The sequence below is a fragment of the Streptomyces sp. WMMC1477 genome (assembly GCF_027460245.1).
Lineage (GTDB): Bacteria > Actinomycetota > Actinomycetes > Streptomycetales > Streptomycetaceae > Streptomyces.
The window spans coordinates 113709-171379 of the sequence record NZ_JAPZBD010000003.1; the positions used below are offsets into that span (position 1 = coordinate 113709).

A 57671-nucleotide genomic window follows, 5' to 3' on the forward strand; every position below is an offset into this window, starting at 1 on the left:
GGGTGCCGTACCGGTTGCCGGCGAACTCGGCCCACTCCAGCAGCTCGCCGTTGGCGACGAGCTTGTCGAACTCCTCGTCGTCGACGAAGAAGTAGTGCACGCCGTGCTGCTCGCCGGGCCTCGGCCTGCGGGTGGTCGCCGAGACAGAGAGCCACACCTCGGGGTGCACGGTGCGCAGATGTGCCACGACCGTGCTCTTGCCGACCCCGGAGGGGCCGGAGAGCACGGTCAGCCGCGGGTGTCTTTCCGGGGGCGCCGGGGTTTCCCCCCGGGAGACGGGAGTAGTCATACAGCGATTATCCCGGTTTCCGGAAGCGCCCGGGCCACGGGGGCGGTCTCACCGCGGAATCCGCACCCGCTGGCATCACCCGGTCAGGTGTTGGCGCCGAACTCTCGCTCGAGCGCGGCGATCTGGTTGGAGCCGAGACCGCGGACCCGGCGGCTCTCGGAGATGCCGAGCCGCTCCATGATCTGACGGGCCCGGACCTTGCCGACGCCGGGCAGGGACTCCAGAAGGGCGCTGACCTTCATCTTGCCGATCACGTCGTTCTTCTGGCCCTGCTCGATGACGTCGTGCAGGGAGGCACCCGAGTGCTTGAGCCGGTTCTTGACCTCGGCGCGCTCCCGGCGAGCCGCGGCGGCCTTCTCAAGCGCGGCTGCGCGCTGTTCAGGGGTAAGGGGCGGAAGAGCCACGCCTTCGTCACCTCGGATATCGAACTGGTCGGATATGGATCGCTGAGGAACCTAGTAGCCCCACCCAGGTGGGGCAACGAGCAACGCGCCTGTTCACGCCGCTCTGACCGGAGACTAGCCCCCCGCGGCGCCACAGTCAGCGAGAACAGCGGAAAAGTCCTGGTCAGACTCAAGCCGAAGAGGACTTTTCCGGACATTACCCAACGGTAGTCGCGAGCGGACGCCGCCGTGGGGCCGCGGTCAGCCCAGAACCGCCACCAGCGCGTCCGTCTCCGCGTCGGCGGCGGCACGCAGTGCGGCGGCCTCCGGACCGTGCCGCAGCACCCCGCGACTGACCGTCGGGAGCACGTTCCGCAGCGCGTCCCCGAACACCCTGGGCAGATCCTCCGGGCCGGCCCCCTGGGCGCCGAGGCCCGGAGCCAGCAGGGGGCCACCCATGGCCAGCTCGGCATCCGCCTCCCCCAGTGTCGCGCCGACCACGGCCCCGAACGAGCCGAGCGGCTCGGCTCCGGCGTTCTCGGTTGCGAGGTGGTCGAGCACGACCTGCGCCACCGTCCGGCCGTCCGCCGCCGCCGCGCGCTGCACCTCGGGGCCCTCGGGGTTGGAGGTCAGGGCGAGGACGAAGACCCCGGCCCCGTTGGCGCGGGCGGTGTCCAGGGCGGGACGCAGCGAGCCGAAGCCGAGGTAGGGGCTCAGCGTCACGGCGTCCGAGAACAGCGGGCTGCGGCGGTCCAGGTAGGCCGCGGCGTAGGCGGCCATCGTCGAGCCGATGTCGCCGCGCTTGGCGTCCATGAGCACCAGCGCCCCGGCCGAGCGGGCGTCCGCGACGGCCTGTTCCAGGACGGCGACGCCGCGGGAGCCGAAGCGCTCGAAGAAGGCGGACTGGGGTTTGAAGACCGCCACCCGGTCGGCGAGGGCGTCCACGACGGTGCGCGTGAAGCGCTCCAGCCCGGCGACGTCGTCCCCGAGACCCCAGCCCTCCAGCAGCGCGGCGTGCGGGTCGATGCCCACGCACAGGGGGCCGCGCTCGTCCATGGCGCGGCGCAGCCGGAGGCCGAAGGGTTCGCCGGGTCCGGGCGCGGTGGTCGGGGTCTTCGTCACGGGGCCTCCGGCTTGCGGGTGTCAGCGCCGACGGCGTCGGCGAGGGTCTCGTACGGGCTCGCGGCCAGCCGCTCGGCGAGACCCTGGTGGATGCGCCGGGGCCACAGCGGGCCCTCGTAGACGAAGGCGCTGTAGCCCTGGACCAGGGTCGCGCCGGCCAGGACGCGCTCCCAGGCGTCGTCGGCGGTCTCGACGCCGCCGACGCCGACGAGGGTCAGCCGGTCGCCCACACGGGCGTACAGCCGGCGCAGGACCTCCAGCGAGCGCTCCTTGAGCGGGGCTCCGGACAGGCCGCCGGCCTCCTTCGTCAGCCGCTCGGGCGAGCGGAGGCCGAGGCCCTCGCGGGCGACGGTGGTGTTGGTGGCGATGATCCCGTCCAGGCCCAGTTCGACGGCGAGGTCCGCGACGGCGTCGACGTCGGCGTCGGCCAGGTCGGGGGCGATCTTGACCAGCAGGGGCACGCGCCGTCCCGTCGTCACCCGGTCGGCGGCCTCGCGCACGGCGGTGAGCAGGGGCCTGAGCTGCTCGGTGGCCTGGAGGTTCCGCAGCCCCGGAGTGTTGGGCGAGGAGACGTTGACGACGAGGTACCCCGCGTAGGGCGCCAGGCGCTCGGTCGAGGTGACGTAGTCGGCGACGGCCTCCTCCTCGGGGACGACCTTCGTCTTGCCGATGTTGACGCCGATCAGCGCCCGGAACGGGGGCCGGGTGGCAGCCCGGGCGGCCAGCCGCTCGGCCACGGCCGCCGAGCCCTCGTTGTTGAAGCCCATGCGGTTGATCAGGGCGCGGTCGGCGACCAGCCGGAACAGCCGCCGGGGCGGGTTGCCCGGCTGCGGCTCGGCCGTGACGGTGCCGATCTCCACGTGGTCGAAGCCGAGCATCGTCAGCCCGTCGATGCCGACGGCGTTCTTGTCGAAGCCCGCGGCCAGGCCGAACGGCCCGTGCATGCGGCGGCCGAGGGCCACCAGCCGCAGCGAGCGGTGGCGCGGGGCGAGGAAGGCCGCGGCGAAGGTCCGGAGGACCGGGACGCGGGCCAGGGCCCGGATCCAGCCGAAGGCGAGGTGGTGGGCCTTCTCGGGGTCCAGGCGGCGGAAGAGGAGGTGGAACATCAGGCGGTACATGCGTGGATGCCTTCGTGTGGCGCCGGGGCGGCGCGGGTCGTGGAGCCGGAGCGCGGGGGCCGGAGGCCGGTGCGGCGCGGGCCCGACGCGAGGGAGGGGGACGCCGGTGGCGTCCCCCTCTCCCGTCAGCGGGTGCCGCGTGCGGCGTGCAGGTGTTCGGCGTGTTCCTGGAGGGAGCGGACGCCGACCTCGCCGCGCCCGAGGGCCTCGATGCCCTGGACGGCCGCCGCGAGGGCCTGGACCGTGGTCAGGCACGGCACGGCACGGGCCACGGCCGCGGTGCGGATGTCGTAACCGTCCAGCCGGCCGCCGGTGCCGTACGGAGTGTTGATGATGAGGTCGACCTGGCCGTCGTGGATGAGCTGGACGACGGTCTTCTCGCCGTTCGGCCCCTCGCCCTCGCTCTGCTTGCGCACGACGGTGGCGTTGATGCCGTTGCGCCGCAGCACCTCGGCGGTGCCGGAGGTGGCCAGCAGCTCGAAGCCGAGGGCGACCAGCTCCCGGGCGGGGAAGATCATCGAGCGCTTGTCGCGGTTGGCGACCGAGACGAACGCCCGCCCCTTCGTCGGCAGGGCGCCGTAGGCGCCCGCCTGGGACTTGGCGTAGGCCGAGCCGAAGACGGAGTCGATGCCCATGACCTCACCGGTCGAGCGCATCTCCGGGCCCAGGACGGTGTCCACGCCGCGCCCGTGCACGTCCCGGAAGCGGGTCCAGGGCATGACGGCCTCCTTGACGGAGATGGGCGCGTCCAGCGGCAGGGTGCCGCCGTCGCCCTCGGCCGGGAGCAGGCCCTCGGCGCGCAGCTCGGCGATGGTGGAGCCGAGCGAGATGCGGGCGGCGGCCTTGGCCAGCGGCACGGCGGTGGCCTTGGAGGTGAACGGGACGGTGCGGGAGGCGCGGGGGTTGGCCTCCAGCACGTAGAGGATGTCCCCGGCCAGGGCGAACTGGATGTTGATCAGCCCGCGCACGCCGACCCCGCGGGCGATGGCCTCGGTGGAGGCGCGCAGCCGCTTGATGTCGTACCCGCCGAGGGTGATCGGGGGCAGGGCGCAGGCCGAGTCGCCGGAGTGGATGCCGGCTTCCTCGATGTGCTCCATGACGCCGCCGAGGTAGAGCTCCTCGCCGTCGTAGAGGGCGTCGACGTCGATCTCGATGGCGTCGTCGAGGAAGCGGTCGATGAGGACGGGGTGCTCGGAGATGAGACCGGCGTGCCGTTCCAGGTAGGCGCCCAGGGACGGCTCGTCGTAGACGATCTCCATGCCCCGCCCGCCGAGCACGTAGGAGGGGCGCACCATGACGGGGTAGCCGATGCTCGCGGCGATCGTCTTGGCCTCGTCGAAGGAGTAGGCGGTGCCGTACTTGGGCGCGGGCAGTCCGGCCTCGGTCAGGACGCGGCCGAAGGCGCCGCGGTCCTCGGCGGCGTGGATGGCCTCGGGCGGGGTGCCGACGACGGGGACGCCGTTGTCCTTGAGCGCCTGGGCCAGGCCCAGCGGTGTCTGGCCGCCGAGCTGGACGACGACGCCGGCCACCGGGCCCGCCTGCTGCTCCGCGTGCACGATCTCCAGGACGTCCTCCAGGGTGAGCGGCTCGAAGTAGAGCCGGTCGGAGGTGTCGTAGTCGGTGGAGACGGTCTCGGGGTTGCAGTTGACCATGACGGTCTCGTAGCCGGCCTCGCTCAGCGCGAGGGAGGCGTGCACGCAGGAGTAGTCGAACTCGATGCCCTGGCCGATGCGGTTGGGCCCGGAGCCCAGGATGACCACGGCCGGCTTCTGGCGCGGCGCGACCTCGCTCTCCTCGTCGTAGGAGGAGTAGAAGTACGGGGTGCGGGCGGCGAACTCGGCGGCGCAGGTGTCGACGGTCTTGTAGACGGGGCGGACGCCGAGGGCGTGCCGGACCTCGCGGACGACGTCCTCGCGCAGGCCCCGCAGGGAGGCGATCTGCGCGTCGGAGAAGCCGTAGCGCTTGGCCTCGGCGAGGATCTCGGGGGTGAGGAGCTCGGCGGCCGCGAGCTCGTCGGCGACCTCCTTGATGAGGAAGAGCTGGTCGACGAACCACGGGTCGATCTTCGTCGACTCGAAGACCTCCTCGGGGCTCGCCCCGGCGCGGATGGCCCCCATGACGGTGTTGACACGGCCGTCGGTGGGGCGGCGCGCCTCGGCCAGGAGGGCTTCCTTGTCGTCGGCGTTCCCGGCCGGTCCGGTGAAGTCGAACTGGCTGCCCTTCTTCTCCAGCGAGCGCAGCGCCTTCTGCAGGGCCTCGGGGAAGTTCCGGCCGATGGCCATGGCCTCGCCGACGGACTTCATGGTCGTGGTGAGGGTGCTGTCGGCCAGCGGGAACTTCTCGAAGGCGAAGCGCGGCGCCTTCACCACGACGTAGTCGAGCGTGGGCTCGAACGAGGCCGGCGTCTGCTCGGTGATGTCGTTGGGGATCTCGTCCAGGGAGTAGCCGACGGCGAGCTTCGCGGCGATCTTGGCGATCGGGAAGCCGGTGGCCTTGGACGCGAGCGCCGAGGAGCGGGAGACGCGGGGGTTCATCTCGATGACGATGACCCGGCCGTCGGCGGGGTTGACGGCGAACTGGATGTTGCAGCCGCCGGTGTCCACGCCGACCTCGCGGATGACGGCGATGCCGACGTCCCGCAGGACCTGGTACTCGCGGTCGGTGAGCGTCATCGCCGGGGCGACGGTGATGGAGTCGCCGGTGTGCACGCCCATGGGGTCGAAGTTCTCGATGGAGCAGACGACCACGACGTTGTCGTGCTTGTCGCGCATCAGCTCCAGCTCGTACTCCTTCCAGCCGAGGATGGACTCCTCCAGGAGCACCTCGGTGGTCGGCGAGAGGGCGAGGCCCTGGCCGGCGATGCGGCGCAGCTCGTCCTCGTCGTGGGCGAAGCCGGAACCCGCGCCGCCCATGGTGAAGGAAGGGCGGACGACGACGGGGTAGCCGCCGAGCTCGTCGACGCCGGCGATGACCTCGTCCATGGTGTGGCAGATGACCGAGCGGGCCGACTCGCCGTGGCCGATCTTGGCGTTGACGGCCGCGACGACCTCCTTGAACAGGTCGCGGTCCTCGCCCTTGTTGATCGCCTCGACGTTGGCGCCGATCAGCTCGACGCCGTACGTGGCGAGGGTGCCGGCCTGGTGCAGGGAGATGGCGGTGTTGAGCGCGGTCTGCCCGCCGAGGGTGGGCAGCAGGGCGTCGGGCCGCTCCTTGGCGATGATCTTCTCGACGAACTCGGGGGTGATCGGCTCGACGTAGGTGGCGTCGGCGACCTCCGGGTCGGTCATGATCGTCGCCGGGTTGGAGTTCACCAGGATGACGCGCAGGCCCTCGGCCTTGAGCACACGGCACGCCTGGGTGCCGGAGTAGTCGAACTCGGCGGCCTGCCCGATGACGATCGGGCCGGAGCCGATGACCAGGACGGACTGGATATCGGTGCGCTTAGGCACGCTGGCCCTCCATCAGGGTGACGAAGCGGTCGAACAGATAGGCCGCGTCGTGCGGGCCGGCCGCCGCTTCGGGGTGGTACTGGACGCTGAAGGCGGGGCGGTCGAGCAGACGCAGCCCCTCGACGACGTTGTCGTTGAGGCACACGTGGCTGACCTCGGCCCGCCCGTAGGGCGTGTCCGACGGTCCGTCCAGCGGCGCGTCGACGGCGAAGCCGTGGTTGTGCGCGGTGATCTCGACCTTGCCGGTGGCGCGGTCCTGCACCGGCTGGTTGATGCCGCGGTGGCCGTACTTGAGCTTGAAGGTGCCGAAGCCGAGGGCGCGGCCGAGGATCTGGTTGCCGAAGCAGATCCCGAACAGCGGGGTGCCGCGCTCCAGCACGCCCTGCACGAGCGAGACGGGGTGGTCGGCGGTGGCCGGGTCGCCGGGGCCGTTGGAGAAGAAGACGCCGTCGGGGCGCACGGCGTAGACGTCCTCCAGCGAGGAGGAGGCCGGCAGGACGTGCACCTCGATGCCGCGCTCGGCCATGCGGTGCGGGGTCATGCCCTTGATGCCGAGGTCGACGGCGGCCACGGTGAAGCGCTTCTCACCGACGGCCGGGACGACGTAGGGCTCGCGGGTGGCGACCTCGCCGCACAGGTCGGCGCCCTTCATCTCCGGCGCCTGCAGGACGCGGGCGAGCAGCGCCGCGTCGGTCTCGACGGCGTCTCCGGAGAAGATGCCGACGCGCATCGCGCCGCGCTCGCGCAGGTGGCGGGTCAGGGCCCGGGTGTCGATGCCGCTGATGCCCACGACGCCCTGTGCGGCCAGCTCCTCGTCGAGCGTGCGCACGGAGCGCCAGTTGGACGGGACGCGGGCGGGGTCGCGGACGACGTAGCCGGCGACCCAGATGCGCCGCGACTCGGGGTCCTCGTCGTTGACCCCGGTGTTGCCCACGTGCGGGGCGGTCATCACGACGACCTGGCGGTGGTAGGAAGGGTCGGTGAGGGTCTCCTGGTAGCCGGTCATGCCGGTGGAGAAGACGGCCTCGCCGAAGGTCTCGCCCACGGCGCCGTAGGGACGGCCGCGGAAGACCCGGCCGTCCTCCAGGACGAGTACGGCGGCCGCCGGTGCGGTGGTACGGGTGGAGGTCGTCATCATGCGCCTTCCCGGTCGTGCTGCCCGGCGACGGCACTGTCGCCGGAGGGGGTGGTGACGGCTGCTGCCGTCTCGACTGCCTCGACCCACGCCGCGTGCTCGGCGGGGTGATCGGCCCGGAAGCCGGAGTCCAGGGTGCGGGTGCCGAGCTGCCAGGTGATCACCAGCAGGCCGCCCTCGGTGAGGACCTTGCCGGCGATGCCCTTGTCGAGGCGGGCGCCGCGCAGTGCGTCGGCGGGGACGAAGAAGTCCCGGGCGCCGGGACGCAGCACGGTGAGGCCCTCGTCCGTGAGGGTCAGCTCCACCCGGCTGCGGGTGCCGAGGCCGTGCGCGACGATGCGGTCGAGCCACTGGCCCTCGGTGGTGCTGCCGTGGTAACGGCCGTCGAGGGTCAGCTTCGCCGCGCCGGCGTCCTCGGGGACGGCGGCGGGCTCGGGCAGGTCGTGCTGGAGCGTACCGCGCCACTTCCAGCCCTCGCGCATCAGCCAGTACACCAGCGCGATGACGAGCAGGATGCCGACCGTCCACCCGACGCGGGAGACCCAGTCGGTCACCTCCTGCGACTGGCGCTCGGCCGCCAGGGCGGTGTCGGCGAGGTAAGTGCGTACCGATGCGTTCACGCGAGGTTCCCGTCTGTCACCGTGGCCCGGCCCCGCAGGAAGGTGTGCGTGACGCGGCCCGGCAGCTCGCGGTCCCGGTAGGGGGTGTTGCGGCTGCGGGAGGCGAAGCCCGCGGGGTTCACCTGTCCACGGTATGCCGGATCGACGAGTGTGAGGTTGGCGGGCTCGCCGGGTGAGACGGGGCGGCCCTGGCCGGCCAGGCGGCCGATGCGGGCGGGCCGGAGAGACATCCGGTCGGCGACCTGGGCCCAGTCCAGCAGCCCGGTGTCGACCATGGTGTGCTGCACGACGGACAGGGCCGTCTCCAGGCCCACCATGCCCATGGCGGCGGCGCCCCACTCGCAGTCCTTGTCCTCGTGCGGGTGCGGGGCGTGGTCGGTCGCGACGCAGTCGATCGTGCCGTCGGCCAGGGCGGCGCGCAGGGCGAGGACGTCGTCCTGGGTGCGCAGCGGGGGGTTGACCTTGTAGACGGGGTCGTAGGAGCGGACCAGCTCGTCGGTGAGCAGCAGGTGGTGCGGGGTCACCTCGGCGGTGACGTCCCAGCCCTTGGACTTGGCCCAGCGCACGATCTCCACCGAACCGGCGGTGGACAGGTGGCAGATGTGGACGCGGGAGCCGACGTGCGCGGCGAGGAGGACGTCGCGGGAGACGATCGACTCCTCGGCGACGGCCGGCCAGCCGCCGAGACCCAGCTCGGCGGAGACGACGCCCTCGTTCATCTGGGCGCCCTCGGTCAGCCGCGGCTCCTGCGCGTGCTGGGCCACGACGCCGTCGAAGGCCTTCACGTACTCCAGGGCCCGGCGCATGATCACCGCGTCGTCGACGCACTTGCCGTCGTCGGAGAAGACGGTGACCCCGGCCGCCGACTCGTGCATGGCCCCCAGCTCGGCGAGCTGCTTGCCCGCGAGCCCGACGGTGACGGCGCCGACGGGCTGCACGTCGCAGTAGCCGGACTCGCGGCCGAGGCGCCACACCTGCTCGACGACGCCAGCGGTGTCGGCGACGGGGAAGGTGTTGGCCATGGCGTGCACCGCGGTGAAGCCGCCCCTGGCCGCGGCCCGGGTGCCGGTGAGGACCGTCTCGGAGTCCTCGCGGCCGGGCTCGCGCAGGTGGGTGTGCAGGTCGACCAGGCCGGGCAGGAGGACGAGCCCCTCCGCCTCGACGACCGTCGCGTCCTCGGCGGACAGCCCGGTCCCGACCTGCGCGATGCTCTCGCCCGCGACGAGGACGTCCCGGGCGGGGCCGCCGAGGACGCGCGCGCCGCGGATCAGGGTCTTCTCGGTGGTCACTTGGTCTCCTCGGCGGTGCTCTCGTGGGTGGTGTCGGCGGCCGTCCCGGCGGGGGCTGCGCCGGGCAGCGCGCCGCCGAGCAGCAGGTACAGGACGGCCATGCGCGTGCTGACCCCGTTGGTGACCTGCTCGACGGCGGTGCAGCGGGGCGAGTCGGCGACGTCGGCGGTGATCTCCATGCCGCGGTTCATCGGCCCGGGGTGCATGACGACGGCATGCTCGGGCATGCGGGCCATGCGGGTGCCGTCCAGCCCGTAGCGGCGGGCGTACTCGCGCTCGGTGGGGAAGTAGGCGGCGTTCATGCGTTCGCGCTGCACGCGCAGCATCATGACGGCGTCGGACGTGCCGAGCACGGCGTCCAGATCGTACGAGACCTCGCACGGCCAGGCGTCGACGCCGACGGGGACGAGCGTGGGCGGGGCGACGAGGGTGACCTCGGCGCCGAGGGTGCTCAGCAGCCGGACGCCCGAACGGGCGACGCGGCTGTGCAGGATGTCCCCGACGATGGTGACCCTGCGGCCGCCGAGGTCCTTGCCGGCGCCCCCGCCGAGGCGGCGGCGCAGCGTGAAGGCGTCCAGCAGGGCCTGGGTGGGGTGCTCGTGGGTGCCGTCCCCGGCGTTGACGACCGAGCCGCCGATCCAGCCCGAGGTGGCCAGCCGGTGCGGCGCCCCGGAGTCGTGGTGCCGGATGACGACGGCGTCCGCGCCCATCGCCTCCAGGGTCAGCGCCGTGTCCTTCAGGGACTCGCCCTTGGAGACCGAGGACCCCTTCGCGGAGAAGTTGATCACGTCGGCGGAGAGCCGCTTGGCCGCCGCCTCGAAGGAGATGCGGGTGCGGGTGGAGTCCTCGAAGAAGAGGTTGACGACGGTGCGGCCGCGCAGAGTGGGCAGCTTCTTGATCGGCCGGTCGGCGAGGCGGCCCAGCTCCTCGGCGGTGTCGAGGATGAGGACGGCGTCATCGCGGGAGAGATCGGCGGCCGAGATGAGGTGGCGCTTCATCTGTTGCCTTCCGTGGGGTGGGGACGGGCGTGCCGGGTGGCCGGGCGGGCGCGCGTGGGCGGGCCCGGCCGGGCGTCTCGGCGGGAGTCGTCGGTGCGCCGGTGGGCGCTACCGGTCGTCGGCCGGCGCGGCCTCGCGGTCCTCGGCGGGAGGTGCGCCCGCCTCGGCCGCCTGGCGGAGGCCGAGCAGCACGCCGTCGCGGCCGTCCTCCTCGGTGAGCTGGACGCGGACCGTCTCGCGCAGCGAGGTGGGCAGGTTCTTGCCCACGTAGTCGGCGCGGATGGGGAGTTCGCGGTGACCTCGGTCGACGAGCACGGCGAGCTGCACGGCGCGGGGCCTGCCGAGGTCGCCCAGGGCGTCGAGCGCGGCGCGGATCGTCCGTCCGGAGAAGAGCACGTCGTCGACGAGGACGACGAGGGAGCCCTCGATGCCGTCCCCGGGGATCTCGGTGCGGGCGAGGGCCCGCGCGGGGCGCAGCCGCAGGTCGTCGCGGTACATCGTGATGTCCAGCGAGCCGACCGGGACGGGCCGGGAGGTGATCTCCTCCAGCTTGGCCGCGAGCCGGTGGGCGAGGTGGACGCCGCGCGTGGGGATGCCGAGGAGTACGACGTCGTCCGCGCCCTTGGCACGCTCGACGATCTCGTGGGCGATGCGCGTGAGGACACGCGCGATGTCCGGCCCCTCGAGCACGGGGCGGGCGGGTGCGGCCTGGCTGGTGCCGCCGGTGTTGCTGTCCATGGGTAACGGACCTCCTTCCCCGCCTCACGGGACGGGCTTTAAAGGACGCCTGGTGGTGCGCGTCAACGGTACCAGGCGACGCCGGACCGCCCGCCGCCGCCCCGGAGGCGTCCCGTCGCGCCGCGGGCCGCGGGAACCGCTCGGACGGCCCCCCGGACGGCCGAAGCTCCGACTTTCGCATCACCGCTGGTCAGCGGGGGCCGGCGGGACTGGTGGGGCCGATGCGGCCCAGGTGGTCGACGTCCCCGGCTTGACGGCGTACATTACGCTGCGTAACCTCACAGTGAGTTACCAACGCCTCTTTCCGGGGAGCCACATGTCCAGCGAATACGCCAAACAGCTCGGGGCCAAGCTCCGGGCGATCCGCACCCAGCAGGGCCTCTCCCTCCACGGCGTCGAAGAGAAGTCCCAGGGCCGTTGGAAGGCGGTCGTGGTGGGCTCGTACGAGCGCGGAGACCGCGCGGTGACCGTGCAGCGCCTCGCCGAGCTGGCGGACTTCTACGGCGTCCCCGTGCAGGAGCTGCTGCCCGGCAGCACGCCGGGTGGAGCCGCCGAGCCGCCGCCGAAGCTCGTTCTGGACCTGGAGCGTCTCGCCCACGTCCCGGCCGACAAGGCCGGGCCACTGCAGCGTTACGCGGCGACGATCCAGAGCCAGCGGGGCGACTACAACGGCAAGGTGCTCTCGATCCGCCAGGACGACCTGCGCACGCTGGCCGTCATCTACGACCAGTCGCCCTCGGTGCTGACCGAGCAGCTCATCAGCTGGGGCGTGCTGGACGCGGACGCGCGCCGCGCTGTCGCCCACGAGGACGCCTGACGGCGAGGCCTCCGAAGAAACGTGCCTCCGCCCCCGCCCGGCCCCCGGGCGGGGGCGGAGGCACGTGGAGCCGCCGTCGCACGCCCGCCCACCGCGCGGTCGCCGCGCCGCCCCCGCCGGTGCGAGAGCGCGGCAGCCCCGGCCGGGTCTGCTGTTCAGCACACGGCGAAGGCCCCGGAACCCGCTTGCGAGCGGGTTCCGGGGCCTTCGCCGTGGTGGCGGTGAGCTGTCCGCCGCCGGGCTTCAGCCGCGCAGAGTCGGACCGAGATCCTTCAGCCGGCCGAGGAGACCGTTGATGAAGGCGGGCGACTCGTCCGTGGAGAACTCCTTGGCGAGCTGGACGCACTCGTCGAGGACGACCGCGTCGGGCGTCTCCTCCTCCCACAGCAGCTCGTACGCGCCCAGCCGCAGCAGGTTGCGGTCGACGGCCGGCATCCGGTCCAGCGTCCAGCCGACCGAGTGCGAGGAGATCAGCTCGTCGATGCGGTCCGCGTGCCGGGCGTACCCCTCCACGAGCTGCATCGTGTACTCACTCACCGGCGGCTGCCGGGTGTCGCTGCGGGCGTGCCGGACCCAGTCCGCCAGGACGGAGGCGACGTCGGCGCCGCGCTGGTCCGACTCGAAGAGGATCTGGAAGGCCCGCTTGCGTGCCTTGGTGCGAGCAGCCACGGTTAGCTGTTCACCCGGCCGAGGTACTCGCCGGAGCGGGTGTCGACCTTGACCTTCTCGCCGGTGGTGATGAACAGCGGGACGCCGATCTCGAAGCCGGTCTCCAGGCGGGCGGGCTTGGTGCCGCCGGTGGAGCGGTCGCCCTGGACGCCCGGGTCGGTGTGCTCGATGGTCAGCTCGACAGAGGCGGGCAGCTCGACGAAGAGGACGTTGCCCTCGTACATCGCCACCGTGGCCTCGAAGCCCTCGATGAGGTAGTTGGCGGCCTCACCGACGGTCTCGCGGTCGACGGGGAGCTGGTCGTACGTGCTCATGTCCATGAAGACGAAGTGCTCGCCGTCCATGTACGAGAACTGCATCGTGCGTCGGTCCACGGTGGCCGTCTCGACCTTCGTGCCGGCGTTGAACGTCTTGTCGACGATCTTGCCGGACAGCACGTTCTTCAGCTTGGTGCGCACGAAGGCAGGGCCCTTGCCGGGCTTGACGTGCTGGAACTCGACAACGGACCAGAGCTGGCCCGCGTCGAGCTTGAGCACCATGCCGTTCTTCAGGTCGTTCGTGGTGGCCACGGTCGCGGAATCTCCTACAGACGCTGCTTTACGGGACCAAGGCCCGCCCGGCCCGGGGACCGGCCGGCACGCTACAGAGCGAGCAGCTCCTTGGTCGTGATGGTGAGTAGCTCCGGCCCGCCGTCCGACTGAGCACGGACGACGAGTGTGTCATCGATCCGGACGCCGCCCCGGCCGGGGAGGTGAACCCCCGGCTCGACGGTGACCGGCACACAAGCGTCCAGTTTACCCACGGCCTCGGGGGACAGGAGCGGGTCCTCTCCGATTTCCAGGCCCACCCCCACGCCCACCGCCCGGCCGAGGGCGTCCGGGTACCCTTGCGCGTCCAGGAGTTGGCGTGCCGCGCGGTCCACCGCACGGTACTGCGCCCCGGGGGCGAGCGCCTCCCGCGCCGCCCGCTCGGCGCCGAACACCAGGTCGTAGAGCTGGATCTGCCAGTCGGCCGGGGCCGTGCCGATGACGAACGTGCGACCGATGCGGCACCGGTATCCGCGGTAGCGTGCGCCGAGGCGCACCGTGAGGAAGTCGCCCTCCTCCACCCTGCGGTCGGTCGGGACGTGATCGGCGAGCCCGGAGTTGCGGCCGGTGCCGACGCTGGTGGGAAAGGCCGACCCCTCGGCACCGTGGTCGATCAGCCGCCGTTCCAGCTCCAGGGCCAGGTGGCGCTCGGTGCGGCCCACGAGGATCGACTCCAGAAGTTCCCCGAGGGCCTGGTCGGTGATCTCGGCCGCGATGCGCAGGGCGGCGATCTCGTCCTCGTCCTTGACCAGCCGCTGCTGCTCCACGGCGGTGCCCAGGTCGGCGAGGCGCAGGTGCGGGGCCACGGCCGCCAGGGCCCGGTGACGGGCCACCGTGAGGTGGTGCTCCTCCACCGCCAGGACACGGGTGCGGCCCCGGCCCGCCAGCTCCGCGGCGGTGACGACGGGGTCCCCGCCGGGTGCGGTCAGGGCGCGCACCCGCAGCGCGTCCGTTCCGTCGCCCAGGGCGGGCAGCGGGCCGCCGTCGGCGCGGGTCACCAGCGTGTCGTACCCGTCCGGGTCGAGGAGCAGGACGGCGTCGGGCGGGGCAGTGCCGGTGAGGTACCGCAGGTTGGCCGGGGTGGAGACCAGGACGGCCGTGCCGTCGGCGGCCCCGGTCGCCGTGGAGCGCTCGCGGAGGCGGGAGCGTCGGGCCATGTGCACCTCGGACATGCACCGAGCCTACGGCGCGGCGCACCGGGGGGCCGTCCGAGCGGGGCCGGACGGGGGTTACCAGGAGGGCGGGCTGGCGAGGCTGCGGGCGACGGCCTCGTCCAGCAGCCGCGCGGTGGCCTCCACGCCGTGCCGGGTGTTGTCGATGATGGGCAGCCCACTGCTGTACCAGCCGGCCATGCGGCCGTGGATGCGGGCCACCTCCTCGTCGGAGAGGCGACGGTTGCCGCTGCGCTCGGCGTTGCGTTCGAGGACGACGTCGAGCCCGGGCAGCAGGACGACGGGGATGAGTCCGGGGCCGACGTGGCGCTTCCATCCGCCCAGGCCGACCACCGGCCAGTCGGGGAAGACGGCGTCGTCGAGGATGCAGGAGATGCCGTTGGCCAGGAAGTTCCGGGCGGCGAAGCCGCAGGTCCGGCGGGCCAGCCGGTACTGGGCCTCGGAACCGTCGCTCCAGCCCTGCTGGGGGTCGGCGAAACCGGCGCGCACCCACTCGCGGACGTCGTCGAGGCTGATGTGGGCCGTGGGCACCCGCCGGCGCTCGGCCCAGTAGCGGGCGACGGTCGTCTTGCCCGCACCGGCCGGGCCGATGAGCAGGACGGCGACGGGAACCTGGGTGGCCTCCAGCGGACCGTCCTGCGGGGCCGTGCCGGGGGTGGGCCGGGCCGGGGGTGGGGGGATCTGCACCGGGGTGCCGGCCGGCAGCCGCACCTGGCCGGTGCCCTCGGAGCGCGGCGGGGGCGCGGGCTGGGAGCCGCCGCCGGGATGCTGCGGGGGGACCTGCCGCGGGGCCGCCGGCTGCGGTGCGGGGGCCGGCTGACCCGGCGCGGGGCGGGGCGGGGCGGCGGGCGGCGCACCGTGCGGCGGCGGACCCGCCCAGCCGGGACCACGGGCGGCCGACGGCCCGGGAGGAGGCGACAGGTGACCGGGAGGGGCGGGAGGGCGCCCGCCGTGTGCGAGTCCCACGTACTGCTGCATCCGGTACCACTCCGTCGTCCGGAACGCGCGATCTCCGCACGCCCACCGTTCAGTTCACCGCACGGTACCGTCTTCCGCCCGTGCGGTCGGCCGGGGTGTGAACGGCCGGGGCGGGCGGGAAAGTGCCCGTCCCGGCCGGTTCAGGGTCTCCCGGCGGTGGCGGCGGGTCCGGTGGGCTGCTCGGCCAGGGCGCGCAGGGCGAGCCGGTAGGAGCCGAGGCCGAAGCCGGCGACGGTGCCGCTGGCCACGGCCGCGACGACCGAGGTGTGGCGGAACTCCTCGCGTGCGTACGGGTTGGAGATGTGCACCTCGATCAGCGGGGCCGTGCGCTGGGCCGCCGCGTCGCGCAGGGCGTAGGAGTAGTGCGTGAGCGCCCCGGGGTTGATGACGACGGGCACGGAGCCGTCGGCCGCCTCGTGCAGCCAGCGCACCATCTCGCCCTCGTCGTTGGTCTCGCGCACCTCGACGGCGAAGCCGAGTTCGGCGCCGAGCGCGGTGCACTGCTCGACGAGGCCGGCGTAACTGGTCGAGCCGTAGACGTCCGGTTCCCGGGAGCCGAGCCGGCCGAGGTTCGGCCCGTTGAGGACGAGCACCGGACGCGGCGCCGGGTCCGCCCCGCTCATGCGGCGATCTCCGCGTGCGCGGCGAGGAGCATCGCCGGATCGGGGCCCTCCAGCACGGCGGGGCGGGCGAGGCCCTCCAGGACGATGAAGCGCAGCCGGTCACCGCGGGTCTTCTTGTCGACCCTCATGGTGTCCAGCAGCTTGGGCCACTGGTCGCCGCGGTAAGTGACGGGCAGTCCGACGGCCTCCAGCACGCGGCGGTGCCGGTCGGCGGTGGCGTCGTCCAGCCGCCCGGCGATGCGGCCGAGCTCGGCGGCGAAGACCATGCCCACGGACACGGCCGCGCCGTGCCGCCAGTTGTACCGCTCGTTCTTCTCGATGGCGTGGGCGAGGGTGTGACCGTAGTTCAGGATCTCCCGCAGCCCCGACTCCTTGAGGTCGGCGGAGACGACATCGGCCTTCACCCTGATCGACCGCTCGATGAGTTCGGTGGTGTGCGGTCCGTCGGGGCGCCGGGCGCCCTGCGGGTCGGCCTCGATGAGGTCGAGGATCACCGGGTCGGCGATGAAGCCCGCCTTGACGACCTCCGCGAGCCCGCTGACGTACTCGTTGACCGGCAGCGAGTCGAGCGCCGCCAGGTCGCACAGCACGCCGGCGGGCGGGTGGAACGCGCCCACCAGGTTCTTTCCCTCGGCGGTGTTGATGCCCGTCTTGCCGCCCACGGCGGCGTCGACCATGCCGAGCACGGTCGTCGGGACGGCGATCCACCGCACCCCGCGCAGCCAGGTCGCGGCGACGAACCCGGCGAGGTCCGTCGTCGCTCCCCCGCCGACGCCGACGATCACGTCGGTGCGGGTGAAGCCCGTCTGGCCGAGCGCCTTCCAGCAGTAGGCCGCGACCTCCGCGGTCTTCGACTCCTCGGCGTTGGGCAGCTGGATCGCGATGGCCTCGTAGCCCTGCTCGGCCAGGTCCGCCCGCACCACCTCGCCGGTCTCGGCCAGCGCCTCGGGGTGCAGCACGGCGACGCGCCGGGCCTTCTCGCCGACCAGGCCGGGCAGTTCGGCCAGGAGCCGACGTCCGATGAGCACGTCGTACGGTTCGTGGCCGGTGCCCGCGACGGTGATCCGGGTGGGGGTCTCGGTGCTGCTCATGCCTTCCTCAGCTCCAGGGCGTCCAGGATCTCGTCCGCGACCTCGTCCGGGGTGCGGTTGTCGGTGGAGACCACCACGCGGGCGACCTCGGTGTACAGCGGGCGGCGCTCCTCCATGAGGGTGCGCCACTGCTGGCGGGGGTTGATGGCCAGCAGGGGCCGCGGGGCGTCCAGGCCGACCCGCCTGACCGCCTCCCCGACCTCCATCTCCAGGAAGACCACCGGCCGTCCGGACAGCAGCGCGCGGGTCCCGGCGGCCATGACGGCGCCGCCGCCGAGCGCCAGGACCCCCTCGTGGTTCTCCACCGCGCGGCGGACGGCGGCGCGTTCCAGCTCCCGGAAGTGAGGCTCGCCCTCCTCGACGAACAGGTCGGCGATGGGCTTGCCCGCCTCCTCGACGATGTCGGCGTCGGTGTCGCGGAAGCCGAGGCCGAGCCGCTCGGCGAGGAGCCGGCCCACCGTCGACTTCCCCGAGCCCATGGGCCCGACGAGGATGACCGCGGGGCCGCTCACCGGATCGCCAGGTGGTCGAGGAAGCCGCGCACGTTGCGCCGGGTCTCGGTGACGCTGTCGCCGCCGAACTTCTCCGCGACGGCGTCGGCCAGCACCAGGGCCACCATCGCCTCGGCGACGATGCCGGCCGCCGGCACCGCGCACACGTCGGAGCGCTGGTGGTGGGCCTGGGCCGGCTCCCCGGTGGCGACATCGACCGTGGCAAGGGCCCGGGGCACGGTGGCGATGGGCTTCATGGCGGCGCGCACCCGCAGCAGTTCGCCGGTGGTCAGCCCGCCCTCGGTGCCCCCGGAGCGGCCGGAGGCGCGCCGGATGCCCTCGGAGGTGGTCAGGATCTCGTCGTGCGCCCTGGAGCCCGGCGTGCGCGCGAGTTCGAAGCCGTCGCCGACCTCGACCCCCTTGATCGCCTGGATGCCCATGAGCGCGGCGGCCAGGCGGGCGTCCAGCCGCCGGTCCCAGTGGACGTGGCTGCCGAGCCCGACGGGCACCCCGTGGGCGACGACCTCGACGACACCGCCGAGGGTGTCGCCGTCCTTGTGGGCCTGGTCGATCTCGGCGACCATCGCCGCGCTCGCGGCCTCGTCCAGGCAGCGCACCGGGTCGGCGTCCAGCCGCTCCACGTCCGCGGGGACGGGCACGGAACCGTGCGGGGCGCGGGCGGCGCCCAATTCCACGACGTGCGAGACGATCTCGATGCCCGTCGTCTCCCTGAGGTAGGAGCGGGCGACGGTGCCGAGCGCCACCCGGGCCGCCGTCTCCCGGGCGGAGGCGCGCTCCAGCACCGGACGCGCCTCGTCGAAGCCGTACTTCTGCATCCCGGCGAGATCGGCGTGGCCGGGCCGGGGCCGGGTGAGAGGCGCGTTGCGTGCGAGCTCGGCCAGCTCCCGCGGGTCGACCGGGTCGGCGGCCATCACCTTCTCCCACTTGGGCCACTCGGTGTTGCCGACCATGACGGCGACCGGCGAGCCGAGCGTGCGGCCGTGGCGGACGCCGCCGATGAAGGTGACCTCGTCCCGCTCGAACTTCATCCGGGCACCGCGCCCGTAGCCGAGCCGCCGCCGGGCGAGCGCGTCCGCCACCATCTCCGTGGTGATCGGGACGTCGGAGGGCAGCCCCTCCAGCGTCGCCACGAGTGCGGGGCCATGCGACTCCCCCGCGGTCAGCCAGCGCAACCTGCTCAACGGTGCTCCTCATTCCGCCAGTGCTTGCCCTGATCTTCCCACGCCCGGGGCCGCCCCCGGAGCGCCGGTCCAGCACCCGGACGCCGCTTGGGGGCAGCACCGGACGGGCGGAGACTACCGCGTCGGGGGGCGGGAGCGCAGTGCCGCCTCACCGGCCCGCCGCATGGCCGCCAGCGGCGCCGGAGAGCGGCCGGTCATCTGCTCGACCTGGAGCACCGCCTGGTGCACCAGCAAGTCGAGACCGCCGACGACCCGCCCGCCCGCGGCCGCCCAGGCGGCGGCCAGCGGCGTCGGCCACGGCTCGTACAGCACGTCGAACAACGTGCCCGGCGCGTCCGGGCCGGCGCCCGGGAGGACGTCGGCCAGGGCGTCGGTGGTACCCGCCGGGGTGGTGGCGACGACCAGCGGCGCCGCCAGCGCCTCGGCGGCCCGCTCCCAGGGGGCGGTGCGGACGTGGACGCCGAGGCGGTCGCCCCACACCCGCATCTCCGCGGCGCGGGCCTCGCTGCGGACGTAGGCCGTCACCGGGCCCGGGCAGATCCGCGCCAGGGCGGCCAGGGCGGAGGAGGCGGTGGCCCCGGCACCCAGGACTGCGGCCTCCGGCACCTGCTCGACGCCGCGTTCCCGCAGCGCGGCGACCATGCCGGGGATGTCCGTGTTGTCGCCGTGGCGACGGCCGTCCTCGGTGAACACCACCGTGTTCACCGCCTCCACGGCCGCCGCGGTGGCGCTCACCTCGTCCAGCAGCGGGATGACGGCCCGCTTGAGCGGCATCGTCAGCGAGAGCCCGGCCCAGCCGGGGCCCAGCCCCCCGAGGAAGCCGGACAGCCCGGCCTCGTCCACCTCGAAGCGGTCGTAGCTCCAGTCCTTCAGGCCCAGTTCGGCGTAGGCGGCGCGGTGCAGCACCGGGGAGAGGGAGTGCGCGATGGGCGAGCCGAGGACGGCCGCGCGCTGCGGTCCGCGGGTCACTCGCCCTCCTCCTCGCGCTTCCTGGCCTGTTCCGCGTTGAAGTCCTTCACGTGCGCCTGGTGTTCCTCGTAGGTCTCGCTGAAGCGGGTGTCACCGGGCTTGACGGTGACGAAGTAGAGCCACGGCCCCTCGGTGGGGTTGAGGGCCGCCTCGATGGCCTGGTGGCCCGGGTTGTCGATGGGGCCGGGCGGCAGGCCGGCGTTCTTGTAGGTGTTGTACGGGTGGTCGAGCCCGGTGTCCTCGACCGAGACGTCGAGCGTGGAGCGGTCGAGCGCGTAGTTGATGGTGGAGTCGAAGTCCAGCTTGCCGTTGGTGGCGGTGTTGCCGGGCTTCAGCCGGTTGTAGACGACGCGCGAGACCTTGCCGAAGTCCTTCTTCTCCTGCGCCTCGGCCTGGACGAGGGAGGCGATGATCAGGATCTCGTACGGGGTCCGGTCCACCTCGGCGGCCTGGCCCTCCAGGTCCACCCGGGTGAACTCGGACCGGGCGCGCTCCACCATCTCGCCCAGCACGTCCACCGGTTCGGTGTCCTCGCTGACGGCGTACTTGGAGGGGAAGAGGAAGCCCTCGACGTTGCCCTCGGCCCATGCGGGCAGGTCCAGGTCGGCCGTCTCGGCGACCTTCTCCGTGGTGCCTTCGGGAGAGCCCGTGTGCTCGTCGATCAGCGCGTAGATCCGCGAGGCGCGCAGGCCCTCGGGGACGATCATCCCGGCCTGGCTGGCCGGGTCGAGCAGCAGCTCGAAGGCCTCGGCCGCCGACATCCTCTCGCGCAGGGTGTAGATGCCCGGCTGGATGGAGCGCGCCTTCTCCTGGTTGGCGTTCGCCGCCTCGACGAAGGCGGCCGCGCTCTTGACGACGTCCGCCTCGGCGAGGATCTCGGCCATGTCCGGCGGCAGCGAGCCCGGCGGGATCTCGACGGTGACCTCGCCGCTGCCGGTGCCCGCGTAGTCGGGGGCCGCGGCGAAGCGGCTCTGGTAGAAGCCGTACCCCGCGTAGGTGGCCGCGGCCGCGCCGCCGGCCAGGACGAGCACCACGACGAGGCAGGCCATCCGGTTCTTCCGGCGGCCGGAGCGGCGCCGTGCCGGTCCGCGGCGGTCCGCCCGGGTGGCCGGCTCGTCGTCGTCCGCGTCGTGGCCCTCACCGTCCTCCCACTCCGGGGGGCGGCGGCCCGGCCGGCCGTCATCCCGACCGGGGGCGGCCGGATCCCGGGGGCCGGGGTCCGGCGGCCCGGGGTCCGCCACGGCGGAGTGGGAGGCGTGGGCGAGGTGGGAGTCCTCCCGGCCGCCGCCCGCGCCCGTCTCCCAGTCGGGATTCCAGCCGGGGTCCGGAGACTGGCCCGCGTCCATCCGCGGCTGGGCCGGCCCCGCGTGCTGCGGGGCGTGGGGGTGGCCGTCGTACTGCCCGGGGTAGGGCTGCTGCTGGTCAGCGGGGTACGGCGTGCCGCCATGGTGCTGCGGGCCGGGGTGGTAGGGCCCTCCCGGCTGCCCGCCGCCGGGCTGGTGCGCCCCCGCGTAGGGCCCGGGCCCCTGCTGGGGCTGCGGGGCGTAGCCGTGCTGCGGCGGGGCCGGGTACGCGCCGTGCCCGGGGTAGCCCGCGGGGGGTCCGTACGGATCGGCCGCGGCCTGGTCGTAGGACCCGGCGGCGGCCTGCGGGTCGTGCCAGCCGCCGTACGGGTCCTCCTGCCGGGGGTACTGCTGCTGATGGCCCCCGTAGGCGTCCCAGGCAGCCTGCTGGGCGGCCCCGTCCCAGTTCCGGTCCCCGTAGAGGGGGTCCTCTGGGTGCCACGGTTGGGGCTCCGGGCCCCGGCCATACTCAGTCATCGATCCCCTATGCCGCGCTCCGACAACACCCTCGCGCCCGTACAGCGGTTCGAACATCGGAAGGCGTCACGTCGCGCGGAACGTTACCGTACTGCGATCAGACAACCACTTCGACGCACTCCCCCGGCGGGCGTCCCGACACCCGCTCGGTCTCCAGGGCGCTCTGCAGGATCACGACGGCGGCGGCCTGGTCGATGCGGCCGCGGCCCTTCTTCGCGCTCACCCCGGACGCCCGCATGGACTGCGCGGCGGTGACCGTGCTCATCCGCTCGTCCACCAGCCGCACCGGGACCGGCGCGACGCGGCGTGCCGTGTCCTGGGCGAAGGCGCGCACCTTGGCCGCCGCCGGGCCCTCCTGCCCGCCGAGCGAGCGGGGCAGGCCGACCAGCACCTCCAAGGGCTCGTACTCGGCTACGAGTTCGGCCAGGCGGCGCTGGGCGACGGGGCGGTCCCGCCCGGGGACCGTCTCGACCGGGGTGGCGATGAGCCCGTCGGGGTCGCACGAGGCGACCCCGATCCGGGCGTCACCGACGTCGACGGCCAGGCGGCGGCCCCGGCGCATCAGGACCCGACCAGGCTCTCGCCGACCTGCCGCTCCACGGCGGCCAGCGCCTCGTCGACGGCGGCCGGGTTCTGGCCGCCGCCCTGGGCGATGTCCGGCTTGCCGCCACCGCCGCCGCCGAGCGTCTTGGCGGCGGTACGCACCAGGTCACCGGCCTTGAGGCCGCGCTCGCGGGCGGCCTCGTTGGTGGCGATGACCGTCAGCGGACGGCCGTTCACCACGCTGAACAGGGCGACGACGGCCGGCCGGTCGCCGGGGACGCGGCCCCGGACGTCGAGCACGAGCTTGCGCAGGTCGTCGGCGGCGGTGCCGTCGGGCACCCGGCCGGCGGCCACGGCCACTCCGCGCACGTCCCGGGCGCCCTCGGCCAGTCCGGCGGCGGCCTGGAGCACCTTCTCGGCGCGGAAGCGCTCGATCTCCTTCTCGGCGTCCTTGAGCCGGGCGAGCATGCCGGAGATCCGCTCCGGCAGTTCCTCGGGACGGCCCTTGACCAGGTCCGTGAGCTGCGAGACGACGGTGTGCTCCCGGGCGAGGAACTGGTAGGCGTCCACGCCGACGAGGGCCTCGACCCGGCGCACGCCGGAGCCGATGGAGGACTCGCCGAGCAGCTTGACCAGGCCGAGCTGGGCGGTGTTGTGCACGTGGGTGCCGCCGCACAGCTCCTTGGAGAAGTCCCCGATGGTCACGACGCGGACGCGCTCGCCGTACTTCTCGCCGAACTCCGCGATGGCGCCCTGCTTGCGGGCCTCGTCCATCGACATGACCTCGGCGGTGACGTCCAGCTCACGGGCCAGGACCTCGTTGATCTTCTGCTCGACGTCGGTCAGGACGCCGCCGGGGACGGCGGCGGGCGAACCGAAGTCGAACCGGAACCGGCCCGGGGCGTTCTCCGAGCCGGCCTGGGCGGCGGTGGGCCCGAGCGCGTCGCGCAGGGCCTGGTGGGTGAGGTGGGTGGCGCTGTGGGCGCGGGCGATGGCGCGGCGGCGCACGACGTCGATGACGCAGTGGCCGGACGAGCCGACGGTGACCTCGCCGACCTGGACGACGCCCTTGTGCACGCTGACGCCCGGCACCGGCTGCTGGACGTCGCGCACCTCGACGACGGCGCCGCCGTCGAGGCGGATGCGGCCGGTGTCGGCGAGCTGGCCGCCGCCCTCGGCGTAGAAGGGCGTGCGGTCGAGGACGACCTCCACCTCGTCGCCCTCGTGGGCGGCGGGGGCGGAGACGCCGTGGACGAGCAGGCCGACGACGGTGGCCTCACCCTCGGTGTGGCGGTAGCCGGTGAACTCGGTCGCCCCGGCGGAGTCGGCGACCTCGCGGTAGGCGGAGAGGTCGGCGTGGCCGGTCTTCTTGGCCTGGGCGTCGGCCTTGGCCCGCTCGCGCTGCTCCTGCATCAGGCGGCGGAAGCCCGACTCGTCCACGGAGAGGCCCTGTTCGGCGGCCATCTCCAGGGTGAGGTCGATGGGGAAGCCCCAGGTGTCGTGCAGGAGGAAGGCCTGGTCGCCGGAGAGGACGGTGCCGCCCTTCTGCCTGGTCTCGGTGACGGCCGTGTCGAGGATGTTGGTGCCGGCCTTCAGCGTCTTGAGGAAGGCGGCCTCCTCGGCGAGGGCCACGGTCTCGATGCGCTGGCGCTCGGTGAGCAGCTCCGGGTACTGCTTGCCCATCGTCTCGACGACGACGTCGACGAGAGCGCCGACGACCGGTTCCTGGGAACCGAGGATGCGCAGGTTGCGGATGGCGCGGCGCATGATGCGGCGCAGCACGTAGCCGCGGCCCTCGTTGCCGGGCGTGACGCCGTCGGCGATCATCATGACCGAGGTGCGCAGGTGGTCGGCGATGACCCGCAGCGAGACGTCGCTCTCGTGGGCCGCGCCGTAGCGGACGCCGGTCAGCTCGGTGGCCTTGTCGATGACGACGCGCAGGGTGTCCGTCTCGTACATGTTGTGGACGCCCTGGAGGATCATCGCCAGGCGCTCCAGGCCGAGCCCGGTGTCGATGTTCTTGGCGGGCAGGTCGCCGAGGATCTCGAAGTCGTCCTTGCCGGTGCCCTCGCCCCGCTCGAACTGCATGAAGACCAGGTTCCAGATCTCCACGTAGCGCTCGTCGTTGACGGCCGGGCCGCCCTCCCTGCCGAACTCCGGGCCGCGGTCGTAGTTGATCTCCGAGCACGGGCCGCAGGGGCCGGGCACGCCCATGGACCAGAAGTTGTCGGCCTTGCCCAGGCGCTGGATGCGCTCGGCGGGGACGCCGACGACGTCCCGCCAGATACGCTCGGCCTCGTCGTCCTCGTCGTAGACGGTGATCCACAGCTTCTCGGGGTCGAGGCCGTAGCCGCCGTCGGCGACGGAGGAGGTGAGCAGCTCCCAGGCGAGCTTGCAGGCCCCCTCCTTGAAGTAGTCCCCGAAGGAGAAGTTGCCGCACATCTGGAAGAAGGTGCCGTGCCGGGTGGTCTTGCCGACCTCCTCGATGTCCGGGGTGCGCACGCACTTCTGGACGCTCACGGCCCGGTCGTAGGGCGCCTTGACCTCGCCGAGGAAGTAGGGCTTGAAGGGCACCATGCCGGCGTTGACCAGGAGGAGCGTCGGGTCGTCCGCGATCAGCGACGCCGACGGCACGACGGTGTGCCCACGCTCCTCGAAGAAGCTCAGCCAGCGGCGGCGGATTTCAGCCGACTCCATCAGTGGTCCTCTTTTCCGGTCGTTCGGTGGGGCAGGCCGCGCTCGGCCCGCGGACGGCTCCCGGACAGCGTCCGGGGGCTGGGGGTGGCGGTGAGGTAGGTGGGCGCCGGTGCGTCGGGGTCGTCGTTGAGGCCGAGGGCCTCGTTGAGCTCGTGCTCGCGCTGCGCCATCCCCGTCCGGACGTCGGCGGCGAGCTCCCGGAGCCGGTTCCCGGTGACGACGGCCCGGTCGGCGGCGCGCACCGCCAGCGAGTCGGGCGCCAGGGTGCGCAGCTTGCGGTTGACCTTGCTGGTGGCCCAGACGCCGGCGGCTGCGCCGGCCGTGAACCAGAACGTACGGCGGAACATGGGTGGTTCAGTCCTTCCCGCCTCGGCGGATGCGGCTGCCGCGCCGGGAGCCGGGCACGCGGCGGCCGACGACCATGGTTTTGGGGGGCTCGGTCGCCGCCCCGCCCGTGCGCCCGAGCGCCCGCCGGACTCCGTAGCCGAAGGCGGCCACCTTGACCAGCGGGCCGCCGAAGGTGGTCGAGACGGTGGAGGACAGGGCGGAGGCGTTGGCGGTGACCTCCTGGACGTCGGCCGCGATGGCGTCCACCCGGTCGAGCTGGGTCTGGGCGGAGCGCACCGTGGCCGAGGCCTCGCCGAGCAGCGGCACGGCCTGTTCCGTCACGCCGGCCACGAGCTTGGTGGCCGCCTTGAGTGTCTGCGCGAGCCTCACGAGCACGACGGCGAGGAACGACACGAGGATCGCCCAGAAGACCGCCACGAGGAGGCCGGCTACCTCAGCACCGGTCACGCTGCACCGCTTCCGTCGGGTTCAAGTCCAGGTCCCGACCTTATCGCGCCGAACCGACGGCCCCGTACCGCGTTGTTGGGCGAGGCGGACGCCGTCGGATTCCGCGGAGACCCCGCCCGCCCGGCACCGGAGCGGCGAAGCTCCCCCGCACACCGTGCGGGGGAGCTTCGCACCCGGGTCAGCGGGCGTAGTACTCGACGACCAGCTGCTCGTCGCAGATGACCGGGATCTCCTTGCGGTTGGGGTCGCGGTCGAGGCGGAACGCGAGCGCCTGGAGGTTGACCTCCAGGTAGCGGGGCGTCTCGCCGTCGGGCGCGTACCCGCCCTCGCGGGCCACCTGGAACGGGTACTTGTCGCGGCTGCGCTCGCGGACCTGCACGACGTCGTCCGGGCGGACCCGGAAGGACGGCTTGTCGACCTTCCGGCCGTTGACCGCGATGTGGCCGTGCACGACCATCTGCCGGGCCTGGTAGATGGTGCGGGCGAGGCCCGCCCGCAGAACGAGCGCGTCCAGCCGGCGCTCCAGCTCGACGATGAGCGCCTCGCCCGTCTTGCTCTCGACCTTCCGAGCGCGGTCGTAGGCACGGACCATCTGGCGTTCGCTGATGTCGTACTGGGCGCGCAGGCGCTGCTTCTCCAGCAGCCGGACCTTGTAGTCACTGGTCTGCTTGCGACCGCGGCCGTGCTCGCCCGGCGGGTAGGGGCGCTGCTCGAAGTACTTGACGGCCTTCGGGGTCAGCGCGATGCCGAGCGCACGCGACTTCTTGACCTTGGGACGCGACTGGTTCACGTTGAACGGACCTCCGTGTAAATTAGGTGAGGCTTACCTTAGCGGAGGAGAACGCTGTGTTTCGACCTGGGATCCCCCTGCCCGGCACCGATGACGACGCCGCGGTGGGTCAGCCGCGTCCCGCGGAAGAAAGCGCCGGCCGGCCTGATGCCGCCGAGCGCGTACGTACCCTCGTGGAATCCAGCGTATCGGCAGTCCTGGCCATTCCCGGAGCCGAGCCCGGCGGACTCGGCTCGACGCTGCCCCTGGCCCGGGCCGTCACGCCCGACGGCGACGTGGTCGTGCTGGTCGGAGCGGAGTCCTCGGCCGCACGGGCCGCCGCCTACGCCCATCACGACGACGTCGTCGCCGTGATGGACATCACGGACGTCGCCCCCGTCGCCGTCCCGCAGCGGGTCCGCGGCCACGCCCAGATCGGCGGCTGGCTCACCACGATCCGCGGCGACGAGGAGCTCGCCCTCGCGAGCGCGCTGCTGGCCGATCGGCTGCCGCCCGAGCCGCCGGGCGGCGCGCCGGAGCGCGTGGCGCTGCGGCTGGAGTTCGGTGAGGCCGTCGTGGAGGACCTCTGGGGCGAGGGGCTCGTCGAGCCCGAGGAGTTCGCCGCCGCCCGGCCCGACCCGCTGGCCCGGCACGAGGCGGACCTGCTCCAGCACCTCGCGGCCGCCCACGAGGAGCGCGTGCACGGCCTCTGCGCCCTGCTCGGCGAGCGCGGCGCGGGCTGCGCCGCCGCGGCCCTGCGCGCCGTTCCCCTCGCCCTGGACCGGTTCGGCCTGCGCGTGCGCTACTGCGCCCCGGTGGGCGGCCACGCCGAGCCCTTCGACGTGCACTTCCCGTTTCCGGACCCGGTCGCCGACGTCGCGGGGCTGCGGCGCGCCATGCACCGCCTCTTCGACGCCGCCGAGGAGGGCTGAACCGCTCCGGGGCCCCGCCTGCGCGCGCTGGGGAAGTCTGCGCCCGGAGCGCGGGGACGGGCAGCGCGGCCCTCGGCACCGGCCCCTGCCCCTACGGGGCGGAGTCCTGCTCGCCGCGCAGCCGGGCCCGGACCCGCTCGGCGACGTCCGCGTAGCGGGCCTCCGCACCGTAGCGCGTCGGCTCGTAGTACCGCGCCCCGTGCACGCCGTCGGGTGCGTACTGCTGGGCCGCGATACCGCCCGGCAGGTCGTGCGGGTACTGGTAGCCGGCGCCGTGCCCCAGCTTCTTCGCCCCGCCGTAGTGGCTGTCCCGCAGATGCGCGGGGACGGGCCCGGCCCTGCCCGCCCGGACGTCGGCCAGCGCGGCGTCGATCGCGGTGTAGGCGGCGTTGGACTTGGGGGCGAGCGCGAGGGCGATCGTCGCCTGGCCGAGGGTGATCCGGGCCTCGGGGAAGCCGATCATCGCGACCGCCTGGGCGGCGGCCACGGCCGTCTGGAGGGCCGTGGGATCGGCGAGCCCGATGTCCTCGCTGGCGGAGATCATCAGCCGCCGCGCGATGAACCGCGGGTCCTCACCGGCCTCGATCATGCGGGCCAGGTAGTGCAGCGCCGCGTCGACGTCCGAGCCGCGGATCGACTTGATGAGGGCGCTGGTCACATCGTAGTGCTGGTCCCCGTCGCGGTCGTACGTCACCGCCACCCGGTCGACCGCCTCCTCCAGCGTGGCCAGGGTGACGGCCGACTCGCCCTTGGCCAGCGCGGCACCGGCGCCGGCCTCCAGGGCGGTCAGCGCCCTGCGGGCGTCGCCCTGCGCGATGCGCAGCAGATGGGCCTCGGTGTCCTCGGGCAGGGTGACGGAGGCCGCGAGCCCGCGCTCGTCCGCGACGGACCGCCGCAGGAGGCCGCGCAGGTCGTCGTCGGTCAGCGGCTCGAGCGTCAGCAGCAGCGAGCGGGACAGCAGCGGGGAGATCACCGAGAAGTACGGGTTCTCCGTGGTCGCGGCGATGAGCGTGACCCAGCGGTTCTCCACGGCGGGCAGCAGGGAGTCCTGCTGGGCCTTGGAGAAGCGGTGGATCTCGTCGAGGAAGAGCACGGTGTCCTTGCCGTAGGCACCGGACGAGCGGCGGGCGCCGTCGATGACGGCCCGCACCTCCTTGACCCCGGCCGTGATGGCGGACAGCTCCACGAAGCGCTTGTCCGTGGCCCGGCTGACGACGTACGCCAGCGTCGTCTTCCCCGTGCCCGGCGGGCCCCACAGCAGCACCGACGACGCCCCGGCCGGGCCGCCGTCGCCCTCCCCCACCAGCCTGCGCAGCGGCGAGCCGCGGCGCAGGAGATGCCGCTGGCCCACCACCTCGTCCAGGGTGCGCGGACGCATCCGCACGGCGAGCGGACTCGCGGCGGGGTCCTTGGACTGGCGTTCCTCGGCGGCGGCGGTGAACAGGTCGGGCTCCACGGCCGCAACCCTAGGTCACGCCACTGACAGCGCCCACACGGCGGGCGCCGCGTTCAGCCGACCCAGAAGTACCACCAGCGGGTCAGGATCAGCATGCCGATGATTCCCACGTGGGCCACGGGGAACAGCCAGTGGAACTCCAGGAACAGCTTGCGCAGCCCCTCCGGGGCCGGGACGAGCCGGTGCCTGAGGTTGAACCAGAGCGTGTACCAGAACATCGTCAGCGTCGCGACCCAGGCGAGGGTGCACCACAGGCACAGCGCGTTGATGTTGTACAGCGACTGGTACATCAACCAGGTGCAGAAGGACACCCCGAAGAACGTGCCACCCAGCATGCTGCGCCAGAACCAGGGCCGGTAGCGCGCCCCGGCCAGCAGCCCGGCCCCGATCGCGATGACCACCCCGTAGGTGACCAGGCCCAGCATCGGGTTCGGGAAACCGAACGCCTCGGCCTGGTCGCTCTCCATGACGTCGCCGCAGGAGACGATGGGGTTGAGGCTGCAGGCGGGGGTGTATTCCTCCCCGTCGATCTTCGCCTGCAGAAGGTTGAACTTGTCGTTCGTGATGACCCAGGCCGCGAGCAGTCCCGCGAAGCCGGTGACGACGAGCATCCAGGCGAAGGCCCGGCTCGCGGCCAGCGTGAGCGGCGACCGCTCCGCGTCATCGGTGGCTTCCGTACCGTCGGCGGAGGGTGCCGTGTGGGTCATCATCGCGCTCGTCGTCCCATCGTCCGGGTCTGCTGGTCCATTGTGGCCCAACGAGTCAGGGGTCAGCTCAGTTTCGCCCGGACGTCCTCGACGACGGAAGACAGCGGCACGGGTGACTGCTCACCGCTGTCGAGATCCTTGACCTGGACGACGCCCTCGGCGAGGTCCCGCTCGCCCAGCACCAGGGCGTAGCGGGCGCCGGACCGGCCGGCGGACTTCATGGCGTTCTTGAGCCCCTTGCCACCGTAGGCGAAGTCCGCGGCGACCCCGGAGCGGCGCAGCTCGGTGAGCACGCCGAACAGCACGCGGCGTGCCTCCTCGCCCACGGGCACGACGTAGACGTCCGTCGACGACGGGGTGTCCAGCTCGACGCCCTCGGCCCGCAGGGCCAGCACCGTGCGGTCCACGCCGAGTGCCCAGCCCACCGAGGGGAGGGCGGGGCCGCCGATCATCTCGGAGAGCCCGTCGTACCGCCCGCCGCCGCCGATCGCCGACTGCGCGCCGAGGCCGTCGTGCACGAACTCGAAGGTGGTCCGCGTGTAGTAGTCCAGGCCGCGCACGAGCTTCGGGTCGTCCTCGAAGGCCACGCCCGCGGCCGTCAGGAGCTCCCGAACCTGCTCGTGGTAGGACTTGCAGCCCTCGCACAGGTGGTCGCGCATGAGCGGCGCCCCGACGAGCTGCCGCTGCACGGCCTCCCGTTTGTCGTCGAGCACCCGCAGCGGGTTGATCTCGATGCGCTCGCGGGTGGCCTCGTCCAGGTCGAGGGCGCGCAGGAAGTCCTGCAGCGCGGCACGGTAGCGGGGACGGCACTCGGCGTCGCCCAGGGAGTTGAGCAGCAGCCGGAAGCCGCTGAGCCCCAGCGAGCGGTAGGCGTCCACGGCCAGGATGATCAGCTCGGCGTCCAGCGCCGGGTCCTCGGCGCCCAGCGCCTCGGCCCCGACCTGCGAGAAGTGCCGGTAGCGGCCCGCCTGCGGGCGCTCGTAGCGGTAGTAGGAGCCGGAGTACCACAGCTTCACCGGCAGCGCCCCGCGGTGCAGGTTCGCCTGGAGGGCCGCCCGCAGCACGGAGGCGGTGCCCTCGGGGCGCAGGGCCAGCTCGTCGCCGCCCTTGGTGGTGAGCGTGTACATCTCCTTGGTGACGATGTCGGTGGAGGCTCCGACACCGCGGGCGAACAGCTCCACCTGCTCGAAGCCCGGCGTCTCGACGTACCCGTACCCGGCGCGCCGCAGCGGCGCGGAGATCGCCTCGCGGACGGCGAGGAAGTCGGCCGAGTCCGGCGGGATCAGGTCGTAGGTGCCCTTGGGGGCGGCAAAGGTGCTCACGGAATTCTTCGTCACATTCCTCGTCGTGGAGCGATGAAGCCATCGGCTCCGCGGCCGGCGGCGACCTCCCGCAGGAACGGGTTGGCGGCACGCTCACGGCCGACCGTGGTCTGGGGGCCGTGCCCGGACAGGACCACCGTCGAGTCGTCCAGCGGCAGGCAGACGCGAGCCAGCGACCGCAGGATCTCGGCGGGGTCCCCACCGGGCAGATCGGTGCGTCCGACGGAGCCGGCGAACAGCAGGTCGCCCGAGAACAGCACCGGCGGGATGTCGGCCTGTTCCGGCAGCGAGAAGGTCACCGACCCCCGGGTATGGCCGGGAGCGTGCGAGACGGTCAGCTCCAGGCCCGCCAGCGGCAGCCTGGCGCCGTCGGTCAGCTCGTGCACGTCGTCCGGCTCGCCGACGGTCAGGTCGCCCAGGAGCTGCTGGCCGATGGCCCGTCCGAGGCCCTTCTCCGGGTCGCTCATCATGTAGCGGTCGTCCGGGTGGATCCAGGCGGGGACGTCGTGCGCGCCGCACACGGGGACGACGGAGGCGACGTGGTCGAGGTGCCCGTGGGTCAGGACGACGGCGACCGGCTTGAGCCGGTGCTTGGCGAGGGTCTCCTCGACGCCCTGGGTGGCCTGGTGGCCCGGGTCGATGATCACGCACTCCTCACCGGCGGCGGGGGCGACCAGATAGCAGTTGGTCCCCCAGGCCCCGGCGGGGAACCCGGCAATGAGCACGATCGTCCTTCAGTCGTCCGGCGGTGGTGAGGTGTCCGACCAGAGCCTACCGGCGCGGCCGGTCCCGTCGCGAACCCGTATACGGTACGGGGCACGTCACAGCAGCAGCAGGCAGCCGCACCGAGGCGGTGCGGGCCGGAGGAGGAGACGGTGGTCACCAAGGAGCAGCGGCGCAAGCAGCTCGCGCGGCAGAAGCGACTGCGTCAGCAGCAGCGGCACGAGGACGCCCGCCGCAGGGCCCGGCTGCGCAACGGGATCATCGCCGCCGGCCTGGTGGCCGCGCTCGGCGCGGGCGGGGTGGCCGCCGCGGCCGGCGCCTTCGAGGGCGACGCGGACACGGACAAGCCCACCGAGGACACCGCCCAGCAGGCCCCCGACCCCTGCGCCGAGCCCGCGAAGGGCGAGCCGGGCGACAAGCGGTGGGAGAAGGAGCCGGAGATGGCGATCGACACCTCGGCCTCCTACACCATGAGCCTGGCCACCACCTGCGGCGACATCGAGATCGCCCTGGACGCCGAGAAAGCGCCGCACACGGTCAACTCCTTCAACTTCCTCGCCGGCGAGGGCTACTTCGACCACACGCCCTGCCACCGCCTCGTCGACCAGGGCATCTTCGTGCTCCAGTGCGGCGACCCGACGGGCACCGGCAAGGGCGGGCCCGGCTACACCCTTCCCGACGAGAACCTGAAGGACCCGGCGGTCCAGGACGGCGTCTACCCCGCGGGCACGGTCGCCATGGCCAACACCTACAACGCCCAGCTCGACGAGGGCCGGGACACCGGCGGCAGTCAGTTCTTCCTCGTCTACGAGGACAGCGAGCTGCCGCCGGACTACACGCCGTTCGGGCAGATCACCCAGGGGATGGACGTCCTGAGGAAGATCGCCGACGCGGGCTCCACGGCGGACCCGCAGATCCAGGCCACCGTCCCCAACGCCACGGTCGTGATCGACAAGGCCACGGTCACCGGGAAGTAGCCGTCGCCCCCCAAGGCTCCCCTTCGGGCGGCGTCGCTCCGGTGGGTTCCCCGCACCACGGACGCAGAATCCGCCCCCGGTTCGCGGACAGGGCGGGCGCCGGTCGCCTATGTTGGCGTTGTGCAGGGTGCCTGCTCCGGCCAGGTGACCAGCACGGTGAACATCGGATGCCGGACGAAACCGTGGACGATGCCGGGGGCGCGTGGTGCCCCACCGGTGTCATGTGGAGGAGGCGCTGTGAGCAGCGACCCGTGGGGCCGCGTCGATGAGACGGGGACCGTTTACGTGCGGACGGCCGACGGCGAGCAGGTCGTGGGATCGTGGCAGGCCGGCTCCCCGGAGGAGGCCCTCGAGTACTTCAAGCGGAAGTACGAGGGGCTGGTCGTCGAGGTGGGCCTCCTGGAACGACGAGTGAAGACCACCGATCTGTCCACCAAGGACGCCATGACCGCGATCGAGCACCTGCGGGAGCAGGTGGACGCGCACCACGCGGTCGGCGATCTGGACGCGCTGCGCAAGCGCCTGGACGAGCTGACCACCCGGGTGGAAGCTCGCAAGGAGGAGCGCAAGGCGCAGAAGGCCAGGCAGGCCGAGGAGGCGCGGCGGGCCAAGGAGGAGCTGGTCGCCGAGGCCGAGGAGCTGGCCCGCAGCGACCAGTGGCGGGCCGCGGGCGAGCGGCTGCGCGGCCTGGTGGACACCTGGAAGGGGCTGCCGCGACTGGACCGCAAGTCGGATGACGAGCTGTGGCACCGCTTCTCGCACGCCCGCTCGGCGTTCTCCAAGCGGCGCAAGGCGCACTTCGCCGCGCTGGACGCCCAGCGGGAGGAGGCCAGGCAGCGCAAGGAGAAGCTCGTCTCCGAGGCGCAGGCGCTGTCCGGCTCGACGGACTGGGGCGCGACGGCGGCCCGCTACCGGGAGCTCATGCAGGACTGGAAGGCGGCCGGCCGGGCGCAGCGGGAGCACGAGGAGGACCTGTGGCAGCGGTTCCGCGCCGCCCAGGACGTGTTCTTCCAGGCCCGCAGCGAGGTGTTCGCCGAGCGCGACGCCGAGCAGCGGGAGAACCTGGCGCGCAAGGAGGAGCTGGTCGCCGAGGCGGAGAAGCTGCTGCCGGTGACCGACCTCAAGGCGGCGCGGTCGGCGTTTAGGTCCGTCAACGAGCGGTGGGACGCGATCGGGCACGTGCCCCGGGACGCGCGCTCCCGCGTCGAGGGCCGGATGCGCACGGTGGAGCAGGCGATCCAGCAGGCCGAGGAGGCCGAGTGGCGCCGCACGAACCCGGAGGTCCGGGCCCGGGCCGCCGGGCTGACGGGTCAGCTGCAGGACGCCGTGGACAAGCTGCGCGCCGACATCGAGGCGGCCCGCGCCGCGGGCAACGCCGCGAAGGCGGAGAAGCTGGAGAAGGAGCTGGCGGGTCGCAAAGCCCTGCTCGACCAGGCCCTCAAGGGCATGGAGGAACTCGGCGGCTGACGGTCGGCGCCGGTCGGGCGCCCGGAGCACGGTGGGCTTCGGCCCACCCCCGCTCCGGGCGCCCGGCCGTTTCCGGGCGCCCGGAGCGCGGCGTCGGGGGCCCGGGGGCGTCGGGGCCTACGGCCGACGGGCCGAGGTGACGCGGTAGACGTCGTAGACGCCCTCCACGCCGCGGACGGCCTTGAGTACGTGGCCCAGGTGCTTCGGGTCGCCCATCTCGAAGGTGAAGCGGGACGTCGCCACCCGGTCGCGGGACGTCTGCACGGCCGCGGACAGGATGTTGACGTGCTGGTCCGACAGCACGCGGGTGACGTCGGACAGCAGCCGGGAGCGGTCGAGCGCCTCCACCTGGATCGCGACGAGGAAGACCGAGGACTGGGTGGGCGCCCACTCCACCTCCAGCATGCGCTCCGGCTCCCGGGAGAGGGCGTCCACGTTGACGCAGTCGGCGCGGTGGACGGAGACGCCGCTGCCGCGGGTGACGAAGCCGATGATCGGATCGCCGGGGACCGGGGTGCAGCACCGGGCGAGCTTGACCCACACGTCGTCGGTGCCTTTGACGATGACGCCCGGGTCGGCGCTGCTGCGGCGCTTGGTGCGGCGGCGCATCGGCGGTTCGGTCTCGGCGATGTCCTCGTTGGCGGCCTCCTCGCCGCCGAGGGCCTGCACGAGCTTCTGCACGACGTTCTGCGCGGTGACGTGGCCCTCGCCGATGGCCGCGTAGAGCGAGGAGATGTCGGGGTAGCGCATCTCGTGGGCGAGGGTGACCAGCGAGTCCCCGGTGAGGATGCGCTGGATCGGCAGGTTCTGCTTGCGCATCTGCCGGACGATGGCGTCCTTGCCGTGCTCGATGGCCTCGTCGCGGCGTTCCTTGGAGAACCAGGCGCGGATCTTGTTGCGGGCCCGCGGTGACTTGACGAAGCTCAGCCAGTCCCGCGAGGGGCCGGCGCCGGGCGCCTTGGAGGTGAAGATCTCCACGGTGTCGCCGTGGTCGAGCGTCGACTCCAGCGGGACGAGTCGCCCGGCCACCCGGGCGCCGATGGTGCGGTGGCCGACCTCGGTGTGCACGGCGTAGGCGAAGTCGACGGGGGTGGCGCCGGCGGGCAGCGCTATGACGTCGCCCTTGGGTGTGAAGACGAAGACCTCGTTGCGGGACAGGTCGAAGCGCAGGGACTCCAGGAACTCCCCCGGGTCCTCCGTCTCCTTCTGCCAGTCCAGGAGCTGCCGCAGCCAGGCCATGTCGTTGACGGCTTCCTTGCCGCCGCCCTTGCCGCGTCCCGCGGCGTCGCTGCGGACCTTGGAGGCGCCGGCCACGGCCTCCTGCTTGTACTTCCAGTGCGCCGCGATGCCGTACTCGGCACGGCGGTGCATGTCGTAGGTGCGGATCTGCAGCTCGACCGGCTTGCCGCCGGGCCCGATGACCGTCGTGTGCAGCGACTGGTACATGTTGAACTTGGGCATCGCGATGTAGTCCTTGAACCGCCCGGGCACCGGGTTCCACCGCGCGTGCACGGTGCCCAGGGCCGCGTAGCAGTCGCGGACGGTGTCCACGAGGACGCGGATGCCCACCAGGTCGTAGATCTCGGCGAAGTCGCGGCCCCGCACGATCATCTTCTGGTAGACGCTGTAGTAGTGCTTGGGCCGCCCGGTGACGGTGGCCTTGATGCGCGCGCCGCGCAGGTCGCCCTGCACCTCGTCGACGACGGTGGCCAGGTACTCGTCCCGCTTGGGGGCGCGTTCGGCGACGAGCCGCACGATCTCGTCGTACATCTTGGGGTAGAGGATCGCGAAGGCGAGGTCTTCCAGTTCCCACTTGATCGTGTTCATGCCCAGCCGGTGGGCCAGCGGCGCGTAGATCTCCAGCGTCTCGCGGGCCTTCTGCTCCTGCTTCTCGCGGCGCAGGAAGCGCATGGTGCGCATGTTGTGCAGCCGGTCGGCGAGCTTGATGACCAGGACACGCGGGTCCTTGGCCATGGCGACGACCATCTTGCGGACCGTCTCGGCCTGCGCGGCCTCGCCGAACTTGACCTTGTCCAGCTTGGTGACGCCGTCGACGAGCAGGGCCACCTGGTCGCCGAAGTCCCGGCGGAGGGTGTCCAGGCCGTACTCGGTGTCCTCGACGGTGTCGTGCAGAAGGCCCGCCATGAGTGTCGCCGGGTCCATGCCCAGCTCGGCGAGGATCGTGGTCACGGCGAGCGGGTGGGTGATGTACGGGTCGCCGCTCTTGCGCTTCTGGCCGCGGTGCCAGCGCTCGGCCACCTGGTAGGCGCGCTCGAGCTGGCGCAGCGTGGCCGTTTCGGCCTTGGGGTCGTTGCCGCGCACGATGCGCAGCAGGGGCTCCAGCACCGGGTGGTAGGGGCTGGAGCGCTGCACACCGAGCCGGGCCAGCCGGGCCCGCACGCGGTTGGACGAGCCGTAGCGCCCGGAGACGCCGGAGATGGCCCGCGTGGGCGTCGCGCCGCCGCGGACGGCGGCCGCGGAACCGGACCGGTCGCCCTTCGGCGGGGCGGGCCGCGCGGCAGGCCCGGCCTCCGCGCCGCGGGCGGTCGGGGCAGCCCCTTCCGCCCGCGGCGCGGAACCGGTGTCCGGTCGCGCCGGGGCGCCCATGTCCTCTCGCTCGGCGGCGGTCAGTCGCTGGGCCTCGTCTGGCAAGAGCTCTCCTTGGACGGTCCGGCCGGGAAACGGCTGGACTGCCATGGTATCGAGCCCCGCGAGGGAGAGCCGCGCTAGACCGTGACGAGGGCGTCCAACGGGGCTCCGGCCAGGGCCGTCTCGACACGCGGACGGCCCGCGAGGAAGCCGAGCTCCATCAGCACGCCCATGCCGGCCACCTCGGCGCCGGAGCGCCGGACGAGGTGGACGCCGGCCTCGGCGGTGCCCCCGGTGGCCAGGACGTCGTCGATGATGAGCACCCGGTCGCCGTCACGGAGGTCCTCCGCGTGGATCTCGATCTCGGCGCTGCCGTACTCGAGGTCGTAGGCCTGCCCCAGGGTGGCCCCGGGGAGCTTCCCGGCCTTGCGGACGGGCACGAAGCCCACCCCGGCCCGGACGGCCACCGGGGCACCGAGGATGAAGCCGCGTGCCTCCAGCCCGACGATCTTCGTCGCCCCCAGCTCCGCGCACCGCTCGGCCAGGGCCTCGGTGAGGGCGGCGAAGGCCACCGGGTCCGCCAGCAGCGGGGTGATGTCCTTGAAGACGACCCCCGGCTTGGGGTGGTCGGCCACGTCCCGGATACGGCTCAGCAGCAGGCCGGTCAGATCCTCGGTGCGCTGGGGCGGCACCGGGCCGGTCACGCCGGTCACCGGCGCCTCCCCGCCGAGCCGCTGCGGCCGCGTCCGGTGCGGGGGCCGCCCGGGCGGGACGCGGTCGCGGCGGCGGCCCCGGCGGGGGCGACCTCCGCGGGCTCCGCGTCGGCCGGGGCGTCCCCGGTGTCCACCGCGTCCTCGGTCCCGTCCTCCTCCGCGGCGTCCCGGTCGTCGTCCTCGCCCTGATCGGCCTTGGCGCGCTTGGAGAGGACCCGGCGGTCGTGCCGCCTGACCTCGGGCTGGCCCTTCTTGAGGTCGACGACGATCGGGGTGGCGAGCATGATCGACGAGTAGGTACCAGCGGCGAGCCCCACGAACAGCGACAACGCGATGTCCTTGAGCATGCCGCCGCCGAGCAGCCCGGCACCGATGATCAGCAGGCCGCCGACCGGCAGCAGGGCGACCACCGAGGTGTTGACCGAACGGATCAGCGTCGCGTTCAGGCCGCGGTTGGCGAGCTCCGCGAACGTCCAGCGGTTCTGTTTGTTGAGCGTGCGGGTGTTCTCGTTGACCTTGTCGAAGACGACCACGGTGTCGTAGAGCGAGTAACCGAGGATCGTCAGGACGCCCACCACGGTGCCCGGAGTGACCTCGAAGCCCACGAGGGCGTAGACGCCGACGGTGATGACGAGGTCGTGCAGGAGCGCGGCGAGGGCGGCGAGCGCCATGCGCCACTCGAAGGTGATCGCCAGGTACACGCTGACGAGCACCAGGAAGATCACCATGCCGGTGAGCGCCTTGCTCGTCATCTGGTCGCCCCAGCTCGGGCCGACCAGCTCCGCGTTCAGGTCACCGGCCTCCAGGCCGAGGTCCTGGGCCAGCTCACCGCGGGCGGCGTTGGAGGTCTCGGTGTCCAGGCCCGTGACCGTGATGCGCAGGGCGTCGTTGCCGAGCCGCTGCACCCGGGCGTCGTTGCCCGTCGCCTCCTCGGCCATCGTCCGGGCGTCCTCGATGGACACCTTGGTCGGCGGCGTGGTGAAGACGGCGCCGCCCTGGAACTCCACGCCCATGAACAGGCCCTTGCCGCCCAGGCCGGCCAGCGAGATGGCGATCAGGACGAGGGAGACCAGGTACCAGATCCTGCGCCGGCCCACGAAGTCGTAGGCGGCCTCGCCGCGGTACAGCTTGGCACCGAGTTCGCCGATGCGGGACATCTCAGGCCTCCTTCGGCTCGGCCGTGGTGGACGGCGCGCGACGGCGCCCGCGGATGGGCGGCTGGGCTCCCAGCCGCTTCGGGTCCAGCCCGGACCAGCGGTGGCCGCCGGCGAAGAAGGGCCGGGCCGCGAGGATGCTCGTGAGCGGCTTCGTCAGCAGGAAGACGACGAGGACGTCGAGCAGCGTCGTCAGGCCGAGGACGAACGCGAAGCCCTGGACCGAGCCGACCGCGGCGAAGAACAGCACCACGGCGGCCAGGAACGAGACGACGTCCGAGATCAGGATCGTGTGCCGGGCCCGGGGCCAGGCCCGCTCGATCGCCGGCCGGATGGAGCGGCCCTCGCGGACCTCGTCCCGGATGCGTTCGAAGTAGACGATGAACGAGTCGGCGGTGATGCCGATCGCCACGATGGCGCCGCAGACGGCCGGCAGGCTCAGCGCGAAGCCGATGGCCGGGCCGAGCAGCGACATGATCACATACGTCAGACCGCCCATGGCGAGCAGGCTGGTGATCGCGACGAGCGACAGCGCCCGGTAGTAGAAGAACAGGTAGACCACGACGAGGGCGAGCCCGATGGCACCGGCGATGAGCCCGGCCTTGAGCTGCTCGCCGCCCAGAGACGGCGAGATCGTGAGGACGTTGGCCTCCTCGAACGTGATCGGCAGCGCACCGAACTTCAGCACGTTGGCCAGGTCCGCGGCGGAGTCCTGGTTGAAGCTGCCGGTGATCTCCGCCTGGCCCCCGGCGATCCGCGAGGACACCGACGGTGCGGAGACGACCTGGCCGTCCAGGGTGATGGCGAACTGGTTCTGCGGCTGCGGCAGCGCCGAGATGCGGCCGGTGACGTCGGCGAACTTCTTGCCGCCGCCGTCCGTGAAGTCCATGGTCACGAGCCAGATGCCGCGCTGCTGGTCGAAGACGGCGTTCGCGTCGTCGACCTGGGTGCCGGGCACCTCGACGGGACCGAGCACGTACGCGTAGGCGCCGTCCTGGTCACAGGCGACGACCTGCTCGGAGGGCTTGGCGGCGGCCACGGCCTGGCTGGCCTTGGCGCGGCCCTCCTTGGTGGCGCAGTCGAGCTTCTGGAGCTGCTGCATCAGGGCCGCGGCGCCCTCGTCCGGCGTGGGGGGCTCCGGGGACTCCTCGGGCTTCTTCTCGGGGTCCTTCTCGCCGTCGGCGCCCTCCTCGCCCGCGTCGGCGGTGGCGCTCGGGCCGGGCGAGGGCGACTCCTCGGCCACCGGGCCGAGCCGGCCGCCCTGGGCCTCGGGCTGGTTCGACTCCCCGGCGTCCGCGGAGGGCGTGGCCTCGGGCTTCTCCTCGCCCGTGGCACCGTCGTCCTTCGGCTTCTCCTCGCCGTCGGCGCCCTCGTCCTTCGGCTTCTCCTCGGTGGCGCCGTCCCCGGTCTCCGGCGACTCGGCCGGGTCCGGTACGGGCGCGCCGGCGGGCACGGCGTTCAGCACGGCTCGGAAGCCCAGCTCGGCGGTGGTGCCGACCTGCTCCCGGGCCTGCTCCTCGTCCGTTCCCTTCGGGATGTTGACGATGATGTTGCGGTCACCCTGGGTCTTGACCTCGGCCTCGGACACGCCGAGCCCGTTCACACGGCGCTCGATGATCGAGACCGCCGTGTTCATGTTGGCCTCGTTGACCGCGCTCTTCTTGCCCGGCCGGTCCACGGCCGCGAGGGTGATGCTGGTGCCGCCGGCGAGGTCGATGCCCAGCCGGGGTGTCGTCGCCCCCGCGAGGAACATCCCGCCCGTGAGGACGGCGGTCAGCGCCAGCATGAGCGTCAGCGCCCGCCACGGTTTCCCCTGCACCCCAGGGACCCTCCGGCGCTTCTTCGGTGTTGCCACCTTGTCGTTTCTCCCTGTCCGGCCGCCCGCGCGCGGTGGTCGCCGCGTGGCGCGCGAAGTGGTGTGCGAACGTGCGTCGCCGCCGGACCGGTGGGCCCGGCGGCACGGGGGCCTACTTCTTCTGGCCGTCCTCGCCGTCGCGCTCGGTGTCCTCGGGCTCCCCGTCCGCGTTGTCGGCGGGGGCCGGGCCGCTCTCCTTGCTGAGCCCGATCTTTCCATCGCCGTCCTCGTCGGCGGAACCCACCGGACCGGTCAGGGTGGAGGCGTCGTCGGGCACCACCGGGGCGTCGTCGCCCTCGGCGTGGGCACCGTGGACGATGCGGTCGAACTCCTCGCCCTCCAGCACCGCGCCCACCGCGTTCTTGGCGTAGAGGGCGTGCATGCCGGGGGCGACCTCGAGGGTCACCGTGTCGTCGCCGACCTCCTTGACCCGCGCGTACATGCCGCCGATGGTGCGCACACCCGTACCCGGCTGCATCTGATCACGCATCTGCATGGCCTGCTGCTGCTTCTTCTTGGCCGATCGCGTCATCAGGAACATGAAGCCGATCAGGATGAGGAGAGGAAGGAGAAATGCGATATCCACGGCGGAAGAATGTCCTTTGCAGGGTCGCGAGCGACCTGGGGGGTGTATGAGGATGGGTGCGCCGGCCACAGGGACGGCATCGGCGGAGTCTAAGGGAGGCCCCACCGGTGGAACAACGTCCAGCATGGCACCCCGGTTCCGCGAACCACGAATACCGGGCCCTCCCGCTGCCGGATATCCGGGGAAGAACCGCCACCGAAACCGGTTACGGGGGCCGGCCGCCGCTTCACCCGTCCTGACGCGCTGCGGCGCCCGGGGCGACGTCAACCGTCGAACAGCCCGCCCTGACCGGGAGGGGTGGCCGGGGACCCGGCGGCGGGTGTGGGCGGGGTCAGACCCAGGTGTGCCCAGGCGGCCGGGGTCGCGACGCGGCCGCGGGGCGTACGGGCGAGGAGGCCCTCCCGCACGAGGAAGGGCTCGGCGACCTCCTCGACGGTCTCCCGCTCCTCCCCCACCGCCACGGCCAGTGTGGAGACGCCGACGGGCCCGCCGTTGAACAGCTTCAGCAGTGCCTGCAGCACCGAGCGGTCCAGCCGGTCCAGACCGCGCTCGTCGACCTCGTACACGGCCAGGGCCTGGGCGGCGATCTCCCGGGTGATGACGCCGTCGGCCTTGACCTGGGCGTAGTCGCGCACGCGGCGCAGCAACCGGTTGGCGATGCGCGGGGTGCCGCGCGAGCGGGAGGCGATCTCGGCCGCGCCCTCGGCGTCCGCCTCGACCTCCAGCAGTCCCGCCGAGCGGTGGAGGACGCGCTCCAGCTCGGGGCGCTCGTAGAACTCCATGTGCGCGGTGAACCCGAAGCGGTCGCGCAGCGGCGGCGGCAGCAGCCCGGCCCGGGTGGTGGCGCCGACCAGGGTGAACGGCGGCAGCTCCAGCGGAATGGCGGTGGCCCCGGGCCCCTTGCCGACGACGACGTCGACCCGGAAGTCCTCCATCGCCATGTACAGCATCTCCTCGGCGGGCCGGGACATGCGGTGGATCTCGTCCAGGAAGAGCACCTCGCCCTCCTGGAGGGAGGAGAGGATCGCCGCGAGGTCGCCCGCGTGCTGGATGGCGGGGCCGGAGGTGATCCGGATGGGGGCGCCCATCTCGGCAGCGATGATCATGGAGAGGGTGGTCTTGCCGAGCCCGGGGGCACCGGAGAGGAGCACGTGGTCCGCGGTGGCGCCGCGCTGCCGGGCGGCGCGGAGCACGAGGTCGAGCTGCTCGCGCACCTTGGGCTGACCGACGAACTCGGTGAGCGTCTTCGGCCGCAGGGCCGCCTCGACCGCGGTGTCGTCGGTGTCGGCGCCGGCCCCGACGAGCCGCTCGCCGCCGTGCGGCGCCCCCTCGCCCGACGGCTCCTGGCCGTGGTCCTGTGCGCTGTGGTCGTCCCAGGTCATGCTCGGATCTCTCGTCGGGCCTCGGCGGCGGGCGCGTCAGCGGGTGCGGTTCATGGTCTGCAGGGCCGCCCGCAGCAGCACGGCGACCTGCGGCCGGCCTCCCCCGGCCGACTGCTCGTCGGCCAGCGGGGCCACGGCGGAGACGGCCTCGTCCGCCTCGCGGGCGGCGTAGCCGAGACCGAGCAGCGCGGAGTGGAGCTGGTCCCGCCAGGGGGCCCCCGCCGCGGCTCCGGCGGCGGGGGCCGGAGGCGCTCCGACGGGGGCGCCGAGCCGGTCCTTCAGTTCCAGCAGCAGCTTCTGCGCCCCCTTCTTGCCGATGCCGGGCACCGCCGTGAGGGCCTTCTCGTCCCCCGCGGCCACCGCGCGGCGCAGGGCGTCGGGACGGTGGACGGCCAGCATGGCCTGCGCCAGCCGGGGGCCGACGCCGCTGGCGGTCTGCAGGAGTTCGAACACCTGGCGTTCGTCGTCGTCCGCGAAGCCGTAGAGGGTGAGGCTGTCCTCCCGGACGACGAGCGAGGTGGCCAGGCGCGCCTCCTCGCCCGTGCGGAGCCCGGCCAAGGTGGCGGGCGCGCACTGGACGGCCATGCCGACGCCGCCGACTTCGATGACGGCGGTGTCCGGCGCGAGGGCGGCCACGGGTCCCTGGACGAACGCGATCATCGGCGGGGGCCTTTCGGTGAGTGCGGGAGCGGCGCTGGGCGCGGGGGCGCGGCGTGCAGCCGCCGGGCCTGCTGGAGGCGGCCCAGCGCGGGGGCGCGCCAGATGTGGCAGATGGCCAGGGCGAGGGCGTCGGCGGCGTCGGCGGGCCGGGGCGCCTCGGACAGCCGCAGCAGCCGCGTCACCATGGCACCGACCTGGGCCTTCTCGGCCCGGCCGCTGCCGGTGACGGACGCCTTGACCTCGCTGGGGGTGTGCAGGGCGACCGGCAGGCCGCGGCGGGCGGCGCACAGCATGGCGACGGCGCTGGCCTGGGCGGTGCCCATGACCGTGCGCACGTTGTGCTGGCTGAAGACCCGCTCCACGGCGACGGCCGTGGGCCGGTGCTCGTCGAGCCACTCCTCCAGCCCGCGCTCGATCTCCACCAGACGCCGCGGCACCTCGGCCTCGGCGGGGGTGCGGACGACGCCCGCCGCGACCATCGTCAGCGGCCGGCCCGCCGTCCCCTCGACGACGCCCACGCCGCACCGCGTGAGCCCCGGGTCCACGCCGAGCACGCGCAACGCGCCACACCCCTCTCGTACGTCGGCCCCGGTGCATCCCCGGTGGATCTCCGTCGGCTGTACGGCAGGTTATCCGCCGCCTCCGACAACGCGGCGGGCCGCACCGGGGAGTGTCGTCATCCCCGGTGCGGCCCCTCGTGCGGCAGGCTCGGTTCCCCGGCCGTCAGGCGTCGACCTTGGCCATGACGTCGTCGGGGACGTCGAAGTTGGCGAAGACGTTCTGCACGTCGTCGCTGTCCTCCAGCGCGTCGATCAGCTTGAAGATCTTCTTCGCGCCCTCCTCGTCGAGCTCCACCTGCATGGTGGGGACGAAGTTGGCGTCCGCGGAGTCGTAGTCGATCCCGGCCTCCTGGAGGGCGGTGCGCACCGCCACCAGGTCCGTCGCCTCGCTGAGCACCTCGAAGGACTCGCCGAGGTCGTTGACCTCCTCGACGCCCGCGTCGAGCACGGCCCCGAGCACGTCGTCCTCCGTCAGCTCGGCCTTGGGCACGACGACGACGCCCTTGCGGTTGAAGAGGTAGGCGACCGAGCCCGGGTCCGCCATGGAGCCGCCGTTGCGCGTCATGGCGACGCGGACGTCGGACGCGGCCCGGTTGCGGTTGTCCGTCAGGCACTCGATCAGCACGGCGACGCCGTTGGGGCCGTAGCCCTCGTACATGATCGTCTCGTAGTCGGCGCCGCCCGCCTCAAGGCCGGCGCCGCGCTTGACCGCGCTGTCGATGTTCTTGTTGGGGACCGACTGCTTCTTCGCCTTCTGGATGGCGTCGTAGAGCGTGGGGTTGCCGTCCGGGTCCGCCCCGCCCATCCGGGCCGCCACCTCGATGTTCTTGATCAGCTTGGCGAAGAGCTTGCCGCGCTTGGCGTCGATCACGGCCTTCTTGTGCTTGGTGGTTGCCCACTTACTGTGGCCGGACACAGCCTCGCTCCTTCACAGTCACCAACAGGTTCCAACGCGCCGATCCTACCGTCAGCGCGTCAATGGGCCGCGCGCACCATCGCGGTGAACAGCTCGTGTACCCGGTGGTCGCCGGTCAGTTCGGGGTGGAACGACGTGGCCAGCAGGTTGCCCTGGCGCACCGCCACCGGGTGGCCGTCGATCCGCGCGAGCGTCTCCACGGCCGCTCCGGTGGACTCCACCCAGGGCGCCCGGATGAACACGCCCTGCACCGGGCCGCCGGCGACCCCGGTCATGTCGAGGGCCGCCTCGAAGGACTCGTTCTGCCGCCCGAAGGCGTTGCGGCGCACGATCATGTCGATCCCGCCAATCGTCTCCTGGCCGGAGCGCGGGTCGAGGATCTTGTCGGCCAGCATGATCATGCCGGCGCAGGAGCCGTAGGCCGGCAGGCCCTGCCGGACCCGCTCGCGCAGCGGCTCCAGCAGGCCGAAGACGTGGGCGAGCTTGTACATGGTGGTGGACTCGCCGCCCGGTATGACCAGGCCGTGCACCGCGGCCAGCTCCTCCGCACGGCGGACGGGGCGCGCCGTGGCACCGGCGCCGTCGAGGGCGGCCAGGTGCTCGCGGACGTCGCCCTGGAGGGCGAGGACGCCGATGTGGGGATTGCTCACGGGATACCTCTCTGACGAGCGGCGGGCGGCCGGGGCCGTTGGCCCGGGCCGCCCGGTCAGGCTGCGGTGGTCACGACACGGAGGCCGGGACGGGTGTCACCAGCCGCGGCTGGCGTAGCGCTCCGCCTCGGGGAGGGTGTCGCAGTTGATGCCGACCATGGCCTCGCCCAGGTTGCGGGAGGCGTCGGCGACGATCTTCGGGTCGTCGAAGAAGGTGGTGGCCTTGACGATGGCGGCGGCACGCTTGGCCGGGTCACCGGACTTGAAGATGCCGGAGCCCACGAAGACGCCCTCGGCACCGAGCTGGCGCATCAGCGCGGCGTCGGCCGGGGTGGCCACGCCGCCGGCGGAGAACAGCACGACGGGCAGCTTGCCCAGCTCGGCGACCTCGGCGACCAGCTCGTAGGGGGCGCGCAGCTCCTTGGCCGCGGCGTAGAGCTCGTGGTTGTCCAGGCCCTTCAGCCGGGCGATCTCGCCCTTGATCTGACGCATGTGGCGCACGGCCTCGACGACGTTGCCGGTGCCGGCCTCGCCCTTGGAGCGGATCATGGCCGCGCCCTCGGCGATGCGGCGCAGGGCCTCGCCCAGGTTGGTGGCACCGCAGACGAAGGGCGTGGTGAAGGCGAACTTGTCGCTGTGGTTGACCTCGTCGGCCGGGGTGAGCACCTCGGACTCGTCGATGTAGTCCACACCGAGGGCCTGGAGGACCTGGGCCTCCACGAAGTGGCCGATGCGGGACTTGGCCATCACCGGGATGGAGACGGCGTCGATGATGCCCTCGATCATGTCCGGGTCGGACATGCGGGCCACGCCGCCGTCCTTGCGGATGTCGGCCGGGACGCGCTCCAGCGCCATGACGGCCACCGCGCCCGCGTCCTCGGCGATCTTCGCCTGCTCGGGCGTGACCACGTCCATGATCACGCCACCCTTGAGCTGCTCGGCCATACCGCGCTTGACGCGTGCGGTGCCGGTCTCGGGGCCGGTGGATGTGCTGGGAGACGTGCTGGACACGGTTGACCTCACTCGACGTTCAAAGGCGACAGAAACGGCAGCGGATGACGGGGGCCCGTATACCGGGCTTTGGCGGCATACAGTCCGACGGACCCATCGTAGGCCCGCCGCCCTGCTCACCCGGATCGGCCACGAAGTCCACTTCGCGACCGATCATGCTCCACGATTGATAAAACCCTGCCGCCAGGTGACCGGCAAAGGTCCAATCCGGCGACAGTGGCCCGGTCCGCCGTCAGTGGCCCGGTCCGCGGTCGGTGCCCGCCGGGCCGCGTTCAGCAGTCCGGTCCTCGCCGTTCGCCCGGTCCACCAAGGCCTGCGGCGGCTCGTCGTCCATCTCGAAGGCGAGCGGGAACGGCGCGTGCCCCGCGAGGCGGAACCAGCGGACCGTGCGGTGCCGCCGCAGCGCCCGCGCGGCCCGGACGGCGTCGTTGTGGAAGCGGCGCGCCATCGGCACCCGGCGGACCGCCTCGGCCAGCTCCGCGGCCGACTCCTCGCCCCCGGGCACCCCGCGCACCGCGGCCACCGGCTCCGCGTCGCCGAGCACGGCCCGCAGCGCCTGGCTCAGCTCGCTCTCGGCCACCTCCCGCTGCTCCTCCGGGGCCGAGCGGGCGTCATGGGCGCTCTGGTAGAGGAGCATCGAGGCGGCGGGGTCGAACACTCCGGCCGTGGCGATCTCCTGGGCGATGGAGGCCCGGCGCAGCAGCTGCGCGTCCAGCGCGGCCCGGGCCGCGTCGATGCGGGCGTGGAGGCGGTCCAGCCGGCCGGCCGTCCAGCTCAGGTAGACGCCGACGAGCACCAGCGCGACGGTGGTCCAGATGATCCAGGCGAGGGGAGTCACGGGGGCTCACCCTATCCGCCCCTATCCGCGGAGCCGGAAGGTGCGGGGCCGTTCCTCCGCGGCCACGGCGCCCGCCCCCTCGGTGACCGTCTCGTAGACGGCCAGGATGTCCGCGCCCACCGTCGTCCAGTCGAAGCGGCGCACGTGCCGGCCCGCCCGCTCGGTGAGCTCGCGGCGGCGCCCCTCGTCCGCGAGGAGGGCGACCGCGCCGCGGGCTAGGGCGTCGGCGTCCTCGTTCGCGAAGACCTCACCCGCCCGGCCGCCGTCGAGCACCTGCACGAAGGCGTCCAGGTCGCTGGCCAGCACCGGGGCGCCGGCGGACATCGCCTCGACGAGGATGATGCCGAAGCTCTCCCCCCCGGTGTTGGGGGCGACGTAGACGTCGACGCTGCGCAGGAGCCGCGCCTTGTCCTCGTCGCTGACCATACCGAGGAACTCCACCCGGTCCCGCAGGCCGGGCGGCAGCCCGGCGACGGCCTCCTTCTCGTCCCCCCGGCCCGCGACCAGCAGCCGGGCCCCGGGGCGGGCCTCAAGGATGGCGGGCAGGGCGCGCATCAGCACGGGCAGCCCCTTGCGGGGCTCGTCGATGCGGCCGATGAAGCCGATCGTCTCGCCCTGCCACTCCGCCTTCGGCTCGGCGTCGGCGAAGAACCCGACGTCGACGCCGTTGGGAATGACGACGGCGTCCCCGCCCAGGTGCTCCACCAGCGTGCGGCGGGCGTACTCGCTGACCGCGATGCGCGCGCTGATCTTCTCCAGCGCGGGCTGCAGGATCGGGTAGGCCGCGATCATCGCCCGCGAGCGCGGGTTGGAGGTGTGGAAGGTGCCGACGATCGGTCCCCGGGCCGCCCAGCAGGCCAGCAGGGCCAGCGAGGGCGCGGCCGGTTCGTGGATGTGCAGCACCTCGAAGTCGCCGTCGGACAGCCAGCGGCGCACGCGCGCGGCCGACAGCAGCCCGAAGTTGAGCCGCGCCACCGAGCCGTTGTAGGGAACGGGCACGGCCCGGCCGGCGGAGACGACGTAGGGCGGCAGCGGGGTGTCGTCGTCGGCCGGAGCGAGCACCGACACCTGGTGGCCGAGCCGGATCAGATGCTCGGTCAGGTCCCGGATGTGGAACTGCACGCCCCCGGGGACGTCCCAGGAGTACGGGCAGACGATGCCGATTCTCACCGGTGCTCCGATCCGGGGCGCTCGGCGGCGGACGCGGGCAGGTCGGCGAGCCACAGCCGCTGGAGCATGTGCCAGTCCTCGGGGTGGGCGGCGATGGCCTCGGCGAAGGCGTCGGCGAGGTGCTGCGTCATGACGGCGGTCCGTTCCTTCCTCGTGCCTTCCTCCGGCACCTGGACCGCGGGGTGCACCCGGCACTGCAGCACGGGCGAGTCGTCGAACCAGAGGCTGGCGGGGAGCAGCACGGCGCCGGTCTGCTGGGCGAGCAGGGCGGGACCGGCGGGCATGCGGGCCGTCTCGCCGAAGAACTCGACCTCGACGCCGGAGGCGGACAGGTCGCGGTCGGCGACGAGGGCGACGACGCCCCCGGCCCGCAGCCGCCGGGCCAGCACCCCGAACGGGGTACCGCCGTCGTGCGGGAGCACCTCCATGCCCAGCGACTCACGGTAGGCGACGAAGCGGTCGTAGAGCGACTCCGGCTTCAACCGCTCGGCCACGGTGGCCAGCGGCGCCTTGAGATGGGTGGTGACCCAGGCACCGGCCAGGTCCCAGTTGGCCAGGTGGGGCAGGGCCAGGACGACGCCCTGGCCGCGCTCCAGCGGATCGGTGAGCCGGTGGAGGTCCTTGACCTGTATCCCGTTCGCGATCCGCTCCTCGCTCCAGGCGGGAAGCCTGAAGCTCTCCATCCAGTAGCGCAGGTACGAGCGCATGCCCGCGCGGGAGAGCTCGGCGAGCCGCTGCGGGGAGGCGTCCGGCACCACCCGGGCCAGGTTCGCCTCCAGCTGCAGCACCCCCCGGCCGCGGCGCTTCCAGGCCGTGTCCGCGACGCGCTGCCCGAGCCGGACGGCCGCGCCCTCCGGGAGCCGCTTGACGGCGGCCCAGCCGAGCCCGTACAGCCCGTCGGTGAGCCGTTCCCTCATGCCGGGTTCCCCCTCGACTGCTCCGTGCCGTTCGCCGCCGGGTGGGCGGACCCGGCGGGCCCGCCCGCTCCGTCCGCCCCGGTCCCGTCCGGCGCGCCGGTCCCGTCCGGCGCGTCCGCTCCGGCGGCGGCGTCGGCCTCCGCGGCCTCCCGGCGGACGGTCACCATCCGCTGCACGAGCGTGATCAGGCTGCCCACGGCGACGATCCACAGCGCGAGCGGCAGCAGGACGTCGATGTGCGGGACGCCGAACGTCGACAGGCCGGCGAGACCGGTCAGGACGAGGGTGATCACCAGCCGCTCGGCGCGCTCGACCAGCCCGTTGACGTTCACCGGCAGGCCGATGCTCTCGCCGCGGGCCTTGGTGTAGGAGACAACCTGCCCGCTCGCGAGGCAGAAGAGCGCCACCGCGCACAGCAGCAGGTTCTCGCCGTCGCCCGCGTACCACAGCGCGAGGCCGCCGAACACGGCCGCGTCGGCGACCCGGTCCAGCGTGGAGTCCAGGAACGCGCCCCAGCGGCTGCTGCGGCCCAACTGCCGCGCCATGTTGCCGTCGACGAGGTCGGAGAAGACGAACAGCGTGATGGTGACGACGCCCCAGAAGAACTCTCCCAAGGGGAAGAACACCAGGGCACCGGCCACCACACCCGCCGTGCCGACGAAGGTGACCGCGTCAGGACTCACCCCCCACCGCAGCAGCAGCGCGGCGAACGGGGTCAGGACACGCGTGAAGAACGCACGCGCGTACTTGTTCAGCATGGTCGTCCCGGAGGTCGGTGCGGGCCCGGCGGCCTCCTGCCACCGGCCGACCCATCGTAGTCACGCCGGGCGCCCCCGGGACGCCCGGATCACCCTCGGTACCGACCGGTAGCGCCCGGGGCGGGAGTACGCCGTATGGACGCGGGGTGATCCCGGTGCAAAGCTCGAACTGCACCGCGGACAGCACGCTGCCGACCTTCGAGCTGAAGAGGCGGGATGTCATGGCCGACAAGGCGCGTACACCCTCAGGAGCCCCCCGCGGGGCGAGGGCGGCCGACCACCCCAGCGCACTGCGCAACGTGGTGCTGGTCGGCCCCAGCGGATCCGGGAAGACGACGCTGGTCGAGGCCCTGGCCCTGGCCTCGGGAGCCGTGCAGCGAGCCGGGCGGGTGGAGGACGGGGCGGCCTTGTCGGACTACGACGCCATCGAGCACCGCCAGCACCGCTCGGTGCAGCTGTCGCTCGTGCCGCTGGAGTGGGACGGCATCCGGATCAACGTCCTCGACACTCCCGGGTACGCGGACTTCGTCGGGGAGCTGCGGGCCGGGCTGCGGGCGGCGGACGCCGCCCTCTTCGTCGTCTCGGCGGCGGACGGCGTCGACGCGGGCACCCGGCTGATCTGGCAGGAGTGCGCGGACGTCGGCATGCCCCGGGCCATCGTCATCACCCATCTGGAGGCATCGCGCGCGGACTTCTCGGAGATGACGCGGCGCTGCCAGGAGGCCTTCGGCGGGGACGACCCGGACGCCGTCCTCCCGCTCTACCTGCCGCTGCACGGGCAGCCCGGCGCCGACGGCCACGCCCCGGTTCAGGGCCTGTACGGGCTGCTGTCCCGCCGGGTGTTCGACTACTCGGGCCGAGAGCGCGTCGACCGGGCCCCGGACGACGGCGAGGGCCCGGTGATCGAGGAGGCGAGGAACCGCCTGATCGAGGGCATCATCGCCGAGAGCGAGGACGAGACCCTCATGGACCGCTACCTGGGCGGCGAGAACGTCGACGTCACGACGCTCGTCTCGGACTTGGAGAAGGCCGTGGCCCGCGGAGCGTTCCACCCCGTCCTGGCCGCGGCGCCCGCCGCGCCCGGCGCCCGGCACGGGCTGGGCACCCTGGAGCTGCTGGAGCTGGTCACCGGCGGCTTCCCCACGCCCGAGGAGCATCCGCTCCCGGCGGTCACCTCCCCGGACGGGGCCCCGCGCCCCGCGCTGCGCTGCGACCCCGCCGGGCAGCTGGCGGCGGAGGTCGTCAAGACCACCTCCGACCCGTACGTCGGCCGGATCTCGATGGTGCGGGTCTTCTCGGGCACCCTGCGGCCCGACAGCGTCGTCCACGTCTCCGGCCACGGGCTGGCCGACCGCGGCCACGAGGACCACGACGTCGACGAACGCGTCGGCGCCCTCACCTCCCCCTTCGGGGCGCAGCAGCGCACCCTGGCCCACGCCGTCGCCGGGGACGTGGCCTGCGTGGCCAAGCTGACCCGGGCCGAGACCGGCGACACGCTCTCCGGCAAGGACGACCCGCTGCTGATGACGCCCTGGCGGATGCCCGACCCACTGCTGCCCGTGGCCATCCGGGCCCACAGCAAGGCCGACGAGGACAAGCTCTCCCAGGGACTGGCCCGGCTCGTCGCCGAGGACCCGACGATGCGGCTGGAGCAGTCCCCCGCCACCCACCAGATCGTGCTGTGGTGTCTGGGCGAGGCCCATCGGGACGTGGCGCTGGAACGGCTGCGCTCGCGCTACGGGGTGCGGGTGGACACCGAACCGCACCGCATCGCCCTGCGGGAGACGTTCGCCGCGCCGTCCTCGGGGCGTGGGCGGCACGTCAAGCAGTCCGGCGGGCACGGGCAGTTCGCCATCTGCGAGATCCGCGTAGAGCCGCTGCCGGTGGGCACCGGCATCGAGTTCGCCGACAGGGTGGTGGGGGGCGCCGTGCCACGGCAGTTCATCCCCTCGGTGGAGAAGGGCGTGCGGGCGCAGGCCGCGAAGGGGGGTAACGACGGGCCATCCGCTGGTGGACGTGCGGATCACGCTCCTGGACGGCAAGGCCCACTCGGTGGACTCCTCCGACGCCGCGTTCCAGACCGCCGGCGCCCTCGCCCTGCGCGAGGCGGCGGCCGCCGCGTCGATCCATCTCCTGGAACCCTACGCGGAGCTGACGATCCAGGTGCCGGACGACTACGTGGGAGCGGTCCTGAGCGACCTCGCGGGGCGCCGGGGGCGAGTCCTCGGCACCGAGCAGAGCGACGGCTCCACCACCCTGGTGCGGGCGGAGGCGCCCGAACTGGAGATCAGCCGGTACGCCGTGGACCTGCGCTCCCTCTCCCACGGCAGCGGCCGGTTCGCCCGCGCCTACGTCCGGCACGAGGCCATGCCCGGACAGATCGCGGACAGGATCCGCGAAGCGGAGGAGAACGGGGGCTGAGCACCGATACCCTGACACTCCGACAGACGTTTCGCGGCCCGGTCCGGCGGGGATCGGGTCGGTGGCCCGGCGCGGACAGGAGTGGGGGCACGTGTGGCAGGGTTCGACGACCACAAGCACGGCGTGGAGGTGGACTTCAGTCCGGGTGCGCAGGTCCCGCTGAGCGGCGGCTCAGGGCAGACGACGACCACCTACGCCCTGGCCTCGGCCGCCTACCGGGACGGCCCGGTGACCGATCTCGTCAAGGCCAACGAGGCCACGAAGGTCAAGGAGCCGAAGCTCTCGCTGTTCGAGCCCAATCTCGGCGAGGCCTTCTCCCGTGCGGTGCGGGTGCGGATGCTGGGCGGCGGCCGCGCCGCGCTCATCCAGTCCTTCGGCACCGACGCCATGACCGTCGTCGACCACTGCCTGGCGGCGGGCCGTATCCGCAAGGCGCGCGACGCCAAGCTGACGCTGGTGATGGCCGTCTGCGGGCTGCTGTTCCTTCCCGGCGTGCTGCTGTGGCTCGCCGGCTTCCAGCTGCGCCGCACCATGGCCGGGGCGCAGAACCGCCGCGCTGGCGCACTGGGGGTGGCCGCGCTGCTGGCCTTCGCCGCACTCGTCCTGGTGGTGGGGGTCGCGCTGCCGGTAGGGGGCCTCCTCGGCCTCTACCTGCTCGCCATGCTCGCCGCTCCGGTGGTCGGCTGGCTGTGGGCGAAGCGGATCTGCGAGACGTACGCCAAGGACCTGCGCGGCTTCTGGTCCTCCCTGCTGGGGGGCGGCGGGGTCGGCGCCCGCATCCCGGAGGCCGTCCCGCAGAACCCGAACGACCGGGAGGCGGAGAAACTGCGCCAGGCGCTGACCAAGGTCGCGGCCGAGCAGAACAGCAACGTCGTCTTCTACGCGGGCCCCAAGGGCATACTCGGCATGGGTACCCGCTGGGGCAGCTGGCACCTCGCGGAGGACCTCAAACCCGCCGCGGGCATGGACGACATCAACCCGTTCCGCAGCTGGGACGTCGTGCGGGCCATCGAGGCCAAGCTGCGGCTGCTGGAGCGGACCCCGCTGCACACCGGCGGCTTCCCCACGCCCTCGATACGGCACTGGATCGTCTCCCCCGTGGGCGAGGGCGCCTCGGCCGTCTCCCGGCCGGACGGGCAGGAGGTGGAGTCCTTCCAGGTGAAGGACTTCGAGATCCAGCGGATCTGCAACGAGCAGCAGTTCGGCAGCGGCAGCCGGCACTACCTGGGGGTGCAGTTCGTCCTGTGGGACGGCCAGCTCATCCTCACCATGATGATCACCGTGACGGTGCTGCACCACACCCTGCGCATCGAGGTCACCGGCCACGCCCTCGGCCCGGTGCACCCGCTGTTCACGACCAAGCCCTCGCCGAAGTCGAAGGAGGTCGCCCGGTCCGTCAAGTTCTGGGAGACGAAGTCGGTCCCGCTGCCGCTGGTGGAGACCAAGGAGGTCGTCCGGCTGGCGGCCCGGGCGCCGCTGACGTGGTTCCCGCCGGTGCTGGACTTCCTCGGCGGCAAGCTCACCCTGCCCGAGCCGTTCGGGCTGCGCCACACCTGGGCCAACCAGCCCTGGCGGCACCGCTTCATGGCCGACGACGCCCTGCGCGCCGCCACCCCCGTACTGCGCGTCGTGCACGCCGCGGCGATCAAGGTGCTGGAGGAGAACGGCGTGGACACCGAGAAGTTCGGCGCCCGCTCGGCCTTCCTCAGCGGGCAGGTGCAGGCCCCGGCGCCCGGCAACGCCGACCAGTACACCGTCTGACCCCGCACGAGGGCTGGGGGCGCGTGGCCCGCGTCAGCTCGCGGGCCACGCCTCGGCCAGCATGCGCCGGGTGTCGGCCAGCAGCTGCGGCAGGACGCGGGTGTGGCCCACGACGGGCATGAAGTTCGTGTCCCCGCCCCAGCGCGGCACCACGTGCTGGTGCAGGTGGGCGGCGATACCCGCACCGGCCACGGTGCCCTGGTTGAGTCCGATGTTGAAGCCGTGCGCGCCCGAGGCCTTGCGCAGGGCCGTCATGGCCCGCTTGGTGAACTCGGCCAGCTCGGCCGTCTCGGCCGTCGTCAGCTCGGTGTAGTCCGCTACGTGCCGGTAGGGCACGGACATGCAGTGACCGCCCGTGTACGGGTAGAGGTTGAGCACGGCGTAGACGTGCTCACCGCGGGCGAGGACCAGCCCGTCCTCGTCGCTCTTCTCCGGGATCACGCAGAACGGGCACCCGTCGGAGGGCTCCGGGCCCGAGGGCTTGTTCTCGCCCTGGATGTACGCCATCCGGTGCGGCGTCCACAAGCGCTGGAAGGCGTCCGGCGCCCCTACCCCGATCTGCTGTTCCGGCTCGCTGCTCATGCGTGCCAGCATATGGCGTACCCGCCGCTCGGCGTGTCGCCGGGCCCGGGGGCCGCCTGCGGCCACCGGAGCAGCCCGGCCCGCCACGGCCGTGGGGCCCCGTCGCAGGCGACGGGGCCCCACGGGCCGGCTGCGTTCGGCGCTCTCGCCGGGCCGGTGCGCGCGGTCAGACCTGTGCGCGCTCGGCGACGACGCGGGCGATCTCCGCGAGGGCCTCCTCGCGGGGGATGCCGTTCTTCTGCGAGCCGTCGCGGTAGCGGAAGCTGACGGCTCCGTTCGCGATGTCCTCGTCACCGGCGATGACCATGAAGGGGACCTTGGCCTTCTGGGCGTTGCGGATCTTCTTCTGCATCCGGTCGGCCGAGGAGTCCACGTCCACGCGCAGGCCGCGCTTCCTCGCCTCGGCGGCGAACTCCTCCAGGTAGGGCACGTGGTCGTCGCCGATCGGGATGCCGACGGCCTGGACGGGCGCCAGCCAGGCCGGGAAGGCACCGGCGTAGTGCTCCAGCAGGACGGCGAAGAACCGCTCGATGGAGCCGAAGAGGGCGCGGTGGATCATCACCGGACGCTGCCGGGAGCCGTCGGCGGCGGTGTACTCCAGCTCGAATCGCTCCGGCAGGTTGAAGTCGACCTGGATCGTGGACATCTGCCAGGTCCGGCCGATGGCGTCCTTGGCCTGGACGGAGATCTTCGGGCCGTAGAAGGCGGCGCCGCCCGGGTCCAGCACGAGCTCGAGCCCCTGTTTCTCCGCCGCTTCCCGCAGCGTCCGGGTGGCCTCCTCCCAGTTCTCGTCGGAGCCGATGTACTTCTCCGGGTCCTTGGTGGACAGCTCCAGGTAGAAGTCCTCCAGGCCGTAGTCGCGCAGGAGGTTGAGCACGAAGGTCAGCAGCGAGTCCAGCTCGTCCGCCATCTGCTCCTTGGTGCAGTAGATGTGCGCGTCGTCCTGGGTGAAGCCGCGGGCGCGGGTCAGGCCGTGTACGACGCCGGACTTCTCGTACCGGTACACCGTCCCGAACTCGAACAGCCGCAGGGGCAGTTCGCGGTAGGAGCGCCCCCGGGCGTCGAAGATCAGGTTGTGCATGGGGCAGTTCATCGGCTTGAGGTAGTAGTCGTGTACCTCGTCGAGCTTCATGGGCGGGTACATGCCGTCGGCGTACCAGTCCAGGTGCCCGGACTTCTCGAAGAGCTGTCCCTTGGTGGCGTGCGGGGTGTAGACGAACTCGTAGCCCGACTCCTCGTGCCGGCGCCGCGAGTAGTCCTCCATGACGCGCCGGATGATGCCGCCGCGCGGGTGGAAGACGGCCAGGCCGGAGCCGATGTCCTCCGGGACGGAGAACAGGTCGAGCTCGGCGCCGAGCTTGCGGTGGTCGCGCTTCTCGGCCTCGGCGAGGAACTCCAGGTGCTCCTTCAGCTCGGCCTTGGAGGGCCAGGCCGTGCCGTAGATGCGTTGGAGCTGCTTGTTCTTCTCGCTGCCCCGCCAGTAGGCGGCGGCGGACCGCATCAGCTTGAAGGCCGGGATGGTGCGGGTGGTGGGCAGGTGCGGACCGCGGCAGAGGTCCTTCCAGCACAGTGCGCCGGTCTTGGGGTCGAGGTTGTCGTAGATGGTCAGCTCGCCGGCGCCGACCTCGGCGGACGCGCCCTCGGCCGCCTCGGCCGCCGAGCCCTTGAGCCCGATCAGCTCCAGCTTGTACGGCTCGCCGGCGAGCTCCTCGCGGGCGTCCTCGTCGCTGGTGACGCGGCGCGAGAAACGCTGACCGCGCTTGATGATCTCCTGCATCTTCTTCTCGACGCGCTTGAGATCGTCGGGGTGGAAGGGCTGGTCGACGTCGAAGTCGTAGTAGAAGCCGTCCCGGATGGGCGGGCCGATGCCGAGCTTGGCCTCGGGGAAGAGCTCCTGGACCGCCTGCGCCATGACGTGGGCGGTGGAGTGCCGCAGGATGTCCAGACCGTCGGGGCTGGAGATCTCCACGGGTTCGACGGTCTCGCCGTCGGCCGGCTCGTAGGCCAGGTCCCGCAGCTGTCCGCCGACACGGGCGGCGACGACGGTGCGCTCGCCCTCGAAGAGCGCGGCGGCCGTCGTGCCCGTGGTCACCACGCGCTCTTCCCACTCGGAATCGCGTTGGATGTTCACACGGACGTCGGACACCGGAACTCTCCCTTGGCTGTGCGGGCCCGCCGGGCGGGCGCCCGGACGGACCCGAATCGTACCGAGCCCGCGGGGTGCGGCGCGAAACGGATTCCGGCGGCGTCCGCGAGGCGGCGGCACGGGGTGCCGGAAGAACACGAAAGCCGGTCCGCGGCTGCGCCGGACCGGCTGGTGTGGAAGTGGGCGATACTGGGTTCGAACCAGTGACCTCTTCGGTGTGAACGAAGCGCTCTCCCACTGAGCTAATCGCCCCCTGTGCCCTGCGGCACGGAGAGAACCATACAGGCGGCTTCCGGCTTCCACCAAACCGGAATACACCGCCCGGGCGCCCCGCACGGCGCGGACACCACGAGCCCGGAAACGACTGGTTTCCGGGCCCGGGCAACGCGGTGGGCGATACTGGGTTCGAACCAGTGACCTCTTCGGTGTGAACGAAGCGCTCTCCCACTGAGCTAATCGCCCGCGGTGCGGCGCCAACACTACCCCATCCCGGTCGGCCCGATGACCATGGTCGACGTTGGGCGGCGAGAGCGCGGACACGCAGCGTGACCAGCGCGCGGCCCCCGCCCCGGGGGCGCGTTCACCGGGTTGGACGAACCCCCACAGGGGCCGATCCGCTAGGCGAACGACTTGAAGCGGAACAAATCGGTCAGAGGGGTTTACAACCGGCTGGTAGGTGGCATGTCGATTTCGCCGACGTGCGAACCCCCGAGCGCACACTGAGCGAAAGGCCCTGGCGCTTATGAACACCACGGTCAGCTGCGAGCTGCACCTGCGCCTCGTTGTATCGAGCGAGTCCTCCCTGCCTGTACCCGCGGGCCTGCGGTATGACACGGCCGACCCCTACGCCGTGCATGCGACCTTCCACACCGGTGCCGAGGAGACCGTCGAGTGGGTTTTCGCCCGCGATCTCCTGGCCGAGGGCCTCCACCGCCCGACCGGTACCGGCGACGTCCGCGTGTGGCCCTCCCGAAGCCACGGGCAGGGCGTCGTGTGCATCGCCCTCAGTTCGCCGGAGGGCGAGGCCCTGCTGGAGGCCCCAGCACGGGCCCTG

At 72.8% G+C, this 57671-nt stretch carries 52 protein-coding genes, 2 tRNA genes and 1 pseudogene (2 of these 55 cut by a window edge); 7 read left to right on the plus strand and 48 right to left on the minus strand.

What is annotated here, in order from left to right:
* The 10 genes from gmk to pyrR form a co-directional block, all read right to left on the minus strand.
* On the minus strand, positions 1-289 hold the beginning of the coding sequence (gene gmk / locus O7609_RS00925; protein WP_269733001.1) for a guanylate kinase. It extends 299 nt beyond the left edge of the window; 289 of the gene's 588 nt are visible here — the first part of the coding sequence; the start codon lies at positions 287-289; its stop codon lies off the left edge, out of view.
* Between the two features lie 83 nt (positions 290-372).
* Positions 373-693: an integration host factor, actinobacterial type gene (locus tag O7609_RS00930; protein ID WP_219090040.1), complete on the minus strand. Its 321-nt coding sequence runs from the start codon at positions 691-693 to the stop codon at positions 373-375.
* 240 nt (positions 694-933) lie between these two features.
* On the minus strand, positions 934-1728 hold the full coding sequence (pyrF, locus tag O7609_RS00935; RefSeq protein WP_443072220.1) for an orotidine-5'-phosphate decarboxylase: 795 nt from the start codon (positions 1726-1728) through the stop codon (positions 934-936).
* Between the two features lie 62 nt (positions 1729-1790).
* Positions 1791-2912: a quinone-dependent dihydroorotate dehydrogenase gene (locus O7609_RS00940; protein WP_269733003.1), complete on the minus strand. Its 1122-nt coding sequence runs from the start codon at positions 2910-2912 to the stop codon at positions 1791-1793.
* A gap of 125 nt (positions 2913-3037) precedes the next feature.
* A complete protein-coding gene (carB, locus tag O7609_RS00945; RefSeq protein WP_269733004.1) occupies positions 3038-6361 on the minus strand; it encodes a carbamoyl-phosphate synthase large subunit in 3324 nt (1107 codons plus the stop codon).
* Positions 6354-7496 carry a glutamine-hydrolyzing carbamoyl-phosphate synthase small subunit gene (carA, locus tag O7609_RS00950; protein WP_269736961.1) on the minus strand — a complete coding sequence of 381 codons (1143 nt, stop codon included), beginning with the start codon at positions 7494-7496 and terminating at the stop codon, positions 6354-6356. The genes carB and carA overlap by 8 nt, the downstream gene beginning before the upstream one ends.
* Positions 7496-8116, minus strand: coding sequence for a PH-like domain-containing protein (locus O7609_RS00955; RefSeq protein ID WP_269733005.1), 621 nt, complete (start codon positions 8114-8116; stop codon positions 7496-7498). The genes carA and O7609_RS00955 overlap by 1 nt, the downstream gene beginning before the upstream one ends.
* Positions 8113-9405: a dihydroorotase gene (locus O7609_RS00960; protein WP_269733006.1), complete on the minus strand. Its 1293-nt coding sequence runs from the start codon at positions 9403-9405 to the stop codon at positions 8113-8115. The genes O7609_RS00955 and O7609_RS00960 overlap by 4 nt, the downstream gene beginning before the upstream one ends.
* Positions 9402-10403, minus strand: coding sequence for an aspartate carbamoyltransferase catalytic subunit (locus tag O7609_RS00965; RefSeq protein ID WP_269742928.1), 1002 nt, complete (start codon positions 10401-10403; stop codon positions 9402-9404). The genes O7609_RS00960 and O7609_RS00965 overlap by 4 nt, the downstream gene beginning before the upstream one ends.
* Positions 10404-10511: 108 nt before the next feature.
* Positions 10512-11141: a bifunctional pyr operon transcriptional regulator/uracil phosphoribosyltransferase PyrR gene (gene pyrR / locus O7609_RS00970; protein WP_269733008.1), complete on the minus strand. Its 630-nt coding sequence runs from the start codon at positions 11139-11141 to the stop codon at positions 10512-10514.
* A gap of 316 nt (positions 11142-11457) precedes the next feature.
* Here pyrR and bldD point away from each other — a divergent pair, with 316 nt between their 5' ends.
* A complete protein-coding gene (bldD, locus tag O7609_RS00975; protein WP_191208980.1) occupies positions 11458-11958 on the plus strand; it encodes a transcriptional regulator BldD in 501 nt (166 codons plus the stop codon).
* A gap of 243 nt (positions 11959-12201) precedes the next feature.
* On the opposite strand, the gene nusB is transcribed toward bldD, so the two are convergent.
* From nusB to rpsD, 15 genes are all read right to left on the minus strand, one after another.
* Complete coding sequence (gene nusB, locus O7609_RS00980) at positions 12202-12627, minus strand: transcription antitermination factor NusB (protein WP_269733009.1); 426 nt, start codon at positions 12625-12627, stop codon at positions 12202-12204.
* A 2-nt stretch (positions 12628-12629) separates the two neighbouring features.
* Positions 12630-13196, minus strand: a complete 567-nt coding sequence (gene efp / locus O7609_RS00985) for an elongation factor P (RefSeq protein ID WP_269733010.1) — start codon at positions 13194-13196, stop codon at positions 12630-12632.
* Positions 13197-13267: 71 nt separating this feature from the next.
* Positions 13268-14386 carry an aminopeptidase P family protein gene (locus tag O7609_RS00990; RefSeq protein ID WP_269733011.1) on the minus strand — a complete coding sequence of 373 codons (1119 nt, stop codon included), beginning with the start codon at positions 14384-14386 and terminating at the stop codon, positions 13268-13270.
* A 57-nt stretch (positions 14387-14443) separates the two neighbouring features.
* Positions 14444-15364 carry an AAA family ATPase gene (locus tag O7609_RS00995; protein WP_269742929.1) on the minus strand — a complete coding sequence of 307 codons (921 nt, stop codon included), beginning with the start codon at positions 15362-15364 and terminating at the stop codon, positions 14444-14446.
* 140 nt (positions 15365-15504) lie between these two features.
* Positions 15505-15987, minus strand: a complete 483-nt coding sequence (gene aroQ / locus O7609_RS01000) for a type II 3-dehydroquinate dehydratase (protein WP_269733013.1) — start codon at positions 15985-15987, stop codon at positions 15505-15507.
* On the minus strand, positions 15984-17078 hold the full coding sequence (gene aroB, locus O7609_RS01005; protein WP_269733014.1) for a 3-dehydroquinate synthase: 1095 nt from the start codon (positions 17076-17078) through the stop codon (positions 15984-15986). Before aroB ends, aroQ begins: the two co-directional genes overlap by 4 nt.
* The gene (locus O7609_RS01010) at positions 17075-17590 is read right to left on the minus strand and encodes a shikimate kinase (protein ID WP_269733015.1); all 516 of its coding nucleotides are present in this window, start codon (positions 17588-17590) and stop codon (positions 17075-17077) included. Before O7609_RS01010 ends, aroB begins: the two co-directional genes overlap by 4 nt.
* Positions 17587-18771 carry a chorismate synthase gene (gene aroC, locus O7609_RS01015; RefSeq protein WP_269733016.1) on the minus strand — a complete coding sequence of 395 codons (1185 nt, stop codon included), beginning with the start codon at positions 18769-18771 and terminating at the stop codon, positions 17587-17589. The genes O7609_RS01010 and aroC overlap by 4 nt, the downstream gene beginning before the upstream one ends.
* 114 nt (positions 18772-18885) lie before the next feature.
* Positions 18886-19740, minus strand: a complete 855-nt coding sequence (locus O7609_RS01020) for a shikimate dehydrogenase (RefSeq protein ID WP_269733017.1) — start codon at positions 19738-19740, stop codon at positions 18886-18888.
* On the minus strand, positions 19737-21560 hold the full coding sequence (gene mltG / locus O7609_RS01025) for an endolytic transglycosylase MltG (protein WP_269733018.1): 1824 nt from the start codon (positions 21558-21560) through the stop codon (positions 19737-19739). The genes O7609_RS01020 and mltG overlap by 4 nt, the downstream gene beginning before the upstream one ends.
* Positions 21561-21657: 97 nt before the next feature.
* On the minus strand, positions 21658-22122 hold the full coding sequence (ruvX, locus tag O7609_RS01030) for a Holliday junction resolvase RuvX (protein ID WP_269733019.1): 465 nt from the start codon (positions 22120-22122) through the stop codon (positions 21658-21660).
* Positions 22122-24800 (minus strand): alanine--tRNA ligase, encoded by a 2679-nt coding sequence (alaS, locus tag O7609_RS01035; protein WP_269733020.1) that lies wholly within the window; start codon positions 24798-24800, stop codon positions 22122-22124. The genes ruvX and alaS overlap by 1 nt, the downstream gene beginning before the upstream one ends.
* A complete protein-coding gene (locus O7609_RS01040) occupies positions 24800-25147 on the minus strand; it encodes a DUF6167 family protein (protein WP_219090021.1) in 348 nt (115 codons plus the stop codon). Before O7609_RS01040 ends, alaS begins: the two co-directional genes overlap by 1 nt.
* Before the next feature lie 7 nt (positions 25148-25154).
* Complete coding sequence (locus tag O7609_RS01045) at positions 25155-25595, minus strand: DUF948 domain-containing protein (protein ID WP_269733021.1); 441 nt, start codon at positions 25593-25595, stop codon at positions 25155-25157.
* 178 nt (positions 25596-25773) lie between these two features.
* Positions 25774-26385 (minus strand): 30S ribosomal protein S4, encoded by a 612-nt coding sequence (gene rpsD / locus O7609_RS01050; RefSeq protein ID WP_269733022.1) that lies wholly within the window; start codon positions 26383-26385, stop codon positions 25774-25776.
* A gap of 173 nt (positions 26386-26558) precedes the next feature.
* Between rpsD and O7609_RS01055 the strand changes: the two genes are divergently transcribed.
* Positions 26559-27296 (plus strand): DUF2470 domain-containing protein, encoded by a 738-nt coding sequence (locus O7609_RS01055; protein ID WP_269733023.1) that lies wholly within the window; start codon positions 26559-26561, stop codon positions 27294-27296.
* Between the two features lie 91 nt (positions 27297-27387).
* Here the strand turns inward: O7609_RS01055 and O7609_RS01060 are convergent, their stop codons facing one another.
* The 4 genes from O7609_RS01060 to O7609_RS01075 are packed head-to-tail and all read right to left on the minus strand — an operon-like array spanning position 27388 to position 31506.
* Complete coding sequence (locus tag O7609_RS01060) at positions 27388-28752, minus strand: replication-associated recombination protein A (protein WP_269733024.1); 1365 nt, start codon at positions 28750-28752, stop codon at positions 27388-27390.
* Positions 28753-28805: 53 nt separating this feature from the next.
* Positions 28806-29462 (minus strand): vitamin K epoxide reductase family protein, encoded by a 657-nt coding sequence (locus tag O7609_RS01065; protein WP_443071987.1) that lies wholly within the window; start codon positions 29460-29462, stop codon positions 28806-28808.
* A 59-nt stretch (positions 29463-29521) separates the two neighbouring features.
* Complete coding sequence (hisS, locus tag O7609_RS01070) at positions 29522-30781, minus strand: histidine--tRNA ligase (protein ID WP_269733026.1); 1260 nt, start codon at positions 30779-30781, stop codon at positions 29522-29524.
* Between the two features lie 11 nt (positions 30782-30792).
* Positions 30793-31506 carry an MBL fold metallo-hydrolase gene (locus O7609_RS01075; protein WP_269733027.1) on the minus strand — a complete coding sequence of 238 codons (714 nt, stop codon included), beginning with the start codon at positions 31504-31506 and terminating at the stop codon, positions 30793-30795.
* A 150-nt stretch (positions 31507-31656) separates the two neighbouring features.
* Here O7609_RS01075 and O7609_RS01080 point away from each other — a divergent pair, with 150 nt between their 5' ends.
* Positions 31657-32481: a peptidylprolyl isomerase gene (locus tag O7609_RS01080; protein ID WP_269733028.1), complete on the plus strand. Its 825-nt coding sequence runs from the start codon at positions 31657-31659 to the stop codon at positions 32479-32481.
* Positions 32482-32718: 237 nt separating this feature from the next.
* Complete coding sequence (locus tag O7609_RS01085; protein WP_269733029.1) at positions 32719-33948, plus strand: DUF349 domain-containing protein; 1230 nt, start codon at positions 32719-32721, stop codon at positions 33946-33948.
* Positions 33949-34065: 117 nt separating this feature from the next.
* Here the strand turns inward: O7609_RS01085 and O7609_RS01090 are convergent, their stop codons facing one another.
* The 15 genes from O7609_RS01090 to pgsA form a co-directional block, all read right to left on the minus strand.
* Positions 34066-36600, minus strand: a complete 2535-nt coding sequence (locus O7609_RS01090; protein WP_269742930.1) for a RelA/SpoT family protein — start codon at positions 36598-36600, stop codon at positions 34066-34068.
* A gap of 74 nt (positions 36601-36674) precedes the next feature.
* Entirely contained in the window at positions 36675-37241 is a 567-nt protein-coding gene (locus O7609_RS01095; protein ID WP_269736962.1) for an adenine phosphoribosyltransferase, read from the minus strand.
* Positions 37242-37246: 5 nt separating this feature from the next.
* Positions 37247-38407: a protein translocase subunit SecF gene (gene secF, locus O7609_RS01100; protein WP_269733031.1), complete on the minus strand. Its 1161-nt coding sequence runs from the start codon at positions 38405-38407 to the stop codon at positions 37247-37249.
* Between the two features lies 1 nt (position 38408).
* Positions 38409-40259, minus strand: coding sequence for a protein translocase subunit SecD (secD, locus tag O7609_RS01105; RefSeq protein WP_269742931.1), 1851 nt, complete (start codon positions 40257-40259; stop codon positions 38409-38411).
* Positions 40260-40371: 112 nt separating this feature from the next.
* Positions 40372-40845, minus strand: coding sequence for a preprotein translocase subunit YajC (yajC, locus tag O7609_RS01110; protein ID WP_269742932.1), 474 nt, complete (start codon positions 40843-40845; stop codon positions 40372-40374).
* Positions 40846-41108: 263 nt separating this feature from the next.
* Positions 41109-42227 (minus strand): Holliday junction branch migration DNA helicase RuvB, encoded by a 1119-nt coding sequence (ruvB, locus tag O7609_RS01115; protein WP_269733034.1) that lies wholly within the window; start codon positions 42225-42227, stop codon positions 41109-41111.
* 36 nt (positions 42228-42263) lie between these two features.
* Positions 42264-42887 (minus strand): Holliday junction branch migration protein RuvA, encoded by a 624-nt coding sequence (gene ruvA / locus O7609_RS01120; protein WP_269733035.1) that lies wholly within the window; start codon positions 42885-42887, stop codon positions 42264-42266.
* A complete protein-coding gene (gene ruvC, locus O7609_RS01125) occupies positions 42884-43447 on the minus strand; it encodes a crossover junction endodeoxyribonuclease RuvC (protein ID WP_269733036.1) in 564 nt (187 codons plus the stop codon). The genes ruvA and ruvC overlap by 4 nt, the downstream gene beginning before the upstream one ends.
* 163 nt (positions 43448-43610) lie before the next feature.
* Entirely contained in the window at positions 43611-44363 is a 753-nt protein-coding gene (locus O7609_RS01130) for a YebC/PmpR family DNA-binding transcriptional regulator (protein ID WP_269733037.1), read from the minus strand.
* Positions 44364-44422: 59 nt separating this feature from the next.
* Positions 44423-45013 (minus strand): pyridoxal 5'-phosphate synthase glutaminase subunit PdxT, encoded by a 591-nt coding sequence (pdxT, locus tag O7609_RS01135; RefSeq protein WP_269733038.1) that lies wholly within the window; start codon positions 45011-45013, stop codon positions 44423-44425.
* A 96-nt stretch (positions 45014-45109) separates the two neighbouring features.
* Positions 45110-46024: a pyridoxal 5'-phosphate synthase lyase subunit PdxS gene (gene pdxS, locus O7609_RS01140; RefSeq protein ID WP_308119112.1), complete on the minus strand. Its 915-nt coding sequence runs from the start codon at positions 46022-46024 to the stop codon at positions 45110-45112.
* Positions 46025-46256: 232 nt separating this feature from the next.
* The gene (locus O7609_RS01145; RefSeq protein WP_269733039.1) at positions 46257-46862 is read right to left on the minus strand and encodes a hypothetical protein; all 606 of its coding nucleotides are present in this window, start codon (positions 46860-46862) and stop codon (positions 46257-46259) included.
* A 21-nt stretch (positions 46863-46883) separates the two neighbouring features.
* Positions 46884-48032, minus strand: a complete 1149-nt coding sequence (locus O7609_RS01150) for a glycosyltransferase family 4 protein (RefSeq protein ID WP_269742933.1) — start codon at positions 48030-48032, stop codon at positions 46884-46886.
* Positions 48029-48949 (minus strand): phosphatidylinositol mannoside acyltransferase, encoded by a 921-nt coding sequence (locus tag O7609_RS01155; protein WP_269733041.1) that lies wholly within the window; start codon positions 48947-48949, stop codon positions 48029-48031. Before O7609_RS01155 ends, O7609_RS01150 begins: the two co-directional genes overlap by 4 nt.
* Positions 48946-49707 (minus strand): phosphatidylinositol phosphate synthase, encoded by a 762-nt coding sequence (gene pgsA / locus O7609_RS01160; RefSeq protein ID WP_269733042.1) that lies wholly within the window; start codon positions 49705-49707, stop codon positions 48946-48948. Before pgsA ends, O7609_RS01155 begins: the two co-directional genes overlap by 4 nt.
* 221 nt (positions 49708-49928) lie before the next feature.
* On the opposite strand from pgsA, the pseudogene O7609_RS01165 reads away from it, so the two are divergent.
* Together O7609_RS01165 and O7609_RS01170 are read left to right on the plus strand one after the other, a co-directional pair.
* Positions 49929-52128, plus strand: a pseudogene (locus O7609_RS01165) (elongation factor G-like protein EF-G2).
* A gap of 93 nt (positions 52129-52221) precedes the next feature.
* Positions 52222-53889, plus strand: coding sequence for a hypothetical protein (locus O7609_RS01170; RefSeq protein WP_269733043.1), 1668 nt, complete (start codon positions 52222-52224; stop codon positions 53887-53889).
* 33 nt (positions 53890-53922) lie between these two features.
* On the opposite strand, the gene O7609_RS01175 is transcribed toward O7609_RS01170, so the two are convergent.
* The 4 genes from O7609_RS01175 to O7609_RS01190 all read right to left on the minus strand — a co-directional run bounded on the left by O7609_RS01175 (position 53923) and on the right by O7609_RS01190 (position 57079).
* Positions 53923-54483, minus strand: a complete 561-nt coding sequence (locus tag O7609_RS01175; RefSeq protein ID WP_269733044.1) for an HIT family protein — start codon at positions 54481-54483, stop codon at positions 53923-53925.
* A gap of 154 nt (positions 54484-54637) precedes the next feature.
* Positions 54638-56617: a threonine--tRNA ligase gene (gene thrS / locus O7609_RS01180; protein ID WP_269733045.1), complete on the minus strand. Its 1980-nt coding sequence runs from the start codon at positions 56615-56617 to the stop codon at positions 54638-54640.
* Between the two features lie 180 nt (positions 56618-56797).
* A tRNA-Val gene (locus tag O7609_RS01185) sits at positions 56798-56869 on the minus strand.
* 138 nt (positions 56870-57007) lie between these two features.
* Positions 57008-57079, minus strand: a tRNA-Val gene (locus tag O7609_RS01190).
* 280 nt (positions 57080-57359) lie between these two features.
* On the opposite strand from O7609_RS01190, the gene O7609_RS01195 reads away from it, so the two are divergent.
* Positions 57360-57671: the 5' portion of an SsgA family sporulation/cell division regulator gene (locus O7609_RS01195; RefSeq protein ID WP_219089995.1), read on the plus strand. The gene runs 102 nt beyond the window's last position; 312 of the gene's 414 nt are visible here — the first part of the coding sequence; the start codon lies at positions 57360-57362; its stop codon lies beyond the right edge, outside the window.

Coding starts and splice junctions, on each gene's coding strand:
- pyrF (WP_443072220.1), bottom strand. CDS start 1,728: ATGGACGAGCGCGGCCCCCTGTGCGTGGGCATCGACCCGCACGCCGCG.
- O7609_RS00940 (WP_269733003.1), bottom strand. CDS start 2,912: ATGTACCGCCTGATGTTCCACCTCCTCTTCCGCCGCCTGGACCCCGAG.
- carA (WP_269736961.1), bottom strand. CDS start 7,496: ATGACGACCTCCACCCGTACCACCGCACCGGCGGCCGCCGTACTCGTC.
- O7609_RS00965 (WP_269742928.1), bottom strand. CDS start 10,403: ATGAAGCGCCACCTCATCTCGGCCGCCGATCTCTCCCGCGATGACGCC.
- pyrR (WP_269733008.1), bottom strand. CDS start 11,141: ATGGACAGCAACACCGGCGGCACCAGCCAGGCCGCACCCGCCCGCCCC.
- bldD (WP_191208980.1), top strand. CDS start 11,458: ATGTCCAGCGAATACGCCAAACAGCTCGGGGCCAAGCTCCGGGCGATC.
- O7609_RS00990 (WP_269733011.1), bottom strand. CDS start 14,386: ATGTCCGAGGTGCACATGGCCCGACGCTCCCGCCTCCGCGAGCGCTCC.
- O7609_RS00995 (WP_269742929.1), bottom strand. CDS start 15,364: ATGCAGCAGTACGTGGGACTCGCACACGGCGGGCGCCCTCCCGCCCCT.
- aroQ (WP_269733013.1), bottom strand. CDS start 15,987: ATGAGCGGGGCGGACCCGGCGCCGCGTCCGGTGCTCGTCCTCAACGGG.
- aroB (WP_269733014.1), bottom strand. CDS start 17,078: ATGAGCAGCACCGAGACCCCCACCCGGATCACCGTCGCGGGCACCGGC.
- mltG (WP_269733018.1), bottom strand. CDS start 21,560: ATGACTGAGTATGGCCGGGGCCCGGAGCCCCAACCGTGGCACCCAGAG.
- ruvX (WP_269733019.1), bottom strand. CDS start 22,122: ATGCGCCGGGGCCGCCGCCTGGCCGTCGACGTCGGTGACGCCCGGATC.
- alaS (WP_269733020.1), bottom strand. CDS start 24,800: ATGGAGTCGGCTGAAATCCGCCGCCGCTGGCTGAGCTTCTTCGAGGAG.
- O7609_RS01040 (WP_219090021.1), bottom strand. CDS start 25,147: ATGTTCCGCCGTACGTTCTGGTTCACGGCCGGCGCAGCCGCCGGCGTC.
- O7609_RS01065 (WP_443071987.1), bottom strand. CDS start 29,462: ATGATGACCCACACGGCACCCTCCGCCGACGGTACGGAAGCCACCGAT.
- secF (WP_269733031.1), bottom strand. CDS start 38,407: ATGTCCCGCATCGGCGAACTCGGTGCCAAGCTGTACCGCGGCGAGGCC.
- ruvB (WP_269733034.1), bottom strand. CDS start 42,227: ATGACCTGGGACGACCACAGCGCACAGGACCACGGCCAGGAGCCGTCG.
- ruvA (WP_269733035.1), bottom strand. CDS start 42,887: ATGATCGCGTTCGTCCAGGGACCCGTGGCCGCCCTCGCGCCGGACACC.
- O7609_RS01155 (WP_269733041.1), bottom strand. CDS start 48,949: ATGAGGGAACGGCTCACCGACGGGCTGTACGGGCTCGGCTGGGCCGCC.
- pgsA (WP_269733042.1), bottom strand. CDS start 49,707: ATGCTGAACAAGTACGCGCGTGCGTTCTTCACGCGTGTCCTGACCCCG.
- O7609_RS01175 (WP_269733044.1), bottom strand. CDS start 54,483: ATGCTGGCACGCATGAGCAGCGAGCCGGAACAGCAGATCGGGGTAGGG.